General features: G+C 63.8%; 64 protein-coding genes, 1 tRNA gene and 1 pseudogene (1 of these 66 only partly in view). 24 read left to right on the top strand and 42 right to left on the bottom strand.

Translation table 11 applies throughout. The annotated features are described in order from the left end of the window. Positions 1-997 carry the 3' portion of an Asp-tRNA(Asn)/Glu-tRNA(Gln) amidotransferase subunit GatB gene (gene gatB / locus Har1131_RS06855; RefSeq protein WP_151145599.1) on the top strand. It extends 521 nt beyond the left edge of the window, so 997 of the gene's 1518 nt are visible here — the last part of the coding sequence; its start codon lies beyond the left edge, outside the window; the stop codon is at positions 995-997. Between the two features lie 47 nt (positions 998-1044). Here the strand turns inward: gatB and Har1131_RS06850 are convergent, their stop codons facing one another. Both Har1131_RS06850 and Har1131_RS06845 read right to left on the bottom strand, forming a co-directional pair. Next, on the bottom strand, positions 1045-1341 hold the full coding sequence (locus tag Har1131_RS06850; protein ID WP_008312747.1) for a hypothetical protein: 297 nt from the start codon (positions 1339-1341) through the stop codon (positions 1045-1047). 170 nt (positions 1342-1511) lie between these two features. Then, the gene (locus Har1131_RS06845) at positions 1512-2057 is read right to left on the bottom strand and encodes a hypothetical protein (protein WP_014040903.1); all 546 of its coding nucleotides are present in this window, start codon (positions 2055-2057) and stop codon (positions 1512-1514) included. A 223-nt stretch (positions 2058-2280) separates the two neighbouring features. Here Har1131_RS06845 and Har1131_RS06840 point away from each other — a divergent pair, with 223 nt between their 5' ends. Beyond that, positions 2281-4806 (top strand): DNA topoisomerase I, encoded by a 2526-nt coding sequence (locus Har1131_RS06840; protein WP_151145595.1) that lies wholly within the window; start codon positions 2281-2283, stop codon positions 4804-4806. 24 nt (positions 4807-4830) lie between these two features. On the opposite strand, the gene Har1131_RS06835 is transcribed toward Har1131_RS06840, so the two are convergent. The 3 genes from Har1131_RS06835 to Har1131_RS06825 all read right to left on the bottom strand — a co-directional run bounded on the left by Har1131_RS06835 (position 4831) and on the right by Har1131_RS06825 (position 5959). Then, positions 4831-5022 carry a hypothetical protein gene (locus Har1131_RS06835; protein WP_129755426.1) on the bottom strand — a complete coding sequence of 64 codons (192 nt, stop codon included), beginning with the start codon at positions 5020-5022 and terminating at the stop codon, positions 4831-4833. After that, the gene (locus Har1131_RS06830; protein ID WP_129755427.1) at positions 5019-5420 is read right to left on the bottom strand and encodes a Rieske 2Fe-2S domain-containing protein; all 402 of its coding nucleotides are present in this window, start codon (positions 5418-5420) and stop codon (positions 5019-5021) included. The genes Har1131_RS06835 and Har1131_RS06830 overlap by 4 nt, the downstream gene beginning before the upstream one ends. A gap of 62 nt (positions 5421-5482) precedes the next feature. Further along, positions 5483-5959 carry a hypothetical protein gene (locus Har1131_RS06825; RefSeq protein WP_050007016.1) on the bottom strand — a complete coding sequence of 159 codons (477 nt, stop codon included), beginning with the start codon at positions 5957-5959 and terminating at the stop codon, positions 5483-5485. 161 nt (positions 5960-6120) lie between these two features. On the opposite strand from Har1131_RS06825, the gene Har1131_RS06820 reads away from it, so the two are divergent. After that, positions 6121-6834, top strand: coding sequence for a phosphoglycerol geranylgeranyltransferase (locus tag Har1131_RS06820; RefSeq protein WP_151145591.1), 714 nt, complete (start codon positions 6121-6123; stop codon positions 6832-6834). Here Har1131_RS06820 and Har1131_RS06815 read toward each other — a convergent pair whose 3' ends face one another. The 6 genes from Har1131_RS06815 to Har1131_RS06790 form a co-directional block, all read right to left on the bottom strand. Further along, positions 6835-9039 (bottom strand): APC family permease, encoded by a 2205-nt coding sequence (locus tag Har1131_RS06815; protein ID WP_151145588.1) that lies wholly within the window; start codon positions 9037-9039, stop codon positions 6835-6837. A 2-nt stretch (positions 9040-9041) separates the two neighbouring features. Next, positions 9042-9506, bottom strand: a complete 465-nt coding sequence (locus Har1131_RS06810) for an NAD-binding protein (protein WP_044952261.1) — start codon at positions 9504-9506, stop codon at positions 9042-9044. A gap of 126 nt (positions 9507-9632) precedes the next feature. Then, positions 9633-10124, bottom strand: a complete 492-nt coding sequence (locus Har1131_RS06805) for an Lrp/AsnC family transcriptional regulator (protein WP_014040911.1) — start codon at positions 10122-10124, stop codon at positions 9633-9635. Between the two features lie 148 nt (positions 10125-10272). Beyond that, positions 10273-10845 carry a hypothetical protein gene (locus Har1131_RS06800; protein ID WP_014040912.1) on the bottom strand — a complete coding sequence of 191 codons (573 nt, stop codon included), beginning with the start codon at positions 10843-10845 and terminating at the stop codon, positions 10273-10275. Continuing rightward, positions 10842-11591 (bottom strand): ABC transporter ATP-binding protein, encoded by a 750-nt coding sequence (locus tag Har1131_RS06795; RefSeq protein WP_146417068.1) that lies wholly within the window; start codon positions 11589-11591, stop codon positions 10842-10844. The genes Har1131_RS06800 and Har1131_RS06795 overlap by 4 nt, the downstream gene beginning before the upstream one ends. Continuing rightward, on the bottom strand, positions 11588-12487 hold the full coding sequence (locus tag Har1131_RS06790) for an ABC transporter permease subunit (RefSeq protein ID WP_064287733.1): 900 nt from the start codon (positions 12485-12487) through the stop codon (positions 11588-11590). Before Har1131_RS06790 ends, Har1131_RS06795 begins: the two co-directional genes overlap by 4 nt. Positions 12488-12680: 193 nt before the next feature. Here Har1131_RS06790 and aspS point away from each other — a divergent pair, with 193 nt between their 5' ends. After that, complete coding sequence (gene aspS, locus Har1131_RS06785; protein WP_151145585.1) at positions 12681-13985, top strand: aspartate--tRNA(Asn) ligase; 1305 nt, start codon at positions 12681-12683, stop codon at positions 13983-13985. 269 nt (positions 13986-14254) lie between these two features. Here the strand turns inward: aspS and Har1131_RS06780 are convergent, their stop codons facing one another. From Har1131_RS06780 to Har1131_RS06750, 7 genes are all read right to left on the bottom strand, one after another. Further along, the gene (locus tag Har1131_RS06780; RefSeq protein ID WP_014040916.1) at positions 14255-14437 is read right to left on the bottom strand and encodes a hypothetical protein; all 183 of its coding nucleotides are present in this window, start codon (positions 14435-14437) and stop codon (positions 14255-14257) included. A gap of 133 nt (positions 14438-14570) precedes the next feature. After that, entirely contained in the window at positions 14571-15401 is an 831-nt protein-coding gene (gene hop / locus Har1131_RS06775) for a halorhodopsin (RefSeq protein ID WP_044951950.1), read from the bottom strand. A gap of 143 nt (positions 15402-15544) precedes the next feature. Continuing rightward, positions 15545-16306 carry an aldo/keto reductase gene (locus Har1131_RS06770; RefSeq protein ID WP_050036865.1) on the bottom strand — a complete coding sequence of 254 codons (762 nt, stop codon included), beginning with the start codon at positions 16304-16306 and terminating at the stop codon, positions 15545-15547. A gap of 80 nt (positions 16307-16386) precedes the next feature. After that, positions 16387-16746, bottom strand: coding sequence for a hypothetical protein (locus tag Har1131_RS06765; RefSeq protein WP_008312718.1), 360 nt, complete (start codon positions 16744-16746; stop codon positions 16387-16389). Between the two features lie 156 nt (positions 16747-16902). Then, positions 16903-19671, bottom strand: coding sequence for a PAS domain S-box protein (locus tag Har1131_RS06760; RefSeq protein WP_050036866.1), 2769 nt, complete (start codon positions 19669-19671; stop codon positions 16903-16905). Between the two features lie 237 nt (positions 19672-19908). Then, positions 19909-20514: a hypothetical protein gene (locus Har1131_RS06755; protein WP_014040921.1), complete on the bottom strand. Its 606-nt coding sequence runs from the start codon at positions 20512-20514 to the stop codon at positions 19909-19911. A 17-nt stretch (positions 20515-20531) separates the two neighbouring features. After that, positions 20532-21173 (bottom strand): hypothetical protein, encoded by a 642-nt coding sequence (locus tag Har1131_RS06750; RefSeq protein WP_014040922.1) that lies wholly within the window; start codon positions 21171-21173, stop codon positions 20532-20534. A gap of 75 nt (positions 21174-21248) precedes the next feature. On the opposite strand from Har1131_RS06750, the gene Har1131_RS06745 reads away from it, so the two are divergent. Then, positions 21249-21851, top strand: a complete 603-nt coding sequence (locus Har1131_RS06745; RefSeq protein ID WP_023843365.1) for a metal-dependent hydrolase — start codon at positions 21249-21251, stop codon at positions 21849-21851. A 64-nt stretch (positions 21852-21915) separates the two neighbouring features. On the opposite strand, the gene Har1131_RS06740 is transcribed toward Har1131_RS06745, so the two are convergent. The 3 genes from Har1131_RS06740 to Har1131_RS06730 all read right to left on the bottom strand — a co-directional run bounded on the left by Har1131_RS06740 (position 21916) and on the right by Har1131_RS06730 (position 22744). After that, positions 21916-22167 (bottom strand): KEOPS complex subunit Pcc1, encoded by a 252-nt coding sequence (locus tag Har1131_RS06740; protein WP_014040924.1) that lies wholly within the window; start codon positions 22165-22167, stop codon positions 21916-21918. A gap of 107 nt (positions 22168-22274) precedes the next feature. Further along, positions 22275-22409: a DNA-directed RNA polymerase subunit P gene (locus Har1131_RS06735; RefSeq protein WP_004517024.1), complete on the bottom strand. Its 135-nt coding sequence runs from the start codon at positions 22407-22409 to the stop codon at positions 22275-22277. Positions 22410-22435: 26 nt separating this feature from the next. Continuing rightward, a complete protein-coding gene (locus tag Har1131_RS06730; protein WP_004591489.1) occupies positions 22436-22744 on the bottom strand; it encodes a 50S ribosomal protein L37ae in 309 nt (102 codons plus the stop codon). A 75-nt stretch (positions 22745-22819) separates the two neighbouring features. Here Har1131_RS06730 and Har1131_RS06725 point away from each other — a divergent pair, with 75 nt between their 5' ends. Together Har1131_RS06725 and Har1131_RS06720 are read left to right on the top strand one after the other, a co-directional pair. Then, on the top strand, positions 22820-23044 hold the full coding sequence (locus tag Har1131_RS06725) for a hypothetical protein (RefSeq protein ID WP_008312705.1): 225 nt from the start codon (positions 22820-22822) through the stop codon (positions 23042-23044). A gap of 35 nt (positions 23045-23079) precedes the next feature. Beyond that, complete coding sequence (locus tag Har1131_RS06720) at positions 23080-23724, top strand: hypothetical protein (RefSeq protein ID WP_151103632.1); 645 nt, start codon at positions 23080-23082, stop codon at positions 23722-23724. A gap of 15 nt (positions 23725-23739) precedes the next feature. Here the strand turns inward: Har1131_RS06720 and Har1131_RS06715 are convergent, their stop codons facing one another. Both Har1131_RS06715 and Har1131_RS06710 read right to left on the bottom strand, forming a co-directional pair. Continuing rightward, positions 23740-24468 carry a DUF2103 domain-containing protein gene (locus Har1131_RS06715; RefSeq protein WP_007187688.1) on the bottom strand — a complete coding sequence of 243 codons (729 nt, stop codon included), beginning with the start codon at positions 24466-24468 and terminating at the stop codon, positions 23740-23742. Between the two features lie 60 nt (positions 24469-24528). Further along, the gene (locus Har1131_RS06710) at positions 24529-25365 is read right to left on the bottom strand and encodes a pantoate kinase (RefSeq protein WP_014040928.1); all 837 of its coding nucleotides are present in this window, start codon (positions 25363-25365) and stop codon (positions 24529-24531) included. Between the two features lie 144 nt (positions 25366-25509). On the opposite strand from Har1131_RS06710, the gene Har1131_RS06705 reads away from it, so the two are divergent. From Har1131_RS06705 to Har1131_RS06690, 4 genes are all read left to right on the top strand, one after another. Then, positions 25510-25812: a UPF0175 family protein gene (locus Har1131_RS06705; protein ID WP_004517029.1), complete on the top strand. Its 303-nt coding sequence runs from the start codon at positions 25510-25512 to the stop codon at positions 25810-25812. Then, positions 25809-26318 (top strand): hypothetical protein, encoded by a 510-nt coding sequence (locus Har1131_RS06700; RefSeq protein ID WP_014040930.1) that lies wholly within the window; start codon positions 25809-25811, stop codon positions 26316-26318. The genes Har1131_RS06705 and Har1131_RS06700 overlap by 4 nt, the downstream gene beginning before the upstream one ends. Positions 26319-26455: 137 nt before the next feature. Next, a complete protein-coding gene (locus Har1131_RS06695; RefSeq protein ID WP_004591484.1) occupies positions 26456-26845 on the top strand; it encodes a prefoldin subunit beta in 390 nt (129 codons plus the stop codon). Between the two features lie 4 nt (positions 26846-26849). Continuing rightward, positions 26850-27086, top strand: coding sequence for a hypothetical protein (locus tag Har1131_RS06690; RefSeq protein ID WP_005537965.1), 237 nt, complete (start codon positions 26850-26852; stop codon positions 27084-27086). A 34-nt stretch (positions 27087-27120) separates the two neighbouring features. Here Har1131_RS06690 and Har1131_RS06685 read toward each other — a convergent pair whose 3' ends face one another. Together Har1131_RS06685 and Har1131_RS06680 are read right to left on the bottom strand one after the other, a co-directional pair. After that, positions 27121-27456 carry a hypothetical protein gene (locus Har1131_RS06685; protein WP_050036868.1) on the bottom strand — a complete coding sequence of 112 codons (336 nt, stop codon included), beginning with the start codon at positions 27454-27456 and terminating at the stop codon, positions 27121-27123. 80 nt (positions 27457-27536) lie between these two features. After that, a complete protein-coding gene (locus Har1131_RS06680) occupies positions 27537-28082 on the bottom strand; it encodes a hypothetical protein (RefSeq protein WP_151145581.1) in 546 nt (181 codons plus the stop codon). A gap of 317 nt (positions 28083-28399) precedes the next feature. Between Har1131_RS06680 and Har1131_RS06675 the strand changes: the two genes are divergently transcribed. The 5 genes and pseudogenes from Har1131_RS06675 (at position 28400) to Har1131_RS22675 (ending at position 33914) form a co-directional block, all read left to right on the top strand. Further along, the gene (locus Har1131_RS06675) at positions 28400-28861 is read left to right on the top strand and encodes a bifunctional nuclease family protein (RefSeq protein WP_151103636.1); all 462 of its coding nucleotides are present in this window, start codon (positions 28400-28402) and stop codon (positions 28859-28861) included. 43 nt (positions 28862-28904) lie between these two features. Beyond that, positions 28905-29579: an HAD family hydrolase gene (locus Har1131_RS06670; RefSeq protein ID WP_151145578.1), complete on the top strand. Its 675-nt coding sequence runs from the start codon at positions 28905-28907 to the stop codon at positions 29577-29579. 90 nt (positions 29580-29669) lie between these two features. Continuing rightward, positions 29670-32123 carry a bacterio-opsin activator domain-containing protein gene (locus tag Har1131_RS06665; protein ID WP_151145575.1) on the top strand — a complete coding sequence of 818 codons (2454 nt, stop codon included), beginning with the start codon at positions 29670-29672 and terminating at the stop codon, positions 32121-32123. Between the two features lie 99 nt (positions 32124-32222). Beyond that, entirely contained in the window at positions 32223-32522 is a 300-nt protein-coding gene (locus tag Har1131_RS06660; protein WP_014040936.1) for a HalOD1 output domain-containing protein, read from the top strand. A 424-nt stretch (positions 32523-32946) separates the two neighbouring features. Next, a pseudogene (locus Har1131_RS22675) lies at positions 32947-33914 on the top strand (hypothetical protein). Positions 33915-33998: 84 nt separating this feature from the next. On the opposite strand, the gene Har1131_RS06650 reads toward Har1131_RS22675, so the two are convergent. Together Har1131_RS06650 and Har1131_RS06645 are read right to left on the bottom strand one after the other, a co-directional pair. Beyond that, positions 33999-35507, bottom strand: a complete 1509-nt coding sequence (locus tag Har1131_RS06650) for a (R)-citramalate synthase (RefSeq protein WP_014040938.1) — start codon at positions 35505-35507, stop codon at positions 33999-34001. Positions 35508-35703: 196 nt separating this feature from the next. Beyond that, positions 35704-36048 (bottom strand): DUF192 domain-containing protein, encoded by a 345-nt coding sequence (locus tag Har1131_RS06645; RefSeq protein WP_014040939.1) that lies wholly within the window; start codon positions 36046-36048, stop codon positions 35704-35706. Between the two features lie 82 nt (positions 36049-36130). Here Har1131_RS06645 and Har1131_RS06640 point away from each other — a divergent pair, with 82 nt between their 5' ends. The 4 genes from Har1131_RS06640 to Har1131_RS06625 all read left to right on the top strand — a co-directional run bounded on the left by Har1131_RS06640 (position 36131) and on the right by Har1131_RS06625 (position 40398). Beyond that, positions 36131-36679, top strand: a complete 549-nt coding sequence (locus tag Har1131_RS06640) for a hypothetical protein (RefSeq protein WP_050036874.1) — start codon at positions 36131-36133, stop codon at positions 36677-36679. A gap of 71 nt (positions 36680-36750) precedes the next feature. Next, the gene (locus tag Har1131_RS06635; protein ID WP_050036875.1) at positions 36751-37848 is read left to right on the top strand and encodes an ATP-binding protein; all 1098 of its coding nucleotides are present in this window, start codon (positions 36751-36753) and stop codon (positions 37846-37848) included. 68 nt (positions 37849-37916) lie between these two features. Beyond that, entirely contained in the window at positions 37917-38486 is a 570-nt protein-coding gene (locus Har1131_RS06630) for a GMP synthase subunit A (RefSeq protein ID WP_004957654.1), read from the top strand. Between the two features lie 55 nt (positions 38487-38541). Beyond that, on the top strand, positions 38542-40398 hold the full coding sequence (locus tag Har1131_RS06625) for a DUF2070 family protein (RefSeq protein ID WP_050036876.1): 1857 nt from the start codon (positions 38542-38544) through the stop codon (positions 40396-40398). A 227-nt stretch (positions 40399-40625) separates the two neighbouring features. Here the strand turns inward: Har1131_RS06625 and Har1131_RS06620 are convergent. After that, positions 40626-40710, bottom strand: a tRNA-Ser gene (locus Har1131_RS06620). Positions 40711-40795: 85 nt separating this feature from the next. Here Har1131_RS06620 and Har1131_RS06615 point away from each other — a divergent pair. Beyond that, on the top strand, positions 40796-41743 hold the full coding sequence (locus Har1131_RS06615) for a MoxR family ATPase (RefSeq protein WP_008312676.1): 948 nt from the start codon (positions 40796-40798) through the stop codon (positions 41741-41743). Here Har1131_RS06615 and Har1131_RS06610 read toward each other — a convergent pair. Both Har1131_RS06610 and Har1131_RS06605 read right to left on the bottom strand, forming a co-directional pair. After that, a complete protein-coding gene (locus Har1131_RS06610; RefSeq protein WP_014040942.1) occupies positions 41740-42150 on the bottom strand; it encodes a GtrA family protein in 411 nt (136 codons plus the stop codon). The two genes, Har1131_RS06615 and Har1131_RS06610, sit on opposite strands and share 4 nt — an antisense overlap. Before the next feature lie 6 nt (positions 42151-42156). Then, positions 42157-43575, bottom strand: a complete 1419-nt coding sequence (locus tag Har1131_RS06605; RefSeq protein WP_050036877.1) for a sulfatase-like hydrolase/transferase — start codon at positions 43573-43575, stop codon at positions 42157-42159. Positions 43576-43795: 220 nt separating this feature from the next. Between Har1131_RS06605 and Har1131_RS06600 the strand changes: the two genes are divergently transcribed. Then, positions 43796-44323: a GNAT family N-acetyltransferase gene (locus Har1131_RS06600; RefSeq protein WP_151103641.1), complete on the top strand. Its 528-nt coding sequence runs from the start codon at positions 43796-43798 to the stop codon at positions 44321-44323. A 21-nt stretch (positions 44324-44344) separates the two neighbouring features. On the opposite strand, the gene Har1131_RS06595 is transcribed toward Har1131_RS06600, so the two are convergent. The 3 genes from Har1131_RS06595 to Har1131_RS06585 are packed head-to-tail and all read right to left on the bottom strand — an operon-like array spanning position 44345 to position 47264. Beyond that, on the bottom strand, positions 44345-46063 hold the full coding sequence (locus tag Har1131_RS06595; RefSeq protein WP_129755438.1) for an AarF/ABC1/UbiB kinase family protein: 1719 nt from the start codon (positions 46061-46063) through the stop codon (positions 44345-44347). A gap of 18 nt (positions 46064-46081) precedes the next feature. Continuing rightward, entirely contained in the window at positions 46082-46438 is a 357-nt protein-coding gene (locus Har1131_RS06590) for an Hsp20/alpha crystallin family protein (protein WP_014040946.1), read from the bottom strand. Positions 46439-46487: 49 nt separating this feature from the next. Then, on the bottom strand, positions 46488-47264 hold the full coding sequence (locus Har1131_RS06585) for a GIDE domain-containing protein (protein ID WP_014040947.1): 777 nt from the start codon (positions 47262-47264) through the stop codon (positions 46488-46490). A gap of 111 nt (positions 47265-47375) precedes the next feature. On the opposite strand from Har1131_RS06585, the gene Har1131_RS06580 reads away from it, so the two are divergent. Next, a complete protein-coding gene (locus Har1131_RS06580) occupies positions 47376-48302 on the top strand; it encodes a molybdopterin-binding protein (protein WP_050036880.1) in 927 nt (308 codons plus the stop codon). On the opposite strand, the gene Har1131_RS06575 is transcribed toward Har1131_RS06580, so the two are convergent. The 6 genes from Har1131_RS06575 to Har1131_RS06550 form a co-directional block, all read right to left on the bottom strand. After that, positions 48290-48937, bottom strand: a complete 648-nt coding sequence (locus Har1131_RS06575) for an HAD family hydrolase (protein WP_050036881.1) — start codon at positions 48935-48937, stop codon at positions 48290-48292. The two genes, Har1131_RS06580 and Har1131_RS06575, sit on opposite strands and share 13 nt — an antisense overlap. A 108-nt stretch (positions 48938-49045) precedes the next feature. Further along, positions 49046-49465, bottom strand: a complete 420-nt coding sequence (lwrS, locus tag Har1131_RS06570) for an LWR-salt protein (protein WP_014040950.1) — start codon at positions 49463-49465, stop codon at positions 49046-49048. A 10-nt stretch (positions 49466-49475) separates the two neighbouring features. Beyond that, positions 49476-49754, bottom strand: coding sequence for a 4a-hydroxytetrahydrobiopterin dehydratase (locus Har1131_RS06565; protein ID WP_008312658.1), 279 nt, complete (start codon positions 49752-49754; stop codon positions 49476-49478). Between the two features lie 41 nt (positions 49755-49795). After that, positions 49796-51142, bottom strand: a complete 1347-nt coding sequence (gene hemA / locus Har1131_RS06560; protein WP_050036882.1) for a glutamyl-tRNA reductase — start codon at positions 51140-51142, stop codon at positions 49796-49798. Next, positions 51139-51786 carry a bifunctional precorrin-2 dehydrogenase/sirohydrochlorin ferrochelatase gene (locus Har1131_RS06555; RefSeq protein ID WP_050036883.1) on the bottom strand — a complete coding sequence of 216 codons (648 nt, stop codon included), beginning with the start codon at positions 51784-51786 and terminating at the stop codon, positions 51139-51141. Before Har1131_RS06555 ends, hemA begins: the two co-directional genes overlap by 4 nt. Before the next feature lie 46 nt (positions 51787-51832). Further along, positions 51833-52888, bottom strand: coding sequence for an Lrp/AsnC family transcriptional regulator (locus Har1131_RS06550; protein ID WP_014040953.1), 1056 nt, complete (start codon positions 52886-52888; stop codon positions 51833-51835). Positions 52889-52988: 100 nt separating this feature from the next. Between Har1131_RS06550 and Har1131_RS06545 the strand changes: the two genes are divergently transcribed. Then, positions 52989-53279 carry a hypothetical protein gene (locus Har1131_RS06545; protein WP_014040954.1) on the top strand — a complete coding sequence of 97 codons (291 nt, stop codon included), beginning with the start codon at positions 52989-52991 and terminating at the stop codon, positions 53277-53279. Positions 53280-53366: 87 nt separating this feature from the next. Here Har1131_RS06545 and Har1131_RS06540 read toward each other — a convergent pair whose 3' ends face one another. The 3 genes from Har1131_RS06540 to Har1131_RS06530 form a co-directional block, all read right to left on the bottom strand. Beyond that, entirely contained in the window at positions 53367-53777 is a 411-nt protein-coding gene (locus Har1131_RS06540; RefSeq protein WP_151145572.1) for a DUF5778 family protein, read from the bottom strand. Between the two features lie 167 nt (positions 53778-53944). Next, positions 53945-54139, bottom strand: coding sequence for a cold-shock protein (locus Har1131_RS06535; protein WP_004591449.1), 195 nt, complete (start codon positions 54137-54139; stop codon positions 53945-53947). A gap of 2 nt (positions 54140-54141) precedes the next feature. Further along, a complete protein-coding gene (locus tag Har1131_RS06530; RefSeq protein ID WP_004517065.1) occupies positions 54142-54336 on the bottom strand; it encodes a cold-shock protein in 195 nt (64 codons plus the stop codon). Positions 54337-54344 lie beyond the last annotated feature (8 nt).

The following is a 54344-nucleotide window of genomic DNA, read 5'->3' as shown; positions in this document are numbered from 1 at the left end:
GGAGATCGTCACGGAGCCGGACTTCCGCGCGCCGGGCGAAGTCCGGTCGTTCCTCGAAAAGCTGGAGGAGGTACTGGAGTATCTGGGCGTGTTCGACGCGACGCGGGACGGCAGCCTCCGCATCGACGCGAACCTCTCCATGGTCGACGCCAGCGAGGTGGACGACGACGGTGACATCGACGAATCCGTCCTCGAAGACGCCAACCGCACCGAGGTCAAGAACATCTCCAGTCACAAGGGCGCGGAACAGGCGCTCTCCTTCGAGGCTTCCCGCCAGCGGAAGCTCATCCAGTCGGGCCGCGCCGTCGAGCAGGAGACCCGCCACTTCAACGAGACCCACGGCAACACGGTGTCGATGCGCTCCAAAGAAGAGGAGAAAGACTACCGCTACTTCCGGGAGGCCGACCTGCCGCCGCTTCGCGTGAGCCACTGGAAGGACGAGGTCCCGATTCCGGAACTCCCCGACGCCCGCCGCGAGCGGTTCGTCGCGGAGTACGGCCTCAGCGAGGAAGCCGCCTCGAAGCTCACGAGCACGAAGCAGGTGGCGGACTTCTTCGAGGACGTGGCCGAGCGCTTCGACGCCGACCTCGCTGCGACCTGGGTCGCCGACAATCTACTCGGCGAACTGAACTACCGCGACATGGCCATCACCGATATCGACGACCGCTTCGACGAAGTGACCCGGCTCGTCGAACTCGTCGCCGAGGACGATATCACGGCGAAAAACGCGCACGAGACCGTGCTCCGGGAGATGCTCGACACGGGTGACGGCCCCGACGCTGTCGTCGACCGCGAAGGGCTTGGCAAGACCTCCGGCGACGAGGTCCAGCAGGCTGTCGTGGACGCCATCGACGAAAACCCCGACGCCGTCGAGGACTACCACAGCGGCGAGGACGGCGCAATCAACTTCCTCGTCGGGCAGGTCATGCAAAAGACCGGCGGGAGCGCCGACCCCGGCGACGTGAACGGGCTGCTTCGCGAGGAGTTGGAGAGCTAAGACAGCGTCCTACGCGGCCTGCGCGGCACAGTGGTGAGTTGTCACAGTCACCGCTGTGGCCAGTCGGCTGGCAGTTCATCAGCGTGGTTCTCGAGCAGGTCGAGCATCGGTTCGATTTCGTCGAATCGCTGGCCCCGAGATACTTCATCGGCCGCTCGGTCCCAGTCGATGTATGCCAGACTGGCCAGCCGCGGCAGGTCGTCGTGGCGGAGTTCGGTTTCGGTGTTTCTGGCCCCGGCACTTCTGGGCAGAAAGTCGACAATCGGCCGTGGACTACTCTGTTTTACCATAAACAGAATCATTCGTCGACGGCGGGTAAACAACGCCTCGAACACCCGGTCCATCCCTGGGTCCCATATCACATCCGGGATAGAGGTTTCCATCCTGTAACAAGAGACATACTATTGATGATAAATGTCACGATACCGCCGTTTCCTTGCCGAATCGATCCTGAATCGTACAGGTGGATTTGATTTGAGAGGCCGGCCCGATAGCCGCTACGCTGAGCTGCGTGCTACGATTCGCTCGACGCGTTCGACTCGACGCTCTCGCGCCGCTCGCCCGGGATGATCGCGGGGTCCTTCCACAGCAGCGTGACGAATATCGCAGCGGCGAGGGCTTCGAGGGTCTTGATAGCTGATTCGGTCGGTTCAGTGTTGAAATGGTCTAGTATCAGCAACGCGGTACTCCCGCCGTGGTGTCCGCCGCCACCGGACGACGGTGCAGAGAACCCCTCGACGAGGAAGGCACCGTGTCCAGTAGCGTGCCAGAACACCCAGCCGGCGATGGACGCGATCATGAGGAGCGTCCCGGCGATGTAGGCGTTCCGCAGGCCGATGACGCCCCGGGTGATGAGATACGGGCCGGCGAACAACACCGCGGCGAAGGCCACAAACAAGAAGGGCCGAGGGTCCGGCGGGAGGCCTCGTCCGAAGAGTCCCTCGATCGCCTGCGCGTAGATGATGCTTCGCGGGAGTCCCCACCAGAGGTGAAACGCCGCCGTCGCGAAGACGAGTGCGGCGGCGGTTCCGCGGAGGAGTTTGGTCGTCCGGCGATCCATACCGGCAGTCGGGGTGGCAGTGGCAAGAGTGCATCGAAGTGATAAGTGCCGCCGGTCACGGCGGCAGTGCGGGACCGCTACCGAGTGGTAAGAGGCTACCTCCGCGCGAGCGCGAGCGGCCCCGCAAGCGCCCGCACACCCGCGCTGTCGCCTGATTTTCCCGAAAGCCTTTAGAACAACTGACTCCGTAGCGACGAGTAATGACAGAGACAGGTGGTGTCCCATGCGGCTGATTATCACCGAGAAAGACAACGCCGCCCGCCGCATCGCGGAGATCCTCTCCGAGGGGAGCGCGTCCGCGAGCAGGCAAAACGGCGTCAACGTCTATCGGTGGGGGAACACCCGCGTCGTCGGCCTCTCCGGGCACGTCGTCGGCGTCGACTTCCCCGAGGAGTACAACGACTGGCGCGACGTGGAGCCGGTCGAACTCATCGACGCCGACGTGACGAAGGAGCCGACCCAGGAGAACATCGTCACGACGCTGAAGCAACTGGCCCGGGAGGCCGACGAGGCCACCATCGCGACTGACTACGACCGCGAAGGGGAACTCATCGGCAAGGAGGCCTACGAACTCATCCGCGAGGAGACCGACGCGCCCGTCGACCGCGTCCGTTTCTCCTCGATCACCGAGCGGGAGGTCCGGGACGCCTTCGCCAACCCCGACGACATCGACTTCGACCTGGCGGCCGCGGGCGAGGCCCGCCAGATTATCGACCTCGTGTGGGGCGCGGCGCTGACGCGGTTCCTCTCGCTGTCGGCCCGACAACTGGGCGACGACTTCATTTCCGTTGGTCGGGTCCAGTCGCCGACGCTGAAGCTCATCGTCGACCGCGAGCGCGAGATCCAGGCCTTCGACCCCGAGGATTACTGGGAGATCTTCGCCGACCTCCAGAAGAACGGCTCGGGCTTCGAGGCCCAGTACTTCTACGACGACGACGGGAAGGAGGCCGAGCGGGTCTGGGTCGAGGACGACGCCGACGACGCCTACGCCGACCTGACGGGCGTCAACGCGGCGACGGTCACGAGCGTCCGCCGCCGAACCCGCACCGACAGCCCGCCGACGCCGTTCAACACCACCGCCTTCATCTCCGCCGCCAGTTCGCTGGGCTACTCCGCCCAGCAGGCGATGTCTATCGCCGAGGAACTGTACACCACCGGCTACATCACCTACCCGCGAACGGACAACACGGTCTACCCGGACGACCTCGAAGAGGACGCCCTGCTCGATGAGTTCGTCGGAGCCGGACACTTCGGCGAGGACGCCGAGAAGCTGCTGGAGCAAGACGACATCACCGCGACCGAGGGCGACGAGGAGACCACCGACCACCCGCCCATTCACCCGACGGGAGAGATTCCGCCGAAGGTCGACCTCTCGGACGACGAGTGGGAGATCTACGAACTGGTCGTCCGGCGCTTCTTCGCGACGGTCGCCGAGGCCGCGACGTGGGAGCACCTCCGCGTCGTCGCCGACGCCGGCGGCCGCTCGCTGAAGGCCAACGGCAAGCGCCTGGTCGAACCGGGCTACCACGAGGTGTACCCCTACTCCAGCGCCAGCGAGAACCACGTCCCCGACGTGGAGGAGGGCGAGGAACTGGCCATCTCCGAGGTCCGGATGGAGGCCAAGCAGACCCAGCCGCCGCGCCGCTACGGCCAGTCACGGCTCATCCAGACCATGGAGGACAAGGGGTTGGGGACGAAGTCGACCCGCCACAACTCAATCGAAAAACTATACGACAGAGGCTATATCGAGGGCGACCCGCCCCGACCGACGACGCTGGCGATGGCCGTCGTCGAGGCCGCCGAGGAGTTCGCCGACCACGTCGTCAGCGACGAGATGACCGCCCAGCTAGAGGCGGACATGACCGCCATCGCCAACGGCGAGGCGACGCTCGACGACGTGGCCGACGAGTCCCGCGAGATGCTCAAACGGGTGTTCGATGAACTGCGTGATTCCCGCGAGGAGATCGGCGAGCACCTCCAGGAGTCGCTGAAGGCCGACAAGACGCTCGGTCCCTGTCCGAAGTGCGGCGAGGACATGCTCGTCCGGCGCTCGCGTCAGGGGTCGTACTTCGTCGGCTGTGACGGCTTCCCCGAGTGTCGCAACACGCTCCCGCTGCCGTCGACGGGCGAGCCGCAGGTGCTCGAAGAGCACTGCGAGGAACACGACATGTACCACGTCAAGATGCTCGCCGGCCGGGACACGTTCGTCCACGGCTGTCCCCGCTGTGAGGCCGAGAAGGCCGACGAGAGCGAGGACGAGGTCATCGGGCCGTGTCCCGAGTGTGGCGTTGCTCCGGCGGAGCAACGAGGCGACGGCGGCGAAGCCGCCGAAGCGGAGGGTGGCGAACTCGCCATCAAACACCTCCGTTCGGGCTCCCGGCTCGTCGGCTGTACGCGCTACCCCGACTGTGACTACTCGCTGCCGCTGCCCCGCAACGGCGATATCTCGGTGACGGAGGCCTACTGCGAGGAGCACGACCTGCCGGAGCTGGTCATCGACGCCGACAGTGACGACCCCTGGGAGCTTGGCTGTCCCATCTGCAACTACGAGGAGTACCAGGCCCGCACCGCTGTCGAGGACCTCGAAGACCTGAGCGGCATCGGCTCGGCGACCGCGGAGAAGCTCGGCGACGCCGGTGTCGATTCGCTGGCGGCGCTCCGGGAGGCCGACCCCGACATCGTCGCTACCGAGGTGCAGGGCGTCAGCGCCACGCAGGTCCGGGAGTGGCAGGACGAACTGGAAGCCTGAGATTTGAAGTCGCCGGTTTTCCGGTCAGTCGGAGACGAACGTCACGCCGTCACAGACCGGACACTCGACGGCGTCCGCGTTGTCGGCTGTGACTGTGTCGACGGTACCGTAGGCGACCGCGTGTGTGACCGGCTCGGGGATCTGGCGCTCACAGAGCGGGCATTCGACGACGCCGGCCCGGAGTCGGTCCCGGTCGATGCTGTGGCCAGTGGTCACAGCTGGAGGTGAGACGTGGAACTCGGGCCGTCGTCGTCATCGATACCGCCCTCGTGGGCGAACGTGTAGTCGTCGTCCGTGAGGAACACGTCGCCGTGAGTCTCCGAGACCTCGACGCCGGGGAGCGTCGTCCCCGCGGCGTCGCCGTTGTCACAGCCACCGTCGCAGGCATCGAACAGTGAGCCGTGTCGGGGGCAGATGAGCTGGTCGTCCCGCATCGGAACGCCTCGCCCGGTGTCGAACCGCTGTGCCTCGTGCGTACATCGGTTTACCCACGCCTCGACGCCGTCCTCGCAGGGGACGAGAACGACCTCCTCCAGGTCGCCGTATGGGTCTTCGGCGGTGAACAGCCACGACCCGTCCTCGTGGACCGTCTCGACTGTCGTAAGTCGCTGCACGGCTGGCGTGTTTGGCTGCCGCCGGTATCAGCGTTACCGTAGTACGGCGAGAACTGTGCGCATCATTCTCCGGTCTCCGCGGCGATGAGGCGCACCAGTGCAGTAACGAACACCTCGAACAGTCGCCAGACCAAGACGCAACTGATGACGAGCACAGCAAGGACGATGGCGACGAGCCAGAGAAGGAGGCCGAACTGCAACTCGGTGAGCAGCCCCGTCGACAGGCCGACGACGAACCCGCCGACGAAGAGACCGCCAGCGCCCTGGAGACAGCGGCGTTGCCAGCGGTCGAACGCCAGCGCGTCGTCGGCTCCCAGCAGCGATGGCAAGGCGATGCCGAGTCCGGCACCGCCCAGCGCAAGAATAAAGAAAACGCTACCGAACAGATACGAGAGCCCGCGGACGAAGCCCGCACTGGACGACGACGCTGTCGGCATCGTCGAGAAGGAGTACAGCACTCCCACCGTGACGACGACCCCCGTAAACACGAGGACGGCCCGGATGGTAGCGACGACGTACCGGTGCCTGTCCGCTGTCATTGTCTGACGATTGTAACATAGCCATCATAAATCTTCGGAGATATACGTATAGCGCCGACGCCACTCGGTCGCTATCTGCCTGTCCGGGCGGGCTGTCAGTGTGACCCACTGTGGTCGGTGTATCCGAAGCGGTTATACGGCCACGCGCAAGTCTGGCAGGTATGAGCGACTGGGCGGACTGGGACCACATCGTGAAGATAGACCCCGACAAGACGCTAGTCGACGGAGAGACGTTCGAAGACGTCGCGGCGACGGGGACCGACGCCATCGAAGTCGGCGGGACCACCGGAATGACAGAAGAGAAGATGAAGCGGGTCGTCGACGCCTGCGGGAAACACGACATTCCAGTGTATATCGAGCCGTCCAACCCCGCATCGGTCGTCCACAGCGACCGCCACGACGGCTATCTCATCCCGGTCGTGATGAACGCCGGCGACGTGGCATGGATCACCGGCGCGCACAAGGAGTGGATACGCATGGACGACGATATCGACTGGTCGCGGACCTTCACCGAGGCCTACATCGTGATGAATCCGGAAGCGTCGGTGGCGTCCTACACGCAGGCCAACTGCGACCTCGACGCGGACGACGTGGCCGCCTACGCCGAAGCCGCAGAACACTTGCTGGGACAGGAAATCGTCTACGTGGAGTACTCGGGGATGCTCGGAGACCCCGATATCGTCGCCGCCGCCGCGGACATCCTTGACGACGCGACGCTGTTCTATGGCGGTGGCATCCACGACTACGAATCCGCCCGCACGATGGCACAGCACGCCGACACCATCGTTGTCGGCGACCTCGTCCACGACGAAGGTGTCGACGCGGTGCGAGAGACGGTGAAAGGCGCGAAAGACGCGACGGCGACGGTCCGGTAGCTAGAACGCCAGCCGTTCGAGCAGTCGGCCGACGACGCCGTCGGGGTGACGTTTCGTGTCCACTTCCATCGACGCGTGGTCGCTGTCCTGAATTGCTGACTGCGTAGACCCGTCGTCGTTTGACGTACGAGCCGCGAGCCCACCGTTGTTCGCGTGTATCAGGAGCGTTCTGTCGCTGTCAGCCGCGTCTATCGCCGCTGAAAACTCCTGTCGGTCGACGAAGGTCCGCTCCGTCGGCACGTCACAGAGGTCCAGCAGATCGTCGTGGTACGCTTCGAGTTGCTGGCGTTCCTCCGCGGACTGGCGCTCGTCGAGCGGGTAGAGGAACTGGAGGTCGGCTCCGGTCTCCGTCGCGACGGCGTTGCCGACGCGGACTTTCAGCGGGTCGTACGGGCCGCGGGTGGTGACAAGCGTGATCGTCTCCAGCGCGTCAAGCGGCTGTGCGTCGACGGCGATAGTGTCACAGTCGGCCTGTTTCCGGATGCGGTCGATACTGTCACCCAGTAGCGAGTCTTCGAACGACGCACCGCGTTCCACCAGCAGCACATCGACGCCACGCTCGTCGACGGCGTTGGCGACGGCCCGCTCGGGATGGTGGCTCACGAGTTCGCCGTATTCGACGGGAACATCGAACTCAGCCGCCAGCGTGTCGGTCCGGCACTCGAACTCGAGGTCGTCGTGAGACTGGACGCCGGAGGCGTAATCGAGGGGCTGCTGGTCGGGTACTTCGTCGAACTGGACGATAGAGAGACTGCTACCGTTGGGTGTGAGCGCGGCCCCGACTTCCAGCAGTGTCGCTTCGCTCCGTCGCGAGGACCCTTCGGGAAGCGCGACGAGCACGGCAGTCTCCGCCGTCTCGTCGAGTGTCTCTTCGGTCCGGTCGAGCGCGCGGTCGCCGATGCTCCGGCGGACGGACTCCTTGATCGCGCCCTCTCTGGTGACCCGCGGCCGGACGTAGCCCAGATACCAGACGACGCTGCCGACGACGATACCGACGGCCCCGACGATCGCGATGAGGCCCATCTGCGTCAGCAGGGCGAAGCCGGTTATGGTGCCGAATATCGGCGTCCACGGGTACAGCGGCACCTCGAAGGAAGGGTCGTAGTCGGGGGCGTCGCTCTCGCGGAAGCCGATGAGCGCGACGTTAATGAGCGCGAAGACGAGAATCTTGAACGCGCTCGCGAGCTTCGCGATTTCCAGGATCGGGACGAAGAGGATGAGCAGCAACATCACGCCGCCGGTCAGCGAAATCGCGGTCACCGGCGTCCCGAACCGGTCGCTGACCGTGCTGAACAGGTCGGGTGCGAGGCCGTCACGGCTCATGGCGAACGGGTACCGCGACGAGGAGAGGATGCCGGCGTTGGCCGTGCTGACCAGCGCCAGAATCGCCGCGAGAACGACGGCCGCGACGCCAGCAGTTCCCAGCGTCGCCTCGGCCGCGTCCGCGATGGGCGTCGTGCTCCCGGCGAGTTGGTCGAGCGGGATGACGCCGACGACGACGGCGACGACGAGGACGTACAGCAGTGTGGTGAAGCCAAGCGAGCCGAGCATCCCGAGCGGGATGACGCGGTCCGGGTCTTCGACTTCTTCGGCGACAGAGGCTATCTTCGTCACGCCCGCGAAAGAGACGAACACGAGGCCGGTCGCGGCGAAGATGCCGCTCGCGCCGTACTCCCACATCCCGCCGTACGTCGCGGTGTTGACTGCCGGCCCGCCGCCGGCGACGAACCAGCCGATCGCCACGAGCATGACTGCGACGATGCCGATCTGGAGTCGCCCGGTCTGTTCCGCGCCGAGGATGTTGACGAGGACGAGAACGACGGCGAGCGTGATTGCAACCGGACGGATCGGCAGGTCGAACAGAAGGACGAGGTACGGCACGCCGCCGACGAGCGCGAGCGCGCCCTTGAACGAGAGTGAGAACCACGTTCCGAGTCCCGAAACTGTGCCAAGCAGCGGCCCCATCGACCGCTCGATGTAGACGTACGTGCCGCCGGCCTCCGGCATTGCTGTCGCCATCTCGGCCTTGCTGAGTGCGGCAGGAAGGACAAGTACGCCCGCGAGAAGGTAGGCAGCGATGATGCCGGCCCCGGCGTCTTTCACCGCCAGCGCCGGCAAGATGAAGATGCCACTGCCGACCATCGCGCCGATGGATATCGCTACCACTGACAGCAGTCCGAGGTCGCGTTCCAGATCCTTGGCCATGGTTACGCGGTTTCCGGCGTCCGGAGCGATGTTTCGACGGAGCGTTCCAGTTCCGTCGCCAGAACGCGTGAGCCACAGATCACCGTCGAGCCAGCCGACTCGAACGCCGGCCGGTTCTGTGGGTCGTTGAGCACGACGACCACGGTTTCGACATCGAACTGTGTCCGAAGCAGTTGTGTCACGAGGAACGCCCCGTGGTCCGTCTGCATCGATACCAGAGCGACATCGGTCGTTTGGGCCCCGGCGTCCTGAAGAACAGTACGCTCCCGCCCGTCACCGACTACCACGCGGGTGTCGTCGGGCGTTTGCCCGGCAACGCCGTCGTGGTCGGTGACGAGACAGGCATCGATGCCTCGGTCTAACGCCGTTACTACCTCAGACCCGACGTGACGGTCGCTGATGACCAGCACCGACGGGGGGTCGATGTCGTCGTCCACTCGTTCGCGGAGTCCGGTAAGAGATACCATGAGTTCGTAGGGGCCGGAGTTACCCGACCGGTATCCACCCATTGGTTCCGGAAGCCGATAAATATCTAGGAGTTGATTCCGATTCCGGACTATTATAGATATATAATCACCTTTCGGAAGATTATACTATTTAGACTCACCCTCGGTATCGTCGTGCCCGAACTGGTGGAACGGCCGGGTGTACTCGTTCCGAATAAGGTCCTCGTCGACGACCTCCAGTCCGATATCGTTGAGGTCCCTGCCGATTCGGCTCAGGTCGTTCCCGTCGGTTCCGACCACCTCGACGTGGACGTTGTCGGCCCCGGTCATGACCTCCCGGATGGCAACGACGCCGGACACGTCGAGCGCCCGCTGTGCGACCTCCTCGCGCTCGTGGATCGGTGCCGTACAGACGATAAGCGTATGGAGCTGGTACCCCGCGGCCTCGTAATCGACATCGACATCGTAGCCGGCGATAACGCCGGCCTCTTCGAGCTTTGTGATGCGATTCCGAACAGTTCGTGCGGAGACGTCAAGCGATTCAGCGATCTCACTCGCCGACGTGTGTCTCGCATCCTGCTGGAGCGCGTAGATGATGTTCCGGTCCAGATCGTCGATAGGGTACTCCGCGTCGGCCATGTCGATTGTTTCGGCGGCTACCAGTACAAAGGTTCAGGATATTGTCCCGACGCCTTGGTATCGCCCGACTGTCCTCGACACTCCGCTGTGGTTCGCCAGCAACACAGGGACTCGCTATGTGGATTCGAGGCACAGACGCCGCTGTGTCTCAGGGAAGCACCGACTGTTCGGTGAGTGTCACGGATACTGACGGGTGGTACGCGACCCAGTCCGCATCCTCGTCCGTGCGGTAGGAGAGGGGGACTTCGTCAAAGTAGCCCTGCAACGTGTACGTGCCGGCAGTTGAAACCCGCCGCCCGATGAGTTCGTACTGCCGCTCGATGGATTCACCAGCCTCCAGCGTTCCGGTGAGTGGGGCGTTGTCTTTGTTCGCTCCGTTTGGCCGTATCTCGACGGTATCTACCTCCGCATACTCGTCAGTCAGTAGTAAGATGTCGAGTGACCCCGAATCGCCTGCTGAAACCAGTCCTAACACCCCGAGTGGCCAGACGCCGGTGTTCTTGATGCTGAGGTCCTGTGTCCCAGTGTTTCGGAGGGTTATGTCCAGCCGACCGGGGCTTTCGATCTCGATATCCCGGTCAACGACTGTCACGTCGAGTGCGAGCGGGTGCGAATCATCTTCGGTTTCAACGCTGGAGATAGTGTACTCGGTATCGCCGAGACAGCCGGCGAGACCGGACAGCGCTGCCGTCGACACAGCCAGATACTGGCGGCGGTTCATGCGTCCACCGCCTCGGCGTGATCGGAGCCGTCAGTCAGTGTCATGAAGATGTCTTCGACTGTCGCGTCAGACGAAAGGTCACAGGTGTCCCGGAGCGCCGGCAGGGTCCCTTCGACAATGAGGTCCCCTTCATAGAGGATCCCGACACGGTCACAGACCAGATCGACCTGCCCGAGGACGTGACTGGAGAAGAACACCGTCGCACCGCGTTCGGACTCGGCTTCGACAACATCTCGCACCAGCGCGACGCCGTGGGGGTCGAGCCCGGTGAACGGTTCGTCGAGAACCAGGAGGTCCGGCTCCCCGACGAGACTCATCGCGAGTGCCAACCGCTGTTCCATCCCCTGTGAGAACTCGCCAGCGGGTCTTTCGATAGCGTCGGCCAGTCCAACGCGCTCGAGCAGTGCTCGCGGGTCGTCGTCCGTACGCTTCGTATCGATCACCAGTTCGAGGTGCCGCCGCGCAGACAGCGACGCATACGTCTCGAAGCGGTCGGGACAGATACCGACACGCTGGTGGCAGGCGACGACATCGTTCCACGGGTCGTGGCCGAGAACGCGGGCCGTTCCCGACGTTGGTTTGATGTAGTCCATCAGTAGATTGATCGTGGTCGACTTGCCGGCACCGTTCGGGCCGAGGAAGCCGTACACCTCGCCCTGTGCAACGGTCATGTTCAGCGCATCGAGCGCAACAGTCTCGCCGTACTGCTTCGAAAGCCCGTCGGTCTCGATTGCCGGCGGTGTCATGCGAGGTCACCTCGCTTGAACCGATAGCCGGCCAGTGCCAGCGGGACGACACCCCAGAAAAGCAGTACGACGAGGGCGAGCGATTCGTGAAGGTAGACCGGAACTGGCTGTCCACTAAAGGCTGCATCAACGACGTACTCGTTGGTTGAGATACCGGGATACAGCACGTCGATGACTGACGTGTACTGGCCACCGGAGTTCGCCAGTCCGAGTATCCAGTTCGTTACAGTTCGGTACGCTCGACCTGGCGAAAGCCGAAGTATAGCGAACAACAGACCGTCAGCCGGCGGTTCGAGCGGATTGACTGCGTTGCCGGTCACAGCCAGGTAGAGACGGACACCAACGATTTTCCACCCCAGTGTCAGCAGCAGAAAGAAACCGCCGAAGAGTACGCTGGTGACACGGACTGTGCTGGTCGTGGCTGCCGATGCCGCTGTTGCGACTGACACGAGCACAACGATGTACAGCACTGTCACCAGAAACACGCCGATGAAACGTAACGGGGAGAACAGCCCGAACTTGACACCGCCAATCACGCCGAGAATAACTGTTGCGAGGGTAAACGGGAGCACAGCCCCGACGCTCCGACCGAAGACCTTGCCGATGAGAATATCAGTTCGCGTGAGGGGCAGTCCAAGCAGGAATTTCAAACTGCCCGACGTGCGCTCCTGAATAATCGACCGATACGTGAGTAACAGGACACCCAGCGGGAGGAGAAACGACCCGGCCACCTGAACGAAGCCAACCGTGACGTTCGGGCCAAGCACGTCCCAACTCTGGTAGGTGGGACCATACCCCCAGACGACGAGCAGGGGCGCAAGTATCCAGGTTCCTTTCGATTTGAGTAACGCGACTGCCTCTTTCCGTGCGACGGGAAACCATCGGGGGAGGGCCATGTTGGCGGGTTTGAAAGTGTATCATATAAAACACACTGTCAACGGCTACTCTGTTTACACGGCACCGAGCTATCGCTTCGGCCGGACCTGATCATCAATGGCGTCTTGTCCCGAGACCAACCGCGTCCGAGAGGGACCTGCGCCCTCGCCTCGAAAGACTGTTCTTAAGTTAGGCCCACAAGAACCAACGTCCATGGAAAACCGAACCTACACGGCGGACGCAACGCCGGGTGACACGGTCACCGTCGCCGGCTGGGTCCACGAGATCCGAGACCTCGGTGGTATTGCCTTCCTTATCCTTCGGGACACCACCGGAAAGATTCAGGTCAAGTTCGAGAAAGACGAGATGGACGACGACCTCGTGGAGACGGGGCTGAACGTCCAGCGCGAGTCGGTCATCTCGGTCACCGGCGACGTCGAGGAGGAGCCGCGCGCACCGACCGGCGTCGAAGTCACGCCAGAGTCGGTCGACGTGATTTCGGAAGCCGACCCCGAACTGCCGCTCGACCCGTCAGGGAAGGTCGACGCCGAACTGCCGACCCGCCTCGACAACCGGACGCTCGACCTCCGCAAAGAGGAAGTGAAGGCCATCTTCGAGATCCGCGCGGAAGTCCTCCGCTCGGTCCGCGAGGCGTTCCGCGAACTCAACTGCACGGAGATCAACACGCCGAAGATCGTCGCCACGGGGACCGAGGGCGGCACCGAGCTGTTCCCGATCACCTACTTCGGGCAGGAAGCGTTCATGAACCAGAGCCCGCAGCTGTTCAAGCAGCTGATGGTCGGCTCCGGCCTCGAACGCGTCTTCGAGATCGGCCCGATCTTCCGTGCCGAGGAGCACAACACGCCGCGACACCTCAACGAGGCGACCTCCATCGACTTCGAGTCAGCGTTCTACGACCACACCGAAGCGATGGACGCCTGCGAACACGTCGTCCGGTCCGCCTACGAGGGCGTCGCCGAGAACTGTCAGGACGAACTGGAAGCGCTCGGCCTCGAAGATGAGTTCGCGGCCCCCGAGGGCGACTTCCCGCGACTCACCTACGAGGACGCCCTGGACCGCATCAACGCCACCGGCGAACTCGACGAGCCGCTGGTGTGGGGCGACGACCTCTCGACGGAGGCCGAGCACGTCCTCGGGCAGGAAGTCGGCGAGCACTACTTCATCACCGACTGGCCCAGCGAGATCAAGCCGTTCTACATCAAGGACCACGACGACGACGAGGAGATCTCGACGGGCTTCGACATGATGCACCCGTCGATGGAACTGGTCTCTGGCGGCCAGCGTGAGCACCGCTTCGACCACCTTGTCGAAGGGTTCGAGCAGCAGGGCCTGGACCCGGAAGCCTTCGAGTACTACACCAAGATGTTCAAGTACGGCATGCCGCCACACGCCGGCTGGGGCCTCGGCGGCGAGCGCCTCATCATGACGATGCTCGGGCTGGAGAACATCCGGGAAGCGGTGCTGTTCCCGCGAGACCGGCAGCGTCTGTCGCCGTAGGCGACGACGCGACTGCCGAGCGGGAGCTTGTCACGAGCGAAGCGAAGTGACAGTGTTCCCGCGAGATCGCCAGCGTCTGTCTCCCTGAGACAGACAGCGACTCCCTCCGTAGGCGAGGGCCTGAAGGGAGTGAAGGGTCTCGAACCGCCGTAACGACACGCGAGCGCGCGTTTTACACCACTTTCATCCAACAACTGCTACAGTGGAGAGCTGTGGATCTACGCACTATTCCGGGCCGACACAAGAAAGAGAACGTATTGTTTCTCCCGCTATGCGTTCGCCGCCGCCTGTTTCAGAATCTGTGGCGCAACCACAACTTCGAGCGCGGCGATCCCGAGTGCGACATACCGTATCGTCCCTTCCAAGAAGAGGAACGCGACAGCCGCGACGACCGTGGCGCTGACCAGTGGGATACCGTAGCGAAGGGCTGGGTTTTCGAAAGGGGAGGGCATACAGACTAGTCGCTTGGCCGACATAACTTATCTTTTCTGCATTTGCTACTGTGCGGGCAGGGATGGAGAACGGTCAAAATATAGCTGCGGGGACGCAGGCAGGACGAATACTGCTCACGTCTCGATACGCTACTCAGTCGTCAGCAGGAGCCGCGCCGCCGGAGCCGATGCTCGCCCCGGACCCCGAGACGGTGCCTTCGTTAGCGGCGACCCAGCGCAGGAGCAGGAACGCGAAGACGTACTTCGCGAGGATGTCCAGCCCGGAGTAGCCCCACGAGGTGACGCCGACGCTCAGGAGGGCCACCCCTTCGGAGCCCAGCGCCCACAGAATCGGGTAGCCGAGCCACAGCACGACGGTCAAGAGCTTGAGCGTCCCGAATATCTCGCTTGTCCCGGCGGCCTCCGCATCGGCCGGCCACTGGACGAGCAGGACGTACAGCACCGCGACGAAGAACGCGCAGCTGATGCCGTAGAACACCCAGCGCAACAGGTGCGAGGAGGTGATCAGCGCGGCGGCGAGGCCGGTCACGCACATGCCGATGTCCATCGTAATTGCGGTGAACAGCGACGCGATATCGGTGTCGGCCAACAGGCCCAGCGCCAGGAGAATCATCGGCGTCGAGAGCGTCCACGTCAGGTAGCGGCCCCACGGTGACAGGACTTCCTGCCCGGCGAGAGCGTGGCCCGGCGGCATCTGCAGGAAGCCGACCGTCAGGCCCGAGGCCAAACCGGCGTAACTGGAGATCGAGACCAGCGGAACCAGCATCGTCGCAACCCAGATGAGTTTGGCGCGAGGCGACTCGATATCTCGACCCATCGCGACGAACAGGAGGATGACCACGCCCGCCAGCGCGATGTTCACCCAGAGCGATGAGTTCAGGAGGAAATTCGACTGTATCTCCTGGAGCACATCTGACTGTGTCGCCTGGAGTACTGTCGTTGCAGTGGTACTGGCAGCTGTCATACATTCAATATACGAAAGGACCACTTAAGACCGTATGGCCAAACGGTATCGGTATTCGGTTTATATTCAGACTTCGGAAAGGAACGCTCACTCCGTGAGAATGATATGAAAAACGGCCAACAGCTAACCGCTCCGGGGAATCATCACTCAGGAAACAATTCTTTTTCGCGTTCGATGGCTTCGATGCGCGCAATTTCGGCGTCGGTCAGTTCCAGGTCGGCAGCGGCGAGGTTGGCTTCGAGATGGGGTCGGGAGGACGCCTTCGGGATTGTGACGACGTTCTCGTAGCTGGTCACCCAGGCGATGCTGACGGCGGCCGGCGACGTGTCGTGCTGGTCCGCGATGTCGACGACAGTCGGCTCCTCGAACACGCGACCGCCCGCCAGCGGTGCGTACGCGACCAGCGGGTAGCCGTGTTTCTGGGCGTCAGCGAGCAGTGGTTCGCGCCAGAATAGCGGATGGAACTCGACTTGGTGTGCAGCAATTCCATCGAGGTGCTCGCGCGCGACAGTCAACTGGTCCGGCTCGAAGTTCGAGAGCCCGACGTGCTCGGTCAGTCCCGCCTCGCGCACGGACTCGACAGCGGGCAGCGTCGTTTCTGGGTCGTAGTCGCCACGCGGGCGGTGGACGTACAGGAGGTCGACGGTGTCGAGACCGAGTCGGTCGAGGCTGGCTTCCGTGCTCGGACGGACAGCGGTCGGCTCAAGGGCGTCGATCCAGAGTTTCGTCGCGACAGTCAGGTCAGCCCGATCGGTGTCGGCGGTGGCGATGCCTGCACCCACAGTACTCTCGTTATCGTAGATCTGAGCGGTGTCGAGGTGGCGGTAGCCACAGTCGATGGCTGTCCGAACGACAGCCTCGTCCTCGATACCCATCGTGCCGAGTCCGACTGGCGGGAGGTCCATGCTCCGGCGTTCGGACCCCCGTTAAAAAGGAGTAGCGGCTCCGACGGGCCACAGCCCCCCAGATGCGGCCCGCCGGTCGGTTAGAAGTCGGTCCGCTGCGTGACAGCTTCCGCGTGGTCAGCCCACTTTTCTACGGTCGGGGACCCCCAGTACTTCACTGCGCCGCTTCGCTCGTCGTAGTCGATGAGCCCGATCCGATGGAGGACTGGCAGGTGCTCCTCTTCGAGCTGCGTTCGGATCGTCGAGGGTGACGTATCTGTTGCGTCGACCGTGCTCGTCTCCCCATGCTCCGATATTGCCGAGGCTAGCGCCGTGACGTCAGCGGCCGTCTGGTCACCGCTCGCGAAGTAGTGACAGACGGCACGGCGTCGCCAATCAGCCAAAACCTCGAACACGTCGTCTACATCCGCCGTAGACAGCGTTCTGTCCGACGGCGTCATCCCACACCACTGGTCACTCTGAGACCCTCCATTCCTTTGGTTACTCATTTACGCGCATTAAATTAATAGCCCCCAATATTATTAACTCTGTACCTAGACGGCTAGGTACCCGTCGAACGCGCTGGCTGTAATTGCCAACAGCGTCACCGGCGCGTATCACTGCATATCGAACACAGCGTCGATGAGATTCCGCTGCGCTCGCCGGAGATGCTGATGGAGCGTCGGTGATGCGATACTGAGCCTCTCTGCCAGTTGCTCGGCGTTCGTATCTCGGGGCCAGGCGTAGTAGCCCGTCAGGAAGGCCGTGCGGAGGACTTCCTTCTGGCGGTCAGTCAGGTGGTTGCGTGGGTCCGTTTCGGTGTCAAGTATGTCGTCTGTCCGGTCGCACTCCTGCTTTGCCGTCAGCGTGCTGTCAGGCACCCGGTCGGAGACTGCGTCCCGTATCGCCCGGGAGTCGGCATCCGGCGGGGCCTCGACAGTAATAGAGAGCGCCCCGTCGTCGGCAACCACAGTCCGGCAGCGGGCACCGACATCGAGAAGCAGCGATTGGACGGTTTCTGTAACCTGCAACTCGATAATGCCGCTGGAATCGTCTGCACGGACGACCCGCGAACCGAGAATCTCCGTCTGAGAACAGAGATGCGCAGAGACTGCATCGGGCGGCCCTTCGTCGACGGAGACATAGAGGAGATGCGTCGGCTCGGTATCGACAGATTCGACGACCTCGATTCGGCATCCGTACGCATTCGCTGCCGAGACAAGGGGTATGTCGGAACATTCCGATTCGAATGTCAGTTCGAGCGTGGTATCGTCAGACAGGAGTTGCCTGTTCTGGACCGCGGCGAGCGTGTACCCGACCATCTTGCCGAGGACAGCGAAACTGTCAGCTATTCGGCCGCCGAACGCCGCTGGCTGGTCGGCGTACACGCAGAGAACGCCGTGGACGGTGTTTCCCTGAACCAGTGGAATCGCTGCGGCGGACTTGAACCCCTGCTCGCGAGCAGCGGCCCCACACTGCTTGAATTCGGACGGGTCGCCGCAGTCCTGTATCGTCTGGACCGCACCTGTCACGAGGGCTGTTTCACACAGCACTTGGTCGTTCCCGTCACTAACGATGAGTTCGTCGAGAACGTCACTATTGTCGCCGGCTACCGTTTTCGGCACGAGTCTATCGTCTGCGCCGGCTCGCTCACCGATCCACGCTAGCTCACAGAGGTCCGATTCGACAATGCGCTCACACACTGTCTCTGCAGTCTCGTGGCGAGTCGCGGCACCACCCAAAGCGTGAATGAGGTCCTGTATGAGCATGTTGACCCCGTTGAGTGTCGCCAGTTCGTCGCGCTGTCGTTCGATCGCATCCTGACGTTTCCGCTCTTCGGTGATGTCCTGATGGATCCCGACGGCCCTGATCGCCTCGCCGTCGTCGTTCCACTCGAACACCTTCCCGATGTCCCGGATCCATCGCCAGTCCCCGTCTTTTGTCCGCATCCGGAACTCGCTCTGATACAGATCGGTCTCCCCGGACTTCAGTTCCGCGAGCGCCTGTTCCACTCGGTTGAGGTCGTCTGGATGGACGAGGTCGGCCCACGTCTCGTAGTGTGGCTCCAGTTCGTTCGTGGTGTAGCCGAGCATCCCGGTCCAGCGCTCGTCGAAGGTGACATCGTTGGTTTTGGGGTTCCAGTCCCAGACGCCGAGTTCCGCGCCTTCGAGCGCGAGATTCAATCGCTCAGTCATCTCCTGATACTCCCGCTCGCGGTTACAGCGCTCCGTGATGTCCCGAGCGACGCCGATCAACCCGCTGTAGTTGCCGGCTTCGTCGTGAATCAGCGTATAGTTGATCGACACCTCCCGTTCGGTACCGTCTTTCCGATAGAACGTCAGATCGGCAGTCGTGCTCTCCTTCTCAGGCGTTTCGAGCAGCGTTTCCACAGTCGCCTGCCCCTTCGACAGTTCACCGGGGGCCAGCACTGTCGAGGCGTGTTCGCCACACAGTTCGTCCGGCTCGTACCCGAGGTTCGCCGCGAACGACTCGTTACAGAAGTCGATGACACCCCGTTCGTCGAGCGTGTAGAGGCCGTCCTGTGCCTGCTCGACGAGGAGATCCAGCAGCGCCGTGCGGGCATCACGCCGGGCGGTTTCGGTGATGTCTCGCAGTAGGACGAGCGTGAGTCCCCCTGCGGCGTCCGGTAGCTCGTGCCCGTGTCGAAGGAGGTACTGGTCGCGGTCGCTACCCGGAACCCGGACCGCAACCGGTTCAGTCGGGGCGTCCCGGAGTCGCTGTAGCTGTCGACGGCCGCCGGGCGTGTCGGGGAGTGCCGTCCGCATGGCGTCGTAAAAGCCCTCGACCCGGCGGGTATCGTCGAGGCGGTCAACGAACGTCGACACCGAGTCGCTCGACCAGTGTACCGTTCCGTCATCCGCCAGTAGGACAGCGATTTCGTTCGCTTCAGCGCGCGATTCGATTCCGGACAGCGCATCTCGGAGCGCGGACTCGGTCCGATCGGCCGACGCCGACACGACGCTGACAATCTTCTCCGCCAGAAACGTCGGCTGTCCGTCCCCCTGTTTCCTGACGACCGTCTCTGCATCGTCGAAGACAGTCGCAGCGCTGTCCGGGGCAGTGGCGTCGGTGTAGAGGACGACCGGGTAGCGGTCGTTCGACACCAGTGGGGCCGGGATATCGCCCAGTCCAGTCGGGTCGAGGACGAGACAGGAGACCGCTGTCGACGCGGCAGCTTCCAACGCGGCATCCGTCGTTGCCACGCTCGTCACCGTCATCTCGGCGCTGTGATCCGCCAGAACCTCGTGTATCTGCTCTCGTGCCGTCGCGTCGGAGTCGAGATACACGACTTCGATGTCTCGACTGGCAGCGCCGGTCTGTCTCGCTCCCGCAAACGCGACATCGTCGAGGCCATTCCCAATCATCGCCCTGGTATGCTGTTCAACCACTTTACTGAGGCATAATAACTGTTCGGCGGCCACAGCGGCTCCAGACAACGAGCCGACACGTTCGCCGACACAGTGGCTACCCCATCGGGGATAACACACGGTTCCTGTCGTAGCCCATCGGACAGAGAACGCTCGGACCGATGACGCACCGTATTTAGCCACCACGTCCCCGTTAGCTGTCACCCGGGTAACGGGGCCGGTGACGCTTCGGCGTCAGTCGAGCACGAACAGCCGCTCCCGGAGGGTCTCGGCGACGTCAGTGAGATGAGCCTGTCCGAACGCCGCGACCAGCAACGCCCCGAGCGAATTGAACATCGTGTCCCGGACCGTGTCATCGAGGCCGTGTTGCGCCAGCGGCATCGTGACACCCGTTTCGGTGGCGACGATGTCGAGCGCGAACTCGAACAGTTCCCAGATCACGCCGAAGGACAGCACGACGACGAAGATGTACACGAAGAAGACGCGCTTGGGGATGTGAATCGAATCGTTGTGGAGGTCGATGGTCCGGGCCGTCGTGTACCCGAACGCGGCGATGAGCGAGGCTGACATCGCGTGGGTGAGGTGGTCCCACCAGCCGATCTGTCCGTAGAGCCCGGCCGACCCGAGGGTGTGCAGGAACACCGCGGTCGTGATCCAGAGGGCGAGCCACGGGTCCAGGGCCAGATTGTAGTTTCGCCGCATCACTGCGGGGAGAAACGTGACGAGCAGGCCGATACCGCCGTTCGTGATCGGCTTCGGTTGGCCGGCGACGATGCCGTAGCCGACCAGCCCGAGCAAGACGAGTTGCATCGCGCGGGTGATCCGCCGCTGGTTCCGCATCGACGGTCGGGGCAGCCTCATCGCCGCACCATCCGTCGGAGACCACGCCAGAGGCGGCGGTCCCGCCGTCTGAAGTAGCCATCGAACAACACACCCGCGGCGAGTCCGGCGAGGGTGACGTACAGCCACTCGGTCATCAGCGCCTCGTTGGTCGTGAGATACGACGTCCCGAGAAACCGGTCGGCGTTCCACCGGAACACCGTCCAGGCCGCCACGGCGGCGAGTGTCGTCAAGACGACGAGACAGACGGCGAACCAGTGTGTGACTTCCAGCTCGGTGAACATATGCAGTTCCACGATGACGAGTAGCGACAGCGCTGCCAGCGAGAGATACGTGGCAAAGGTTCCGACCGTCCCCCCGACGAGGCCGCGGACCAGGATCGGCAGGCAGGCGAGAAAGAGCAGTTCCCAGGGCAGCATGACGCGCCACTCGCGGAACGCCACCGGCGGCACGAGGACGACGAAGCCGACGACACCGACGAGCAGTATCCACTGGTAGTCGATATCGAGGACGCTTTCGACGAACACAGCCGTGAGAATCGCGACGAGCACCCACGCGATGATCGCGTTGGTTCGCCCGTCACGAAAGAGCTTCTCGAACGTGTCATCGAGGTCGATAGCCCCGAGACTGCTGTCGGGACGGCCGGCACCATCGCTCATTGCAGTGGACTGGGGTACGACGGAGAATAAACCCAGCGACGTGTTTATACCGGCTACGGCCCCTTGTACAGGTATATGATGCTGCCGACGCACGCGATAGCGGGGCTCGCAATCGCGACACCGCTGCTCGTCCTTGCGCCAGACCACGCCGCAGTAGCGCTCGCTGGCGGCCTCGTCGGTGGCGTTTTGCCCGACCTCGACCTGTACTCGGGCCATCGGCGTACGCTGCATTACCCAAGCGGGTACACGCTCGCGGCGCTCCCGACCGCCGGGTTCGCCGCTATCCTCCAGACACCGCTGCTCGTCGCGCTCACGTTCGTACTGCTGGGCGCTGCCCTCCACTGCCGGATGGACCGGTACGGCGGCGGCCTTGAACTCCGCCCGTGGGAAGGCACGTCCGAACGCGCCGTGTACGACCACGTCCGCGGGCAATGGCGGTCGCCCAAGCGATGGATACAGTACGACGGTGCACCGTCGGATGTGGGGCTGATGGTACTCGTGGGTTCGCCGCTGTTCGTCGTTCTAGACGGGCCGTTCCGGTGGGTCGTCGCCGCGGCCCTCGTCACCGGTGCGACGTACAGCCTCCTCCGGCGTCGACTGGCAACCCTGGCCCCGGTCGTGTTCGGCAACGTTCCCGAGTCGATCTCGGCCCACGTCCCGGACCGTTACCGGCAGTAGCGCTCGGCTACTGACCCGTTTCCGATATTTCTGTGACGCCGCCGTTATTTCCGCGCCGCTTTCCTCACTGCGGTCCCGCGACAGCGTCTTCAGCGACGCCGCGTAGCGTCAGCCATGTGTTGATTCCGGCCCGCAGTGCGACGAGATCACTCGCCTCGACCGTGAGTTCGACCCGCTGTCCGTCCCGGCTGAGGCGCGCCGTCGTTCGGTCCCCCTCGATGTCGTCGATTTCGGGACGGATGCTCCGCTCGATGGCGCGAGCCCGGTCGGCGTTGTCGTACTCCGCAGTCAGGTGGGTCCGATGTGGTGCAGTCATACTGTTCGAAATGGGAGCGTCGTCGTATCAGTCGCGGGACTGCCCCAGAAAAGCCGTTTGCAACGTGGCGCAGTCGGCCGTCGACCGTCAACGGCGTACCGACAGCCTCAGTTGACGTTGATCTCTTTGACGTCGGGTGACCGCTCCTTCAGCAGGACGCGGTGTCCGCAGTACGGGCAGCGAACGCCGCCGTACTCGTCCAGCGTCACGTCGCGCTTACAGCGTGAACACTTGTAGCTCATAGTTGAGAGATAGGAACGGGGGTCCTTTACTCCTCGTCTTCGGACAGTGCGGCCCGAATGGAGCGTCGGACGGTCTTGCCGCCAGGCGTCTCCGGCTTGTAGCTGCCGCCGGTGAACTTGTAGTCACAGTAGCTGCACTGCCAGATGCCCGTCCCCTGGCGGTCGACTCGGTCTTCGCCGCAGTTCGGACAGGCGTGGTCCTCGTTCATCTCCGATTCGATCTCCGCGACGCGGCGTCGGGACACGCGACCGTAGCGAGCGCCGAAACGGCCCGAGCTGCCGGTCTTTCCGCTCTTGCTAGCCATAGTGGTCTGTTGTCCGCCGAGCGGCCACATAAGGCCTTCGAGATGCGGCCCGGTCGACCGACGGCCACAGGGATTAACAGGCCCGGCCGGCAACGACCGACTGACATGGACGAGCTACTCGACGTCGTCGACCTCGTCGCGGACTCCGGGTTCGAGGGTATCGTCACATGGCTCGTGCGAATCGTCGGTCTCGTCGCGCTGCTGGGCGGGCTCGGGCTGTGGCTGTTCACCGAGATGGGACTGCTCGTCGTGCCGGCAGTGCTGATACTCGCCGGTATGGTCCTGCTCGTCGCGCCCAGCATTCTCCTGCTGACCGCGGAGCTAGCCTAGAGAACTCAAGAGGGAGGCGGGCAAACCGTCGGTCGATGGCAGCGTTCGACGGGCTTCGAAGTCGCCTCCAGCGGGTCGCACCGGCCACGAGCGGGCGGCTTACCGCCTCGGAGTTCTTGCTATCGGGCGCGGCGGCGGGTCTGTTTGGCTGGGGTGGCACGCAGGCGATTACGTGGTCGAGCCGCGCTAACGGCGCGCTGTTCGCCACGGCGCTGTGGGCTGTCTTAATCAGTGGCTTCGTCGGCCTGACAGTCCTCCACGCACCGGATTCGGTCCGCTTCTCGGACGCGATGTTCGCCTGGGGAACGGTCAATACTACTGCGACAGCGGTGACTATCGGTGGCCTCCTCGGTGTCATACCCGCACAAGCGGCGTTCTGGCACGCGTGGGTCGGCGCAACGGCGATTGGCTACTGCTGGACCGGTGGGGTCCTCGAAGGGGCTGGACAGCCTGTGCGCGGACGTGGTTATCTGGGTTCGGGCGTCGTCGGACTCGGTCTGTTGACCGTCGGGGCGGTAGCGTTCCCGCTGGTCGCCCCAGTTGGCTTTCTGGCACTCGCCGCGCTCCATGCGCTCCCGATGGCCCTCGACGTTCGAACGTCGTTACCGGCCGTTCACCGGACCGGTGTCGTCGGAGTCGCGGTGGCCGCCGTGCTTGTTGCCGGCCTTCTCATAGCGTGACTGCAGTACGCAAAATCACTCCTGCAGTTCGGCTTCCTTGAGTGCCTCGTTCAGATCTGCCCGGACGTGTTCGCCGAGTTCGCGGTCGCCGGCCGTCGTGACGACGCGGTTCTCCTGCACGCTGGAGCCGTCGCGGATGAGCACCCGGACGTTACCGTTGGCGTCGGCGCGGGTCGCCTTCGCCCGGACGCCCGTCGGCGAACTCGCGCCGCCAGCGTCGATGGGGCCGGGGATGACCTTCTTGACGTGAGGGTGGCCGGCGACGGTCTGGATGACTCGCTGGCCCGACCGGCCGCCGATGAGCGTCGAGTGGCTCCCGCCCAGTTTCTCCGCCGGCGCGGCGTCGACGACTTCGAGTGCGGGCTCGCCCTGACGGTCGATGACCCGCTGGACGGGGTCGTCGCCCTCGACGCGGAAGAACTCGTAGTGCAGTTGGGGGCGAACGGCGGCGATAACGTCGCGGTCGCCCGTGACGTACACCTCCTCCGGTCGTTTCCGTCGCACCTCGTCCGCGACGAGGCCGGCGAAGTTGCGGAGCTCGACGACGACCGTTTCGTCGCTCCCCTCGCCCTCCGGCGTCGTCGTCACCGTCCGCTGGCCGACGACCGACCCGTCCAGCAGCGAGGTCACTGTCGCCCGCTCGCGGTCGAGTTCGAGGACGACGGCGTCCGTATTGGCAGTGTGACAGACCAGGCAGTAGTCGCCCGGTCGGTCGAGCGGCGTGGCACACTGCCGACAGTCCATAGCTGTGGCTACGGCTGCGCGCTGATAAGGAAGCCGGTTCGGTGGTTTTGCGACGTGTGGTCAGCCCTCGTCTTCGATGGTCGCACCGGGCGGATAGATAGCGGCGACGGTCGCATCGTAGCCCGCGTCGGTGAGGCCGGTCCCCAGCGCAAACACTGTCTCGCCGAGCATCGCCATCGCGGCGTCCCCGCCCGCTTCGGCCACGTCGTCGATGACGCTTTTCACCTCCGGCGTCAGCAGCTCCGCTTCACGGGAGAACTGCCGGGAGGCCTGGATAAACGTCGACAGTTTCGGCTCCTTGACGACGGTAGAGAGCGCGCGCTCGCCGGCAGCTGTCAGGATGTCCGTGTCGCCGCCGACGACATCCGCCGTCGATAGCTCCCCGAGTGTGACGTACTCGATGCGGCTGCGGGCCGGAATGGCGTCGAGATAGTTGAACTGCGGCCCGCCGGGTTCGAGCCGGAGCGGCACGCCGCCGCGGGCCTGCGCGACAACGTCGCCGAGCCCGGAACCGGCCTGGACCTCCGCGCCGTGGGCGATGGTCACCAGTTCGTTGTACGAGAGCCCGTGGCCGAAGACGGCATTGGCCGCCAGTGCGGTGCCAAGCGCCAGCGCGCCGGAGACGCCGAAGCCCGACCCGAGCGGGAGCGGCGTTTCAGCAGTGACAGTCGCCGTGGTTCGCAGCGCGTCCAGCACTCGCTCGACGGCTTCCACCTCGATTTCCTCGCCGTTCAGCGTTATCTTGGTTTCAGCCCCGCGGCTGACGGTAACAGAAACGCCGTCAGACAGGGCCAGCCCGCCGCCGCGGGAGCCGGTCTCGATCGGGTCATCGCCACGGTCAACGGTAAAAAAGCCCGTGATGTGGCCGGGGACGAACGCGTGTGCTTCGTCGGTCATTGCCTCCTCGTGGGACCCAGTGGCGTTAAGGATTGGTGGTCGCCCGCTCCGTCCGCACACGCTCCGCCCAGAGTTTCAGGAGACCGACAGGCGATTCTCCGACCCGTAGTTTGATGTATGTTTACACGAGATGACTGTGAAAACATGCCGACAATCAGCGCGCGGCTCCCGAGTGAAGAGAAAGACGAACTGGACGACGTCGCCGAGTTGCTCTCCGAGGACCGGTCGACCACGATTCGGAAAGCCCTGCGGGAGGGACTGGAAACGCTCCGGCTCCGCGTCGCCGTCGAGCAGTACCAGTCCGGCGACGTGTCGGCGGCCGAAGCCGCACAGCTTGCGGACCTCTCCATCGCCGAGTGGCTCGACGTGGCCCGCGAGCGAAACCTGACGACGCAGCTTGAGCTGTCCGACTTGGAGCTCGACGCCGACACGGCCGCGGAGCTATGACCCGCATCTACGTCGGGCCGACGTCGCTGTACTCGCTGGGACAGGTGGGGGAACTGTCGCTGCTGGACGCGTTCGACGGCGACATCGTCATTCCCGAGCCCGTCATCGACGAGGTCCAGGTCGAACCGACCGCAACGAACCTGACCGAGTACCGCGAGAACGGCATCGACACCGGCGTCGACGAGGACTACGTCGACCAGGCCGAGTCCCTGCTCGGCGATTCCGACCTCGGAGCCGCTGTGACGGTGCTCGCCGGCGTGTTAGCCCACCGCGACAGCGACGACCGCTCCGCCGTGGCCGTCGTCTCCGAGGACCGCACTGTCCGCCGGATGGCGCAGGGCCTGGGGGCAGAGGTGACGAGCAGTTTCGGCGTCGTGGTCCGGGCCGCTATCGAGGACAAGTACCTCAAACCGACCCAGGCGAAGCGGATCGTCAGGCGGATTGATCAACACGGGATGCACCTGACCGGGGAGCTACGGGAGCGGGCGGTTGGAGAGGTCGCCTGAGTTCACTGCCGCGAATAGTGGGTTCATGTCTTTTAGCGCCGGGTTTTCGACAGAACGACTGTGCTCTCAGCCCCTTGCCACCCCGCTGCTGGACTTGAAAGCGTGGGTTTAACAGTGCGGCCCCCAACTCTGGAGGTATGCAGGGTAATCTTCCGCCTGAAGCACAGGAGAAGCTCGAGGAACTGCAGGACCTTCAGCAGACAGCACAGCAGGTCGCCGCACAGAAACAGCAGGCCGAGACGGAGCTCCAGGAGTCCCAGACGGCTCTGGACGAGCTCGACGACATCGACGAGGACTCGACCATGTACCGCGAGGTCGGCGAACTCCTCGTGAAGACCGAGTTCGACGAGGCGCAGGATGACCTCGAAGAGAAGGTCAACAGCCTCGAAGTCCGCGTCGAGACGCTCGAAAAGCAGGAAGAGCGCGTCCAAGAGCAGTTCGAAGAGCTCCAGAGCGAGCTTCAGCAGATGCTCGGCGGCGCAGGCGGCGCGGGTCCGGCCGGCGGCCCCGGCGCTGGCGGCGCATAAGGCGATGCCGACAGACGATGAGGTCGTCGAGACAGCCTCGACCGCAGCCGAAGACGTTGTCTTCTCGCGGTACGATGTCAGCGCGGTCGAGGACCTCGACGTGACTGTCACCTTCGAAGACGGCGTCCTAGACGTCGACGTGTACGTCAACGCGCCCGACAGTCGGCAGGACGAGGCACAGGTCGCGGACGACGCTGCCCTTGCCGCACGGGCCGCCGTCGACGACCTGTTCGAGGAATAGGCCCCCGCAACGGAGCGGGCAGTCACCCGGTGTTTTACCGACGCCGCGAACCGTCAGTCGTGGCTGGGTCCCCGGTCCGGTCGCTCGCGAACCCGGTTCGGAACGCAATCCAGCCCAGCACTGAGACGAACAGTATCGGCGGGAGAATCATGAATCCCCATAGCGGGTCCAGTCCCCAGCCAAGTAGCAGGGCCAGGTCGAACAGCCCGATAGCGAGAAACGGCGAGACGAACAGGAGGGCGCGCTTCCGGTTCACCCCGTCCGACGATTCCGACGCCGACGAGTCCTCGTCACCCGCAAGGAGGTCTGCAGTCGTACGGTCACGGGGTCCGTCGTCGGCGTGGACGCTGGACTCGGCGGTGTCATCCATACCCGTCACTCGGAGTTCAGCAAGCAAAAAAACCGCGCTTGGTCGATCGTCGAAGGAAGAGCCGTCAGGTCAGGGGGGGATTACGCGTCGCTGTCGTCGCTTTCGTCGTCAGTGGACTGTTCGTCGTCCGCGTCCGTCTCGTCGGTGTCCTCGTCCGCATCCGCGTCGTCAGTGGACTCCTCGTCGGTGTCGTCCGCGTCAGCGTCCTCGGACGCGGATTCGGTTTCGTTCTCGGCCCCGTCGCTCTCGTCACCGGGGGTCAGGTCGCTGATCTGTGCGCCCAGGTCGCCCGCGAGTTCGCCGGCCTGCTTCTGCCCGATGAGCGTGTGAATCTCGCTGACGAAGTCAGGGACCTGTCCGGGGAGGTCCGACGGCGGGCCGCGCTGGTCGCCTGCCTGGCCGGCGTCAGCGGGCGGGCCGCGGCGGTCAGCTGCCTCGGCAGCGCCGCCCGATTCGTTCTCGTCTGCGGTCGTTGTTTCGTTCGCTGCCTGCTCGGCGGCGTTGTCCGCCTGTGCGTTGTCCGCGTGGTCATCGGCCTGTGCGCCTGCTGCGCCGGGGAGTGCCGCCGCCGAGCCCGTGATGACGAGCACGGCAAGCAGGCCGCCGGCAATCGTAGTGAGTTTCATTGTAATCGTTGCCTCCGCTCGTCTCTCTGGCCCAGTGGCATATGAAGGGAGCAAGCCGAAAAGGCGAATTAAGTCGAATTTATCCGAATTGGACGCTCTATCTCCCGTTTTAATTCGGTTTAATCCCGATTCAGGGTGGACTCGACGCCCCACCGCGACGAGTCTGGACTGCTGGGCGGGATGGCTGGCGTGCGCGTCGCGCAGTCGGTTAGATCGACGAGGACAGAGCCGGAGTCGGCCAGATGATAGCGGACAGGATAGACCCCTGAAACCGCCGCCGGGGTAGCTTTTCATACCCGCAAACCCAACACTGGCCCATGGAACACGATGCCACGGTCGAAGGGGTCGGCGTCGGCGTCAACGAGGAGGGGGGCGGCACGCCGGTCGTCCTGCTCCGTGCGCGCGAAGAGATTGTCCCCATCTTCGTCAGCAAGGACCAGGCCCAGTCGATGCAACTGGCGATGGCCGGCGAGCCCTTCGAGCGCCCGCTCACCCACGACCTGCTGGTCGAGATGGTGACGGAGTTCGGGGGCGCCATCGACCGGGTCCGTATCGACGATCTGGCCGACGGGACTTTTTACGGGAAAATTGACGCCGAGCAGTACACCGATGACCGGCGCAAAGACATGGTGTTCGACGCCCGCCCTTCAGATGCCATCGCCATTGCCCTCCGGGTGGATTGTCCGGTCGTCGTAACGGACGATGTTATCGACGAGGCCGGGCGACCGCCGGAACAGTTCGACCAGAGTGGGAGCGGCAGCGAAGACCTCGGACTGTGAGAACACGAAACATTTCTGCGTCTGTCCGCCCTTGATACCCTTGATGGGGTACGAATCGGTCATTTTCGACAACGACGGCGTGTTGCTGACGCTGACTGACATGGACGCACACTACGTCGGCGCGCGCCGGGCCTTCGAGGAACTCGGCGTGCCGTCGCCGTCGACAGCCCACGTCGAGGCCATGAGTATCGGCGTGACTGTGCCCGAACTCACCGACATCTGTACCCAGTACGATATCGACCCCGAGCGGTTCTTCCGGGCCCGTGACGAGGCACTGACCGCGGTCCAGCGGGCGCTTATCCGGGCCGGCGAGAAACAGCCCTACAGCGACGTGTCCATGCTCGACCGACTGGACTGTCCGCTGGGCGTGGTCTCATCGAATCAACGGGACACCGTGGCGTTCGCGTTCGAGCATTTCGATATCGGTCACTACTTCGACACCGTCTGGGCGCGCGAGCCGACAGTCGAGAGCCTCCGCCGGAAGAAACCCCGGCCGTACTACATCGAGCGGGCGATGGCGGACCTCGATGTCAGTGACGCCCTGTTCGTCGGCGACAACGAATCTGACATCGAGGCGGCACACCGGGCCGGAATCGACTCGGCGATCATCCGTCGTCCGCATCGGACCGACACCCGACTCGACGTGACGCCGGACCACGACGTGTCCGGCCTCGAAGACGTGGTTCGGATCGCTGGCCGACGCAGCGGGAGCGACTGAGCCGTATCCGGACCTAACAGATACATAGTCAGCACATTCTGGTACGTATACTGAAAGCAACCTTTCCCATGGCAAGTGCCGTGAAACGGTATGGAGAAGCCGGTCGGTGGAACGGACGAGAACGAACAAGCGGCATGCGACACACCGGCACAGCAGTCTCCCCCTGTGCTGTTGGAGACTCTCGCCGCGCGAATGCCCGAGCCAGTGGTCGTCACCGCCGCGGACGGGGAGATACGGACCGGGAACGATCACCTCTGTGACCTCCTCGACTCCGACCCGTCGGACGTGTTCGGGCGTCCGATAGCCGAGTTCTGCCCGGATCTGCGTGACGTTGACCTCGGAACCCACTGCAATCAGTCGCCAGGAACACCGCTGACGTCGTCGTGTTCCGCCGGCGACACGGAACGGTGGGTCGAAATCGCCTTCGAACCCCAGCAGTGGGACGGCGAGGAACTGTACCTGGGTATCGTCCACGACATCACCGAGCGCCACGAGCGGACGGAGATGCTCGAACAGTACGAGCGCATCGTCGAGACCATCGAGGACGGCATCTACACGCTCGACGAGGGGTTCACGATGCAGACGGTCAACAGCGCCGTCGAGTCGATGACCGGCTACGACAAGGACACGTTGGTTGGGTCGAACGCGACGCTACTGGCGGACGAATCCGTTATCGAGGAGGCCGCGGAGATGTCCCGGCAGTTCATCGAGGGCGAGCGCGACGTCGGGACGCTGACGACGGACCTCAGAACTGCTGACGGGGACACGCTCCCGATAGAGACCAAGTTCACGACGTACGACCGCGAAGACGGAAGCTATCGGCAGGTCGGCGTCGTTCGGGACATCTCGGACCGGAAGCGGTTCGAGGAGACGCTCGCGGCGCTGCACGAGTCGACCAGAAAGCTGCTGCACACGGAAACCAAGACAGCCGTGGCCGAACAGATACTCGACACGGCCGTCGACGTGCTGGAACTCCCCGACGTGGAGATCTACCTGTTCGACCGAAGCGACAACACCCTTCGCAGCGTCGGCGACGCCGAAGCGGACCGAAGCGCGTCGGTCGGGCCGGGTCAGAGCACAGTGTGGGATGTGTTCGTGCAGGACAGCGCCGTCGAGGTCGCCCCCGGCGAACGCATCGACCTCGGAGCGGGACCGGTCACGGCGAACGCGAAGCGGCTCTGCCTCCCGCTCGAAGACCACGGCGTGTTCTACGTCGAACTGGGCGAGCAACACAGCGACGCCAGGACCCGAGAGATGGTGGATCTGCTCGCCGCCAGCGCGGAAGCCGCGCTCGCGCGCGTCGACCGCGAAACGACGCTCCGCGAACGCGAGGCCGAGCGCCGCGAACAGAACCGCGAACTGCGGCGGCTCAAGCAGGTCAACGCGATCATTCGACGGATCGATCAGGTGCTGGTCGAAGCGGAGACCACCGAGGAGATCGAACAAGCCGTGTGTGACCAGTTGGCCGAATCCCAGTGGTTCTCCTTCGCCTGGATCGGCCGACAGGACGCGACGGAACTCGTCCCCAGAGCGTGGGCGGGCGACACCGCCAGCTATCTGGACGCCATCTCGCTGTCGCTGGAGCGCGAGGGCGGGCCGCCGGCCGTCCAGACTGCACAGTCCGAAGCGATGACTATCGTCCCGTCGGTGGCTGACAACCTCCGAGGCGACCATTGGCGGACGGAGGCGCTCTCCCGCGAGTTCCAGTCGGCGCTCAGCATCCCGCTCGAATACGACGACTTCGTCTACGGTGTCCTGACGGTGTACGCCGAGCAAGAAGACGGGTTCGACGAGATGCTTCAGGAGGTGTTTGCCGAACTCGGTGAGACCATCGCGAACGCGATACGGGAGGTCGAGTCCCGGCAACGCCGGGCGGGTGACGGCACTGTCGAGCTCGAACTATCACTGTCAGCCCCGCAGTCGTTCTTGACGCACTTCTCGGATCGCGTCGGCGTCCCGGTCGTCTGTGAAGGGGCCGTCCAGCGGAGCGACGGTGCGATCCGTCTCTTCCTCGCTATCTCGGACTGCGACCCGGCTGTCGTCGAGGAGCAGATGCTGTCGATGGCTCGCGTCGACACCGCGCGAGCGATTTCGACCGACCAACTGGACGGGCTCTATGAGGTTGTCGTGACCGGCCAGACTGTCGCGGAGACGCTACTGGAGCAGGGCGGGCGGTTGAAATCGATCCGAACGTCGACGGGCGGACTCACGGTGACAGTTGTTGTCTCGGGCGAAACTGATGTCCGCCAGTTCGTCGAACAACTCGGCGAGCGCTACGCGGACGTCAAACTGATCGCGCGCCGTGACGGCGCACAGTCCAATGGCCAGCGGGACAGTACAGTCCGGTCGGCGCTGGAGGAGCAACTCACCGACAGACAGCTCGAAGTACTCCAGACGGCGTATCTGAGTGGCTTCTTCGACTGGCCTCGGGAGACGACCGGCCAGGAAATCGCGGCCAGCCTGGACGTGTCACAGCCGACGGTCAACCGGCATCTCCGCGTCAGCGAGCGAAAACTGCTCGAACTCGTGTTCGGCGATAGCTGAGACCGTCGCTATAGTATTAGTGACCAGTCCGGCGGGCTGTATCTGTATAGCCACAATCACCTTTTCAATCACTCATCAAGGGACAAACAGCGACAAACTATGTCCCAGGCAAAACTGGTCTACAGACCGACACCCAACGAACCGTTGAGCGAAACCATCGTCCACGCTGTGGCCGACACGCTGGGTATCGACCCCGTCGACCTCGATGACCGAATCAGTGACTGTATCGACCCTGATGCGCTGGACCGGCTGTTCCGTCCGGATACGGACGGCACCCCGAGCCCTGACGGGCTGGTCGTGTTCAGTATGGCTGGCTGTCGTATCGAAGTCGAAGGGAACCGTTCGGTGCTGGTGACACCGTCCCGCGACGTCTCGGCGGCAACTGGACTCGAAGCGTAACTCGACTCCGTGTGCGGGTGTTCTGCTGGCGCTGTGTACCCTTACCCGTGGCCCTCGTCAAGAGGTGCATTATTATCGCCTTATTTTCCTCACTCATTTGAATATCATTGAGAAAGTTCAGTAAGCAGATATTTCCTTTGCAGTAGCAATTGAAAAACTGGTACGTAACTTGGAGTAAAATTGTGTAAGTATACCGTTAATAGAACATTACCAGCACCCTACAGGTCAGTACCACTATAAGCGCAACTTCGCCTCTCGAATGTATGGACCTCGGACACCAACTGATCGAAACCGGCTCGCAGTCGGGCAAGAGCGTCGAGGCAGTGACCGGCCAATCTGAAGAAGTAGAATCACCCAAAAGTCGGTTAATCAAACATTATTCCACTGCCGAGATGCAGGGTGCAAGCGTTGGGGGACAGTCACAATGAGTGTTGAGTCACCCTCGGTCGATACACAGGACCTTCTCGAAGAGGTTCGGACGACCAGTCTCCCCGACCGGGTTGCAGAACTGGCAGACGAGTACGAGCGGGTCTGTGGCGAGCGTGACCGATTCCTCTGGCAGTGGATCTACTCGCTGTTCCCCGAGTTCACGCTCTCCTCCGTCCACCCGGACCACGCAGACCACGTCCGGACGCAGAAGACGGTACTCACGATGTACGTCACGATTCTGGACGACATCGTCGAGAACGACGGGGACCGAGACACCTTCGAAGAGGCCCGACGACTCGTGCAGGATCCGTCGTCCGTTGACCCGAGCCGTGCGGCGGTAAGCGAGGAATATTTCTCCTTTATCGAGCGTGTGTGGCGAGAGTTCGAGGGGGACTAGCTGACGCGCCCCGGGTCGACGAGTTCTACGACGTGTTCACCTACGATATGCGACAGACGCTGAACGCGATGGATTACAGCGCCGTCGTCAACGAGAACCCACGGATTGCGAACCTCAGCGGGGCCGAAACATACGGGGCACATAACATGGTAATGTTCCCCTACGCGGCCGTTGACCTCATGTATTCGCCGGAATTCGAACTCGCCGATTACGGCACGGTCCGGGACCTGATCTGGGACCTGCAAGAAATGGCCCGCATCGGCAACTGGCTCACGACCTGGGAACGAGAAGTCAGGGAGGGAGACTACACCGCGGGAATCGTCGTGCTGGCCCTTCAAGAAGGGTTCGTCACTCCCGAAGAACTGGAAAACCCTGACGGAAAGGCCGAACTCATCGACAAAATCAAAGCCGAACAGTTCGAGGCCCGGTTCCGGGACCGGTGGGCCGACATCTACCAGTCCGTGCGCGACCGCGAGTTCGATACGGACAGCGTCGACCTCAACGCGCTGGTGGAGGGCATGGAAACCGTGTTCCAGTACCACGAAGCCAGCCGCGGACACAAGTAACGTACCGGGATCGGCCCCGTGGTCCACGGGCACACTGGCGTCTAATTCTACGGAATATCAGTCGAAACGGGAGGTGCTGTGCCGTCAGTCGTCGGCGACGAGCGGGTCCTCGTCGTCGGTGACGAGGCGGTCCATCGCGTCGACCATCGCGCGCACGGACGCCCGTGTGATGTCAGAGTCGCTGGCGGAGACGACGACGTGGTCGTCGCCGCGCGACATCTCGATTTCGACCGTGACGAGCGCGTCCGTTCCGCCGGTGATGGCGTCGACGTGGTAGTCTTCGAGCGTCGCGTCGGCGGTGTGGGACAGTGCCACCTCGGCGGCGTTCATCGCGGCGTCGACCGGCCCGGAGCCGACCGCTGCCTCCTTGCGTTCCTCGCCGTCGACCGCGAGTCGGACGCTCGCCGTCGGCGTGTCGGAACCGGAAACGGCGGTCAGGCCGAGCAGTTCGACCCGGCGGTCGCGCGCGTCGCCGGTCACCTCGTCGGCGATGGTCAGCAGGTCGGCGTCGGTGACGCGCTTGCCGCGGTCGCCGATCTCCTTGACGCGGCTGACGATTTCCGAGAGCTGGTCATCGGTGACCTCGACATCGTGCTCGTCGAGGGCGGCCTCGACACCGGCTCTGCCCGCGTGTTTGCCGAGTGCGAGGCGGCGCTCGCGGCCCACTTTCTCCGGCGGGTACGGTTCGTACATCGAGTCGTCCTTGAGCGTGCCGTCGGTGTGGATACCGGACTCGTGGGTGAAGGCGTTCTCGCCGACGACCGCCTTGTTGGGAGCCAGCGGGATGCCGGTCCGGTTGGCGATGAGCTGGGCGAGGTCGTACACCTCGGTCAGGGCCATCGACTCGACGCCGTACCCGTGGTCAAGCGCGATAGCGACCTCTTCGAGGGCGACGTTGCCGGCGCGCTCGCCGATGCCGTTTATCGTCCCGTGGACGAGGTCTGCACCTGCCGCGATGGAGACCAGGGCGTTCGTCACTGCGAGCCCCAGGTCGTCGTGGGTGTGGGTACTGACTGGGCCCAGGTCGGAGAGCCGGGAGACGCATTCGAGTGCGCGGTCCGGCGTCGCGTGACCGACGGTGTCGGCCCAGCAGATGCGGTCCGCGCCGGCCTCGACGGCGGCTCCGAGCAGTTCTTCGAGGTAGTCCAGGTCGGCTCGCGAGCCGTCCTCGCCGATGACCTCGACCCAGAGCCCGTGGTCGGCGGCGTACTCCACCAGTTCGACAGTGTTGTCGACGTTCTCGGACTTGGACGTGCCGACCTTCTGCTCGACGTGCTTGTCGCTGGCCGGAACGACGAGATTGATGCCATCGACACCACAGTCGAGTGCGAGATCGATATCGTTCCGGATACCGCGACAGAAGCTAGTGACGGTACCGTCGAGGTCGAGCCCCGCGACGCGAGAGATCGTCTCGCGCTCGCCGGGGCCGGTACAGGCGCTCCCGGCTTCGATGACATCGATACGGGCCGCGTCGAGCGAGCGGGCGATATCGGCCTTGTCGTCCGGCGTCAGTGACACGCCGGGGGCTTGCTCACCGTCGCGAAGTGTCGTGTCGAGAAACTGTACCTCACCGACATCTGAGAGCGCACGCATCGCTGGGTGCCCCTCGAACAATGTGTTCTGACTCACAGAAGATGCTCCATCACGCGCCACGAATTTCGCGGCCAGCCGCCTCGCGGCGACTTCCTCTATCCTCCGTCGGGTATTCCGACATAGTGGTGTCTACTCTACTCTTCACGGTCTAAAAGGTGACGGAACTGATTACCACGACCCATGCTATTGAGACTCGTTATTCAAGACGGACCGTATCGCCCTCGGAAACGTCCGACGCCGCGCCACCGGGCAGTTCGATGACAGTATCCGCGTTCGCGTAGCCGACCGAGCGCCAGGGCTGTAGGGTTTCGACGGCCTGGACCTCCTCGTCGACGAGCCAGAGCACGTCGAGTGGGAACCGGACGAACAGCATATGGATGAACTGTCGGCTCGCGCGGTCGAAGGGGAAGACCAGCGCGTAGTCGTCGGGAATCGACGACCGGAACATCAGCCCCCGGCCCTGTTCGAGCATCGACTCGGCGTACTCCACCTCCGTCGCGAGGGAGCGAGCCGCGCCGTCGGGGTCGTGGACGAGACGCATACCACCGCGGAAGTCGTAGGCAGGCAAAAAGTCTTCTGTCGGAACGGAGGGTTTGAGGGGGCACGGCCACTCACTATGTCGCATGGAGAAGGCTCCCGGGGGAACGTCCGTCGGCGTCGACGACCCATACGACCACGTTCAGCGGTGTGACTTCGTCACCGGCGAGGGGAAGTGTCGCTGGGCGCGCGAACACGGCCACCACGACCCCGAGTTCGCCAACACCCGTAGTGCCGACGACTTTCGCTGTCCGGCAGCGATTGCACCAGATGACGCGGACGCAGACGCGGAGCCGGAATGGGACTGGGTCGACTGCCCGCATTTCCGCTCCCGGAACCACGACCGGGAGTGTGTTCGTTGCGGACTCGAAGAGCGGCGGATGGCCCACTCCGAGGACCGACCGCTGCTAGAGGAACACCACCTCTCGTACCGCGAAGGCGGCAACGAGCTATCACACGAAATAACGGTCTTTCTCTGCCGGTGGTGTCACGCGAAGATTCATCAGTCGTGGGCGCGGCTCGACGATGACGCGAATCCGGACCCTGAAGCCATTGCACAGCGGGAACAGCGCCGCTCTAAGGAGGAATCCGAACTGGGCTTTGAATCGGCTGCCGACCGCTACGACGACTCGTAGCGCCACTTAATTATCAAACCCGATAATTGGTGGCAGACGGATAAGTAGGCACACAGTAACTGATTAGTATAGTGACCTCTCCGGCGCTCACGAAGCAGTCGCTGGGGACGGGATATGTCGTCGCAACGGGTTTCGTGATTTCCGGCGCGTTACTCGCCCACGGCATGGCTATCGTCCGGCCGTCCCCGATAGACGTGGTCATCCTCAGCGTGGGGTTGACACCGGCGCTAGCCCTGGTAGCCGCGAACTACTGGCTCCCGGTGAGTGGACTGTCCGGAGATCAGATATGGACTGCCGCGGAGTGGTGCGGACTGGGCATCGCGCTGTTTACGCTCATCAAAATCGTCGTGCTGCTCGCCCCAGTACCGCAGTCCTCGATGATCCCGTCGATACTCGCGAGCGGGGTCGCAGTCGGCGGGTTTGGCGGGGTTCTGTTCGGGTGGCTACTGGAACTCCGGCGGTCCCGGCGCAGACTCACCCAGAGCAACGAGGTGTTGTTTCGAGTGCTCAGGCACGACCTCCGGAACGACCTCAACGTCGCACTCGGGCATCTCGGCGAACTGCAGCGGGAGACAGCAGAGCGTGGCGACTCCAAGTCGCGTGCGCACGTCGAGCAGTTGAACGGTACTATCGACGATATCATCGCCACTACGGAGAAGGCGAGGCAGATAGAGTTCGCGTTCGACGCGGACCGTCGCGCACAGCAACCGATCGACCTCGTGCCGTGTGTCAGAGAACAGGCGAAAAAGATCACGCAATCGCACCCGGAGACAACTGTTGAACTCGACCTCCCGGATCAGTCGAAGGTGTACGCCGACTGGATGCTCGACACTGTGCTTCGGAACGTCATCGAAAATGCGGTCGTTCACTGCGAAGATACCCCGACGCTGTATATCTCAGTCGAAGAACACGGCCGAACCGTGTTCGTTCACGTCGGGGATAACTGCCCGTCGATTCCACAGCACGAACGGGATGTCCTCAATAGCGGCGTAGAGACACAACTGTGCCATTCAAAAGGGATCGGGCTATGGCTGACGACGTGGATCGTCGAGAGTTACGGCGGGGCAGTACACCTCACGACCTCGGACGGCGGCAACACCGTGACGCTGGAACTGCGTGGCCCGACAGTTCTCGACGGGGTTCGCCAAACCCTTCGAGAGTGGCCCTGAAACCGGACGCGGGGGAACCGTCGACCGCATCAGGAGATATATACGCCTTCGTAGCCTTCGCGTCAGTAATGACCCGAATCGACGTTATCGACAATCACGGACAGTTCACACATCTGGAGCAGCGCGCGCTCCGGGACATGGGCGTCGACGTCTCACTCAGGGACAACACGACCCCGCCAGAGGAGATCGACGCCGACGGCATTGTTCTCTCCGGCGGCCCCGACATGGACGATATCGGGAACTGTCCCGAGTATCTCGATCTCGACGTGCCCGTGCTCGGCATCTGTCTGGGGATGCAACTCATCGCCGACGAACTCGGCGGTCGGGTCGGCGGCGGCGAGTACGGCGGCTACGCGGACGTGACGGTGGACATCCTCGATGATGACGACCCGCTGCTCGGCTCGCTGTATCCCGAAACGCGTGTGTGGGCCAGCCACGCTGACGAAGTGAAGGAAGTCCCGCCCGGATTCGAGCGGACCGCGACCTCCGATGTCTGTGGCGTCGAGGCGATGAGCAACACAGACGAAGCGATATACGGCGTCCAGTGGCATCCAGAGGTCGCTCACACCGAAGAGGGCGAGGAAGTGTTCGAGAACTTCCTGTCGGTCTGTGACCAGCAGTCTGTCGCTCGCCAGTAATCGCTGAAGCGTGATGTAACTGGTTTTATATTCACGCGTAGGATGTGATACATAAATGACGGCGACACAGGGAAATCTCGCTAGTCTTTCGCGGTTTATTTTCAGGGCTCCGACCTGGTATACGAGCCTGGCCTTTGCACTGGTCATCGCGGCGATGACTGGTATCGTTGCGTTCGATTCGCGGTTCATCCTCGACGACGCCTGGCAGGGCGTGTTTCTCATCGGCCTGCCGACCTCAATCGCCAGTGCCGTGACGCCGTGGGTCGACCGGCAGCTGGGCGGACAATTAACCCCGAACCGGGCCACGCTGCTTGCGGTCATCTGTGAGTTGATCACTATCGCGATGCTGACTGTCGCCGGCGTTATCGCCATCTTTACCGTCCGCCTCGGGCAGAACTTCGTCTTCGACGTGCTGTTAGTCGCGCTGGCGTCGATATTCGCCTTCCGGCTGCTGATACTGATGGCCGTCTCGCGGCACTCACTGCTGAAGGCGGCGATTCCGGCGAGCGTCCAGACGGTCACTGCCGCCGTGTTGCTGGCGATATACAGCGGGGCGACCGCGTTTATTCTCGAAGACCCGATGCTTCGGGAGTACCTCTCCCGCCCGGAGGAGGTCCCGCCGCAGGTACAGGGGTTTATTCCGCAGGACTTCATTATCCTCGCGGTTATCTGTGTCATCTACGCGCTAGCAGTCTGGCTGTTCCTGGTCGTCATCGACCAACCATGGCGCTCCTCGCTCGGCGTTTCCGCGCTGGATTTCCTCCGGGGGTTCATCGGGCACATCGCCGAAGGCACGCGCGAACTGGAGGAGTTTTTCGAGGACATCGGCGAAGAAGCCGTCGTCCCGGTCACCTTGCTGTCGGTCCGTCGGCCGGGCGGCGAGGAGAAAGCCCGGTTCGTCCTGCCGATGATTCACCCCGGCCCGATGGGTGAAATCGGCGGCGGTAACCTCCCCAGACGCGTCGCCGAATCGGCCGACGGCCTGGCCTTCCCGCCACACGCGACCGCCGGCCACGACTTCAACCTCGTCACGGAGCGGGAGGTCGACACGATCCTGTCGACCGCAGAGACGGCGTACCAGAACCTCGAATACGACGACCAGGCGACGGCGGGCCTCCGTGTCACAGAGGGCGAGGCCACGCTGACGGGGCAGGCCTTCGGCTCCGATGCGCTCGTCGTGAACACGTACGCGCCGGGCTGTGCCGACGACGTGGAGTACGCCGTGGGTCTCTCAGCGATGTCGGAAGCGCGGGCCGACGGGCTCGACGACGTACTCCTGGTCGACGCACACAACTGCAACGACGGGCTCGAGGGCGACGACCTCGGCCACGTCGTTCCCGGCAGTCAGCGGTCATTCGACATGCTCCACGGGGCCGGTCAGCTTGGAAACTTGCTCACAGATGCCGAAACCGGCCAACTCCGCTGTGGAGTCGCCTGGGACAGGACCCCCTGGGAGCCCGAGGAGGGCATCGGCCCGCTCGGAATCCGGGTCTGTGTCTTCGAAGTCAACGGCCAGCGGACGGCGTACGTGCTCATCGACGGCAACAACATGGAGCCGGGCCTCCGTCAGCGCATCATCGACGCCGCCGACGGCGTGGATATGATGGAGGTGATGACCAGCGACACCCACATCGTCAACACCGTCGAGGCCGAGAATCAGGTCGGACAGGTCATCCCCGAGAAGGAAATCGTTGCGCTCATCGGGGACCTCGTCGACAGAGCCGTCGCCGACCTCGAACCCGTCGAGGCCGGGATGGCGAGCGAACAGGCGACCGTGACGGTGTTCGGCAACGACCGGACCGAGACGCTGGCCTCGACTGCCAACGCGATGGTCTCGATGGGTGGCGCACTGGCCGGGGCGTTCATTCTCGTCGTAATGACGATCAGCGTGTTGATTTTCCTGCTGACCTGACGGCGGTCGGCCGGATACGATCCGATTCCTGCAGCACTACCGACTCGCTACGCTCGCCGACTCTGGTACAGAGAACGCCGAGGAGGAGATTTGAACCACGCCCAGACGGTCCGGGCGTGCGGCGCGGTGCGCCGTTCCGGGCTGCGACTGGTCTACTCCAACTCTCCACGCATCACGGTCCTGCAGCACTGCCGACTCGCTGCGCTCGTCGGAATGGCTGCAGAGAACGCCGAGGAGGAGATTTGAACTCCTGAGTCCGTGAGGACAGTTGCTCTCGAAGCAACCGCCTTGGCCAGGCTAGGCTACCTCGGCTCACCCATCAGTACCGCCGTTTGCTCTTTAGGGGTTTCGATTTCAGACTCGACACCCCTTTACCGGACCCGTAACATGACAGGCTATGGACGCTACCGAGGCAAGCGAGGTGTCGAGTCAGATCCTCGACGAGATCGGGAGTGCCGTCATCGCCGACCGCGGTTTCTTCGAGACAGTGCTGCTGGGGGTCGTCGCGAAGGGCCACGTCCTGCTCGAGGACGTTCCCGGCACGGGAAAGACACTGACCGCCCGCAGCGTCGCGACCGCGCTGGGGCTGTCGTTCTCCCGCATCCAGTTCACGCCGGACCTCCTGCCGGCCGACATCACGGGAACGCACATCTTCAACGAGGAGTCCCGGAGTTTCGAATTCACCGAAGGACCGGTGTTCGCCAACGTTCTGTTGGCCGACGAGATCAACCGCGCGCCGCCCAAGACCCAGTCCGCCCTGCTCGAAGCGATGGAAGAGGGACAGGTCACCGTCGACGGGGACACCTACGACCTTCCCGAACCGTTCTTCGTCATCGCCACGCAGAACCCAGTCGACATGGAGGGGACTTTCGAACTCCCCGAAGCGCAGGTCGACCGGTTCCTGGCAAAGACATCACTCGGCTATCCTGACGACGAAGGCGAGGTCGAACTCCTCCGGCGGCGTGCCGGCCGGACGACACAGAGTCCGACCGTGGAGCCGATACTTGACGCGGAGTCGGTCACGGAACTCCGGAGCGTTCCGGAGACGGTTACCGTCGACGACGACCTGCTGCAGTACATGGCTGCCCTCGCCCGGGCGACCAGAGACGATTACCGCGTGGACGTCGGGGTCTCACCGCGCGGGACCCAGCGGCTGTTCGAGGCAGCGCGGGCGATGGCGACCATCGCGGGCCGGGAGTACGTGGCACCGGACGACATCAAACGGGTCGCACAGCCAGTGCTGGCACACAGACTGGTGTTGACGCCTGACGCCCGCGTCGAGCAAGTCGACAAGGGGACCGTTATCCAGAGCGTGCTCGACGAGGTCCCCGTCCCGACCGTCTAACCCCACGTCCAGCGGGCGTCAAGCGCGTACCGGTACACACCCGTGATGACGATAGCCCCGCCATTGCCGACCAGCGGCACGACGCCGCCCCAAGTGACAAACGCGTAGAGGAGGCCCAACTGGAGCGGGATCGCCGTCCCACGAACGAGGTTCGTCTTCCCTAACCCGACTACGTACTCTCGCAGATCCGAGTGCTGTGACCGGTGGAACGTCCAGGCGTTGTTGAGGACGTACTGAAGCAGAATCGTACACTCGATTGCGATAGCGGCCGCGAGAATGTAATTCAGGCCACCGACATCGTTGAACAACCATAGCAGCGCTTGCTGAATTGACGCAGCAAACACACCGACGAGGAAGAACCGGACGAGTTGCTGTCGTCGGGCCGGTGTGACGACAGCGGACGCCATACAGCCTTACTGATAACCGAGCGCCTTTAACCGTGCTGTTATCTCGTCAGATGCCTCGGTGTTTTCCGCCCCCGTCCCGTCGCTATCGAGTTCTGCGAGGTGTTCGGCAACTGCATCCGAGAGCCGGTCGAGGACGGTCACAGGCGGATCGGCGTCCGCCGAGTCCGAACACAGATCGACCTGCTCTTCGGGATCGCTCGTCCGGTCGTACAGTTCCTGACGCCCCGATTCCGTGAATTCGATGTACGTGTAGCGCTCGTCGCGTGCGCTGAGGAGGAGCTCCCCGTCCGCGCGGCTCCGCGGGATCGGCTGGCTGGTCACGCTCTCGCCCCGGACCGCTGCAGAGACGATGGGGCCGCGGTCCTCGATGTCCGCGCCGTGGATCGCCGGGGCGACGGACGCTCCGTCCCACTCCGTCGCCGGCGTGAGCGACAGCAGATCGCACACCGTCGGCGCGATCGTGTCGAGGCCGACCGGCGTCTCGACCGACTGGCCCTCGCTGTCCGGTGTCGAGACGATGTAGGGAACGTCGATGAGCTCCCGATAGAGCTTGGGGTAGTGAGCGAGATGGCCGTGTTCGAGGAACTCCTCACCGTGGTCGCCGGCGACGACGACGGCCGTATCGTCGCGATGGCCCTCTGTTTCGAGGGTGTCGAGTAACCGACCGACGCTGGCGTCGACCTGCCGAACCGTCGCCTCGTACAGCGTCCGGAGCGTCTCCAGCGTCCGGTCGTCGACTTCCCAGCCCAGCCCGGTTCGGAGGTGGGAGGTGAGCATTCGGAGGACACCGAAGTGGTTGTCCGACACCTCGCGGATGTGCCGCGGGGCTGGCACGTACGGCGTGTGCGTGTCCATGTAGTGGACCCACAGGAAGAACGGTCCGTCGGTCGTCGCCAGAAACTCGGTGGCGCGGTCTTCGAGGTCGCCCATCCGGGACACGTCGGCGAAGGGCCGTTCGTCAGACCCGCCGCTGAGGACGGTCGCAGCACGACGGAACGGTGAAGTGCCGAGTTGGACCCACGCCTGGATGGTCGGGTGGGCCGCCAAGTACTTGCTGTAGCCGCCGCTGTCGACGAACGGCTCGAACTCGTCGAACCCGCGGTCGTATCCCCAGTGATCGGTGAGAAAACCGTTTGCGGCGTTAAATCCTGCCGTCTCGATACCGGCATCGGACACCTGCTCGGCCAGCGTCGGCGTCGACGCCAGACCGATGTCGTCGCTCTCAGCGAACACCGGCCGCGAGCCGTGGATGGACGGGAACGAGAACGGCGTCCAGTTCCCCTGTGCGACGGCGTTTTCGAAGACAACGCCCGACTCAGCGAGCGAGTCCAGGACTGGGGAGACGCTGTCAGCGCCACCCAGTGCGTCCGCTCGCAGCGAATCAACCGTGACCAGCACCACGTTGTTCGTTGCCGGGGCCGTCATTGTCGGCCCACACTCCTCCGTGATCGTAATGGTATCGACGTATCGCGTCCGCGATCCGGGGTTTGCACCCGGTACGTGCCACCGTATTTTCTCATACCCCCTATACCAGACACTGAATACTGAACGTTCCGGATAAATTCAGGGGGCTATAATAGAACCATACTCTGATAAGGTAGAATTAAACCCGTTCTCCGATAATGTGCTGTCCAGAACATATTCGATGACCAACTCCATTCAGCTTCGGTCCTACGACGACCGGGACGCCGACGCTGTCTGGTGTCTCCACGAGTGGGCAATGCGAGCGACCGGCAATGACCCCAGTGACATCCCCGGAACGTCGGACCTGCAAAACATCGAGACGCGGTATTTCGACACCGGCGGCGCGTTTCTCGTCGGCGTCGTTCCCGATGCCGACGATGACCTCCCACAGACGTTCGACGGCGGCCTAACCGCGATGGGCGGGTTCCTCCCGAATGAAGTCGGGCACGCGGACGAGCGAACCGTCCCCGGCGCGGCCGAACTCCACCGGATGCGGGTGGCTCCGTCCCGGCAACGACGTGGCTACGGTCGGAGCCTCCTCGACAAACTCGAACAGCAAGTGGTCGAGCAGGGATACGAGGTCCTGCTTGCGACGACATCACAGAGCCAGCCCGCCGCGGTCGCGTTCTACCGCGACGAAGGATATCAGGAGGTAGACCAGTCAACACAGGGCGAGTACGAACTCGTCCACTTCGAGAAACGGCTCTGACCCAACAATCGGACGCGGCGTTCAGTCACCGCTGTAGGCGTCGTCGGTGTCCTCGCCGAAGGAGGTGTTGAGCCCGCCCGGGCTCTCCCTGTCTTGCTCACGCATACTCTGTCGCGTGAACTGCGGCTTGGCGCGGACGGCCTTTTTCGAGCGGAACGACCACCACAGCGCCAGTGACAGGCCGACAGTTCCAGCGATACCGACACCAGTGGCCGGCAGCGACGCCTGCGTGTACAGGAACGCTGTCGAAAACAGCGTGCTTGCGAGCAACATCCCAAGGATGAGCCGCTTTGTCATCGTCGCGAGCAGGCCATCGGAGTCCTCAATGTCGGCCTGTACGCGGAAGTCCTCCCGCTCGACTCTGTCGAGGGCGGACTCCAGTTTCGGCGGGATACGGACGGCCGACCGAGCGGCGTCGGACACTTCGGTCGCTCGGTCCTCGACGAAGTTCCGAACGCCCTCGGCGAGATACCCCTCCTCGCGGAGATAGTCGGTCGCAACGCCGATAAAGTCGAAGTCCTCGTCGAGGGTGACACAGACGCCTTCAACGACCGTGGCGACACGCAACACGAGCGCCAGATTCGCCGGCAGTCGAAGCGGGAACTCGTAGATGGTGTCTTCGACTTGCTGGATGATCTGCTGGACGCGGTACTGCTCGATGTCCTCGCCACGGGCGTCGGCGATAGCCAGTTCCATCACGTCGCCCATCACCTGCCGGTCGGCCTCCGGCGAGAGCGTCCCCATCTCGATGAGGGCATCGAGAATGGCATCGATGTCCTGATCGGCGACGGCGGCGTAGAAGTCGATGATCTTGTCCTGCACGAACGGGTCGACTCGACCGGACATCCCGAAGTCGTAGAAGACGAGCGTCCCGTCGTCTTGCACGGCGAGGTTCCCGGGATGTGGGTCGGCGTGGAACACGCCATCGTCGATAATCATCTGCAGGTACGCCCGCTGGAGCGTCTCGGCCAGCTCCGTCCGGTTGATACCGCCCGCGTCGAGGCTGTCGATGTCGTTGATCTTCGTGCCGGGGACGTACTCCATCGTCAGGACGCGCCGGGTGGAGTGAGACTCCTTGACTTCGGGGATGCAGATGCGGTCGTTGTCCCTGAAGTTCTCCCGAATTTCGGTGAGCATCCGCCCCTCTCGCTGGTAGTCCATCTCCTCGCGGATGGTCTTCGAGAACTCGTCGGCTAGCGTCTCAAGCGAGAACGACCGGGAGTCGTCGATGAAATACATCAACAGCGGGAGCGACCAGCGGACGACCCGCAGGTCGGCCTCGACGAGCGTCTCGATACCGGGCCGGCGGATCTTGACGGCGACCTTCTCGCCGTCGACCTCCGCCAGATACACCTGGCCGAGCGACGCGCCGCTTATCGCCTCTGTCTCGAACTCGTCGAAGCGGTCGTCGACGGAGCCCAGTTCGTCCTCGATGACGACCCGTGCCTCGTCCCAGTCCGCCGGTGGCACGCGGTCCTGCAACTTCGAGAACTCCTCGATGTACTCCGGCGGCAGGACGTCCGGCCGGGTCGAGAGTATCTGTCCGAGTTTGATGAACGTCGGGCCGAGCGTCAGCAGCGAGTCGAGCAGTTGCTGTGCACGTTTGCGACGCTGTTCAGGCGTGACACGGCGCGACGAGCCGACCACGAAGAACCGCTTTCGGTCTCGTGCGTACGCGACCAACAGGGGCAGGAAGTGGCGAGCGACGACGAGGAACCGCCAGTACGCGCGAAGGTTCACCGGCTTGCCACCTCTGGGTCAGTCCCCGTCGATCGGGATTGTAGTGCTCGGTGCGGCTGTCGCCTTCGGCAGGCGGAGCTCGAGGACGCCGTTTTCCACGGTCCCCTCCCCGCCCTGCCCGGTCGTGTCCGGCGGGAGCGGGAGCTCGGCGTCGAGGAACACGGAGCGGTCCTCGCGGACGAACGTGAACTCCCCGGGCACGTCTTTGGTCCGTTGCCCGTCGATACGAAGGCGGCCCCCTTCAACGGTCACGTCGATTGTGTCCGCGGTCACACCCGGCAGGTCGAGCACGAGCAGGTATTCGTCCTCGGATTCGAGCACGTCCGCGAACACGGCGTCGGGAAGATCCCGAAGCGCTTCACGCAGGGCTGGCATACGCCTGTCTAAGTGGTACGCAGTGGTAAACCCGACGGTCTCTGCTACTCTACAGGGGTACGGAGAGGAGGACGGCAGCACCGATGAGGACAGCCGCTAGTCCGAACACAGTTTCAGCGATAGCGCCGCGAACAATCCGTCGGGCCGTGCCACGCTCGCTGGTGTCGGAGATGACGAACACCGGCGTCCCATCGCCATCCCCGACGACGGCGTCGACCAGATTACTTCCCCACTCCGATGCGGGGCCGCGCATCGCCTGGCCGTAGACGTACACGTCCTCGCCGACATCCAGCCGACGCTCGGTGAAGCGCTGTTTGTTCCCCAGACTGATCTCAGTGACGAGCAGATTCACGGATCCGTCCTGTGCCTCGACGGCATCCGTTCGCTCGACGTAGCCGGCCAGGCGCTCGGGGAGTTCAGTCCCGGGGGATACCGTCACGGACTGGGACTCGAACCGTACGTCCGCGCCGTCGGGATTCACGCGGACGCGAGCGTTCCCGTCGTCGACGATGAAGTCGACGCCGGCCTGCCCCTCGTCTAGCGTCTCCCAGCTGGAGTGTTTCCCCGACGACCGATACTCCTCGACCTCGTAGGTGTAGGCCAGACACTCGCTGCCGGTGAAGGGAGCCGTGACGGTTCCGGCGTCCTCGTCGGCAACGGCTGTGCCGGTGATTTCGACGGGACCGGAGTGCCCGTCGAGCGAGCGCACCGGGACTGGATCGTTCCGGAGGATGTGAAACACCGTTCGGAGTTCCCGGCCACCGCGGAGGAGGACGAAGCCGCCGATGACCAGGAACACGATGGCGACCAGTTGCGGGAGGACCATACGGCCACTCCGCGTCGGACCGAACAAAAGCGTTCCCAGTCCATGTAGGCGAGCGACTGATGGGACGTGGCCACTCGGGGCGTTTTTGCCACAGTACCCACTAGCAAGGGTATGGCTGGCTCCCCGCCGTCGGAGGCCGAGTCGCTCGCGCTGGAGACTGCCCGCAGACAGCTCGGTAGCTTCGCTGTCCCCGTCGACCGGACAGACAGGATTCCGCTCTCCGTCGCTGTCGGACGAGTGCTGGCGACAGATGCGACGGCGAACGAACCCGTGGAAGCGGCGGATATCTCGGTCGACGACACCGTCTTCCAGCAGGGGCATCAGGTACGGCCCGGCGATGTGGGACTGTTGCGGGCAAGCGGCGTCTCCGAACTGCTCGTCCGCCAGCGACCACAGGTCGGAATCGTACCGACGGGCGACGAACTCCGAGCGGCTGCCAGCGCGGCCCGCGAGGTCGAGACAGCGGGGTTCACGCTGGCGCAGTACGCCGACCGGTGGGGCGGGAAAGTGACCTACCGGGACCCCGTCGCCGACGACGCACCGGCGCTCCGGATGGCCGTCCAGCGCGACCTCACCCGTGATGCGCTCGTCATCACCGGGACCGAGCCGGGGGACACGCTTCGAGAGGTCGTTGCGGACCTCGGCGAAGTGTTCACCGACTACGTCGATATCGACCCCGGCCAGCGGACGGGAGTCGCCGTCGTCGAGGACCGCCCGGTCCTGCTGTTGCCGGAGTCGCCGAGTGCAGCCCGCGTCGGCGCGGTACAACTCCTTCGTCCGCTACTGAAGGCGTTTGCCGATGCACCGCTGTCGGATCACCCCCACCAATCAGCCTCACTGAGCGACGGGGTAGACAGCCCTGCATCCGTCCGTTCGTTCGTGCCGGTCACCGTGACCGACGGGACAGCGGCGCCACTGCCGGGCGCTGACCTTGCCACGGCGACCCGAGCCGACGGCTGGGTATCCGTGCCTGCAGACGAAACTGGTATCGATGCCGGAACGACTGTCACCGTGGAAAACTGGGACTACCTCCCCTGAGACGACGCCAGATCGAGCAGCGAGGCGACGCGCCTGTCGCCGCGCACGCACCGACCCATCTCCGCCGGGGACCGCCGACCGACGTGGACCCCGTCGAGGCCCGCGTTCCACGCTGCACCGATGTCTGACGGATTGTCCCCGGCCAGCACGCCGCTGTGACCGTTGTACCAGACATCCATCTCCCGCATCGCCAACTCCACCGGCTTGGGGTCGGGCTTCCAGCCGATGTCGTCGTCACAGCAGACGACCGTCTCGAACCAGTCGGCGATGTCGAGATGGGCAAGCACCGGTTCGGTGAGGTACTGCTGGCAGTGTGTGACCAGTCCGACCGGTGTGTCGAGGGTGGCGAGGAACGCCTCGGCGTCGTCGTAGAGATACGTCGCCTCGGCCCGGGCGACAGGGTCTTCCTCCTCGTGGAACAGCCGCCAGAACTCCTGTTGGTCGACATCGCGCTCTGCGAGTGTCTGTGACCGAGTCCCACCGAATCCGTACCAGAGCGCGTCCCGTTCCCGGTCGGTGAACTCGACGCCGAGGCGGTCGCCGACAGCACCCATCACCTTCCGGGGGTAGGCTGGCTCGATGTCGACGAGCGTCCCATCGAGGTCGAACAGCCAGAAATCATAGTCGGTGGTCATGAGGGGTGATTTTATTGGGGATTTTCTAATAAAGTCTTTCGGGCCCTACTACCAGTTTTGATGCGTATAACACCGCTGTAAACACTGACTACGCAGCGACGTTTCTTTTCACGCCACACGGATCGAACTGCCGAGGTACTTGTTGAGCACTTCGCTGACCGAATCAGCGTTGAACAGGGCCAGGTCGTCGGCGATTTCGGCTTGTAGCGCGTCGAGGTACGCCTCCTCGGTCCGGAGTTCACGGAACGACGCCGAGACGACCGGGCAGCCGAGTTCGTCCTCGACAAGCCGACGGAAGTGCGGTTCGTCGGCCAGTTCGCCCCGCCAGAGCGTGTCCCGGAAGAACAGCCAGCCGCCGGTCCCCGGGGTGTCGGCCGCTCGATACAGCGTCGTCTCGAACCGGTCGGGGTCAGTCCACAGCCCATCCGCGTCCGGCTCCAGCCGGATTTCGACCCGAAAGACGTACCGTGCGGTCGCCCCCTCGGGGTCGGTCGGCCGGAGCGACGCGAGTCCATCGGCGGTGTCCACGGTCACACCGTCAGTCGTGGATGCCGTTCAGCCGCTCGGCGAGATCGATGTCGTTCTCGGTGATGCCACCGGCGTCGTGGGTCGTGAGTCGGACTTCGACCTCGCCCCAGCGGATGGTCATCTCCGGGTGATGCCACGCGTCCTCGGCGAGGCCAGCGGCGGCGCTCAGAAAGCCCGACGCGTCCAGATAGCCGTCGAACTCGAAGACGCGAACGATTTCGTCGCCGTCGCGGGTCCACTCCTCGGGTAGCCGGTCGCTAATCTCTGCATCAGAGAGCAGGTCTGCCATATCGGATACGTCGGACGGCGTGGGCAAAAAGGTGGGCGTGGTCAGTCGTCAGAGAGTCGGTCGAGCATCGCGTTCGGGATCTCGTCGCGCATGCCGTCGGGGATGTCGTCGACCGACATGCCCTGGGTGAACTCGGGCGGGGTGACCTGGTCCGGGCCGCCGAAGTCCGGGTCGAACAACTGGAGCGCCGTATGAATCGTCGACCAGTCGTCCTCCTCCGCGGCGTCGCGCAGGCTCTTGGTCGGCGCGGCGAGGATCTGCGAGACGATGGCGTCGGCCATCGCTTCGACGACTTCCGCCTGGTCATCGTCGAAGTCAGCCGCCGAGAGCGCGCTGTTTATCTCGGCCGCCTTGACCTGTTCGGCGCTCTCGTACATCGTCGAGATGACCCTGTCGGCGCGTTTGCGCTTGTACTGCGTGAGCAGGCGGTCGAACTCCTCGTCGACGATGCGTTCGACTGCCTCGGCGGCTCGCTGCCGCTTGTTCCGCGTTTCGGCGGTCACCGACTCCAGCGCGTCGAGGTCGTACACCGTCACTGACGGGAGTCGGTCCGCGCCGGCCGGAACGTCACGCGGCTGGGCAATATCGACGATAGATACGTCACCGGCATCGCTGAAGGTCCCGATATCGAACACCTGGTCGCCGCTCCCCGTCGCCGAGATGACGGCACTGGCCTCGGAAACGGCCGCTTCGATGCCGTCGAGCGCAACCGCACTGGCGTCGATGTCGACCGATTCGGCGACGTGCTCCGCGTGTGGCACTGTCCGATTAGCCACGAGCAGCCGTTCTACCTCCTCGCTGAGCGCATCCGCAGCGAGTTGGCCCATCTCGCCGGCACCGACGACGAGCGCTGTCCCGTCAGTCAGCGAACTCTCCTGTTTGAGCAAGCGAACCGCGGCGGAGGCAATCGAGACGACACCCTCGTTGATCTTCGTCTCCGTGCGGGCGCGCTCGCCGACGTGAATCGCTTTCGTGACACCGTCTTCCAGCATCGGCCCGATGCCGCCAACGCCGCGGGCTGTCTCGTAGGCGGTCCGGAGCTGGCCGAGGATCTGGTCCTCGCCCAGCACAATCGATTCGAGCCCGGCGGCTACCCGGAGCAAGTGACGGAGGCTCTCCTCGTGACCCATCTCGACGACGACATCTTCGGGCACGGCGCGGGTGAACAGTTCGAGCGCGTCGAGCCCGTCCGCGTGATCAGAGACGACGACGTACCCCTCGGTACGGTTACACGTCTGTAGCGCAATCGCCTCTTCGACCTCTGGGTTGGCGAGCAGGGATTCGACGGCGTGGCGCTCGCTGTCCGCCGCAGCGGTCTCTAATTGGTCGACGCTTGCGCGTTCATGGGAGATACAGACCCCAACGATTGCACCAGTGTCCCCTCTCACGTTTGATCACCAGGTAACTCTCCGATCACGTCTCTAGCTACTTGCTCTCCCTTGTACCTGCCACTATCTAAAGCCTTCCAAACTTCCCGTGACCTGACAACGAACCTGACGGCGTCACGCCGTTCGGCCGGCGGGACGCCCCGGTCGCGAAGGTCCTCACGGAGGTCACCAACGAGTTCCGCCATCAGACCGGCGTTTCCGAACTCGTCTTCGAAACGCTCGCGGAGGTGTTTCGACAGCGCCGGCGCGCGCCCGCCGGTCGCAATCGCCAGCGTCACCGGGTCGTCCCGCACTGTCGCCGGGACGACGACATTGCCGAACGACTGGTCACCGTGGTCGTCGGCACGGTTGACGAGCGCGCCGTGCTCCTCGGCAACCGCGGTGAAGGCGTCGTTCAGGGCCGAGTCGTCCGTCGCGGCGACGACCAGTGCCGGGTCGGTCCGCTCGACCCATTCTTCGGCATCCTCGGGGTCCGGGGCGGCCCGGACCTTTTCGGCGTCCGCGAACGCCCGGTCGGCGAACTCGGGACTGAGGACGACGACGCTCGCCTCCGTGGCGAACGTTCGGGCCTTGCGCGCACCGACCGGACCGCCGCCGACGACGAGCACTGTCTCGCCCTCGAAGTCGTGCATGAGCGGAATCATCGGTGCTCCCCTCCTGATCTGGCGCTGCTACACCAAGCGGACACGGTCACGCCGTCTCTGTGTTCTGCCGCGCTCGTTCGTCCAGCCTGATTCCCGTCTTCTTCAGGATGCGCGTCGAGAACAGCGTGTCCCAGTCGTCCTCGGACACGTCCCAGTGGTCGGCCATCCGGTCGCGGACCTGCTGGATGCGCTCCTGGCTCTCCGCTTCGCTTCGCCCGTGGGTCATCGCGAAGAAGTTGTACGGCCAGACGCCGTCGTGGCGCGGCCGCTCGTAGCAGTGGGTCACGAAGTCGAACTCGGCGATAGCCGGGCCGACCTCGTCGATGACCTCGTCGGGGACGTCCCAGACGGTCATCCCGTTCTCGCTGTAGCCGAGCGCGTAGTGGTTCGGGATGACCCCGACGCGGCGGACCTTCCCTTCCATGTTGAACCGCTGTATCGTCTCCAGCACCCAGTCGACGTCGGCGTCGATTTCGTCGGCCACGTCGGCGTAGGGCGTGGCGGTAATCGGCAGGCCGTCCTGGATTTCCAGCACGAGGTCCAGTTCGTCGGCGGTCAGGGACTGGCTGTCGGTCGGCGTCACGTCCGGCCCCAGGTCCGAACAGTCGATATCTTGCGTCTGTGGCCCCTCGACGGGGAACTTCGCGCCGACGTGGAACTCCTGCTGTTTCGGGAGGTTGTACGTCTCCTCGCCGGTTTCGGCCTCGATTTCTGCCAGGACCTCCTCAACCCGGCCTTCCTCTGCCACCGAGAGGACGAACCACATGTTCAGATGCGGATGTTCGCGTTCGTAGTTGTGCGCGACCTCCGGGTACGCGTTTATCATCTCGGCGTGTTCGTCGTAGCTGTCCTCGGGGGCGTGAGTTGCGACAAGGGTGGCGGTACCGCCGATAGCTTCGGCGTTGATGAGTGCCCCGAACCGCGTGAGAACGCCCGCGTCGTCGAGGTCCTGTACACGCGCTAACAGCTCGTCCGCGTCGATGTCGACGCCGTGGTCGGCGAGGGCCGCCGCGGCCGGTTCGAACGGCCGTTCGACGACCGGGAAGCCGCCCTGGAAGGCGTTCAACACCGCCCGGTCTACCGTCCCGAGGTCTTCGCTCATGCCGAAAGCTGGGGGGCCTGCGAATAAAAACAGTCCGGGACAGCCGGTACCATGTCCGGGTCGCCGGAGCGTTTTACCCCCTTGCGCCCCTAACCCGCGCGTGGCAATCTCGACAGCCGAGCTGGCGGTCCGGCTGCTGGTCTACCTGTTTGTCCTGATAGGGGTACCGCTGTGGTTCGTGCTGATGTTCCGGCTCATGGACTACGCCGCACACGATACGCTGGTCGAGCAGTTCAGTGGTCGACGTAACGGTCGCGACACCGGCCAGCTCAACGCCTACTTCGAACAGGCCGCCGTCGAGGCCACGACCTGTCGTATCTGTGGCGCAGCGAACGGCCCGGACTACACCTACTGTCACAACTGCCAGGAACGGCTGGCGGCCGGCGACTGATACTGTTGGACGTAACTTCGTACAGCTATTCGCAACCCTGGGAGTGGCGACATTCTTGAAAGGCTTCCGTCCGACAGTACGACGCGGTTACTCGCCTTCGACACCGGTTACCGCGTAGCCGGCGTCCTCGATAGCTTCGAGAATGCCGTCGTGGTCGGCGCTGGCCTCGTAGTAGAACACCAGGTCAAAGGAACTGTTACGCAGGAGTTGCTGGCACTCCCAGACGAACTCCTCGCCGTCCAGCGTGAGGCCCTGGTGCTGGTTCGACGCGAACTCGGGGTCGTCGCTGCCGGAGTAAACGTACGTATCCTTCGGGTCCAGGCCCGCGCCTTCGGCGATGAGTTCGCCGACCTCGATGGTGGCCTGCATCATCTCGATCTCGTCGCTGCCGTCGTACTCCGTGTGGACGACAGCGCCGTTGAGCTGAATCTCGCCGGGCTCAAGCAGTTGTTTAGTCCGGCGGTAAAGGTCGTCGTCAAGTGCGTCGGCCTCGCTCATACCATGCGGTCGGTGTTGCTGTCCCTAAGACACTTCGGATTCCAAACGCTGGTCGGCTCTATCCGAAGATATTCGGTTCGAGAGGCGGCGTGGCGACAGCGCCGCTGCGCTGCCGAGTAGCGCCGCTCGGTCAGTCGCGAACCCGTTGAAAAGCGAGCCGGTCTCGCTTACAGTCGCGTGAGGTTCTTCGCCCGCGGGCCTTTGTCTGCCTGTTCGATGTCGAATTCGACTTCTTGCCCTTCTTCTAAGTCCGGGCCGCCGACGTCTTCCATGTGGAAGAACACGTCTTCGTCGGCATCGTCGGTTTCGATGAAACCGTAGCCACCCGTATCGTTGAAGAAGTCGACAGTGCCTGTCGCCATGGTTACAGCCGCGTGAGGTTTTTCGCGCGCGGGCCTTTGTCGGCCTGCTCAATCTCGAATTCCACTTCTTGCCCCTCCTCGAGGTCAGGACCGTCGATGTCCTCCATGTGGAAGAAGACGTCCTCGTCGGAGTCTTCGGTATCGATGAACCCGTAACCGCCTGTGTCGTTGAAGAAGTCTACCGTACCGGTCGCCATTGCAATTT

Origin of the sequence: Haloarcula sp. CBA1131, from assembly GCF_008728975.1 — an archaeon.
GTDB lineage: Archaea > Halobacteriota > Halobacteria > Halobacteriales > Haloarculaceae > Haloarcula > Haloarcula hispanica.
This window is presented reverse-complemented; position numbering and strand designations above follow the sequence as displayed.

Bases quoted from the DNA above. Each gene is read 5' to 3' on its own strand.
- Har1131_RS06850 (WP_008312747.1), bottom strand. From the start codon at position 1,341: ATGGACCGGGTGTTCGAGGCGTTGTTTACCCGCCGTCGACGAATGATT.
- Har1131_RS06770 (WP_050036865.1), bottom strand. From the start codon at position 16,306: ATGGACCTCCCGCCAGTCGGACTCGGCACGATGGGTATCGAGGACGAG.
- Har1131_RS06710 (WP_014040928.1), bottom strand. From the start codon at position 25,365: ATGACCGACGAAGCACACGCGTTCGTCCCCGGCCACATCACGGGCTTT.
- Har1131_RS06760 (WP_050036866.1), bottom strand. From the start codon at position 19,671: ATGATTGGGAATGGCCTCGACGATGTCGCGTTTGCGGGAGCGAGACAG.
- Har1131_RS06530 (WP_004517065.1), bottom strand. From the start codon at position 54,336: ATGGCGACCGGTACGGTAGACTTCTTCAACGACACAGGCGGTTACGGG.
- hop (WP_044951950.1), bottom strand. From the start codon at position 15,401: ATGACAGCTGCCAGTACCACTGCAACGACAGTACTCCAGGCGACACAG.
- Har1131_RS06805 (WP_014040911.1), bottom strand. From the start codon at position 10,124: ATGGCCGACGCGGAGTACCCTATCGACGATCTGGACCGGAACATCATC.
- Har1131_RS06585 (WP_014040947.1), bottom strand. From the start codon at position 47,264: ATGGTCCTCCCGCAACTGGTCGCCATCGTGTTCCTGGTCATCGGCGGC.
- Har1131_RS06780 (WP_014040916.1), bottom strand. From the start codon at position 14,437: ATGCCCTCCCCTTTCGAAAACCCAGCCCTTCGCTACGGTATCCCACTG.
- Har1131_RS06625 (WP_050036876.1), top strand. From the start codon at position 38,542: ATGACGGCGACACAGGGAAATCTCGCTAGTCTTTCGCGGTTTATTTTC.
- Har1131_RS06575 (WP_050036881.1), bottom strand. From the start codon at position 48,937: ATGACCACCGACTATGATTTCTGGCTGTTCGACCTCGATGGGACGCTC.
- Har1131_RS06650 (WP_014040938.1), bottom strand. From the start codon at position 35,507: ATGCGTGCGCTCTCAGATGTCGGTGAGGTACAGTTTCTCGACACGACA.
- Har1131_RS06645 (WP_014040939.1), bottom strand. From the start codon at position 36,048: ATGCGTCTCGTCCACGACCCCGACGGCGCGGCTCGCTCCCTCGCGACG.
- Har1131_RS06695 (WP_004591484.1), top strand. From the start codon at position 26,456: ATGCAGGGTAATCTTCCGCCTGAAGCACAGGAGAAGCTCGAGGAACTG.
- Har1131_RS06610 (WP_014040942.1), bottom strand. From the start codon at position 42,150: ATGGCGTCCGCTGTCGTCACACCGGCCCGACGACAGCAACTCGTCCGG.
- Har1131_RS06765 (WP_008312718.1), bottom strand. From the start codon at position 16,746: ATGACGCCGTCGGACAGAACGCTGTCTACGGCGGATGTAGACGACGTG.
- Har1131_RS06795 (WP_146417068.1), bottom strand. From the start codon at position 11,591: ATGACACCGCCGGCAATCGAGACCGACGGGCTTTCGAAGCAGTACGGC.
- Har1131_RS06630 (WP_004957654.1), top strand. From the start codon at position 37,917: ATGACCCGAATCGACGTTATCGACAATCACGGACAGTTCACACATCTG.
- Har1131_RS06840 (WP_151145595.1), top strand. From the start codon at position 2,281: ATGCGGCTGATTATCACCGAGAAAGACAACGCCGCCCGCCGCATCGCG.
- Har1131_RS06600 (WP_151103641.1), top strand. From the start codon at position 43,796: ATGACCAACTCCATTCAGCTTCGGTCCTACGACGACCGGGACGCCGAC.
- Har1131_RS06725 (WP_008312705.1), top strand. From the start codon at position 22,820: ATGGACGAGCTACTCGACGTCGTCGACCTCGTCGCGGACTCCGGGTTC.
- aspS (WP_151145585.1), top strand. From the start codon at position 12,681: ATGGAAAACCGAACCTACACGGCGGACGCAACGCCGGGTGACACGGTC.
- Har1131_RS06615 (WP_008312676.1), top strand. From the start codon at position 40,796: ATGGACGCTACCGAGGCAAGCGAGGTGTCGAGTCAGATCCTCGACGAG.
- Har1131_RS06680 (WP_151145581.1), bottom strand. From the start codon at position 28,082: ATGAAACTCACTACGATTGCCGGCGGCCTGCTTGCCGTGCTCGTCATC.
- Har1131_RS06825 (WP_050007016.1), bottom strand. From the start codon at position 5,959: ATGACAGCGGACAGGCACCGGTACGTCGTCGCTACCATCCGGGCCGTC.
- Har1131_RS06810 (WP_044952261.1), bottom strand. From the start codon at position 9,506: ATGGTATCTCTTACCGGACTCCGCGAACGAGTGGACGACGACATCGAC.
- Har1131_RS06745 (WP_023843365.1), top strand. From the start codon at position 21,249: ATGATGCTGCCGACGCACGCGATAGCGGGGCTCGCAATCGCGACACCG.
- Har1131_RS06800 (WP_014040912.1), bottom strand. From the start codon at position 10,845: ATGAACCGCCGCCAGTATCTGGCTGTGTCGACGGCAGCGCTGTCCGGT.
- Har1131_RS06820 (WP_151145591.1), top strand. From the start codon at position 6,121: ATGAGCGACTGGGCGGACTGGGACCACATCGTGAAGATAGACCCCGAC.
- Har1131_RS06715 (WP_007187688.1), bottom strand. From the start codon at position 24,468: ATGGACTGTCGGCAGTGTGCCACGCCGCTCGACCGACCGGGCGACTAC.
- Har1131_RS06555 (WP_050036883.1), bottom strand. From the start codon at position 51,786: ATGATTCCGCTCATGCACGACTTCGAGGGCGAGACAGTGCTCGTCGTC.
- Har1131_RS06735 (WP_004517024.1), bottom strand. From the start codon at position 22,409: ATGAGCTACAAGTGTTCACGCTGTAAGCGCGACGTGACGCTGGACGAG.
- Har1131_RS06705 (WP_004517029.1), top strand. From the start codon at position 25,510: ATGCCGACAATCAGCGCGCGGCTCCCGAGTGAAGAGAAAGACGAACTG.
- Har1131_RS06605 (WP_050036877.1), bottom strand. From the start codon at position 43,575: ATGACGGCCCCGGCAACGAACAACGTGGTGCTGGTCACGGTTGATTCG.
- Har1131_RS06580 (WP_050036880.1), top strand. From the start codon at position 47,376: ATGGCTGGCTCCCCGCCGTCGGAGGCCGAGTCGCTCGCGCTGGAGACT.
- Har1131_RS06690 (WP_005537965.1), top strand. From the start codon at position 26,850: ATGCCGACAGACGATGAGGTCGTCGAGACAGCCTCGACCGCAGCCGAA.
- Har1131_RS06565 (WP_008312658.1), bottom strand. From the start codon at position 49,754: ATGGCAGACCTGCTCTCTGATGCAGAGATTAGCGACCGGCTACCCGAG.
- Har1131_RS06815 (WP_151145588.1), bottom strand. From the start codon at position 9,039: ATGGCCAAGGATCTGGAACGCGACCTCGGACTGCTGTCAGTGGTAGCG.
- Har1131_RS06540 (WP_151145572.1), bottom strand. From the start codon at position 53,777: ATGAGCGAGGCCGACGCACTTGACGACGACCTTTACCGCCGGACTAAA.
- Har1131_RS06670 (WP_151145578.1), top strand. From the start codon at position 28,905: ATGGGGTACGAATCGGTCATTTTCGACAACGACGGCGTGTTGCTGACG.
- Har1131_RS06755 (WP_014040921.1), bottom strand. From the start codon at position 20,514: ATGCGGAACCAGCGGCGGATCACCCGCGCGATGCAACTCGTCTTGCTC.
- Har1131_RS06700 (WP_014040930.1), top strand. From the start codon at position 25,809: ATGACCCGCATCTACGTCGGGCCGACGTCGCTGTACTCGCTGGGACAG.
- Har1131_RS06550 (WP_014040953.1), bottom strand. From the start codon at position 52,888: ATGAGCGAAGACCTCGGGACGGTAGACCGGGCGGTGTTGAACGCCTTC.
- Har1131_RS06640 (WP_050036874.1), top strand. From the start codon at position 36,131: ATGGAGAAGGCTCCCGGGGGAACGTCCGTCGGCGTCGACGACCCATAC.
- Har1131_RS06730 (WP_004591489.1), bottom strand. From the start codon at position 22,744: ATGTGGCCGCTCGGCGGACAACAGACCACTATGGCTAGCAAGAGCGGA.
- Har1131_RS06750 (WP_014040922.1), bottom strand. From the start codon at position 21,173: ATGAGCGATGGTGCCGGCCGTCCCGACAGCAGTCTCGGGGCTATCGAC.
- Har1131_RS06790 (WP_064287733.1), bottom strand. From the start codon at position 12,487: ATGGCCCTCCCCCGATGGTTTCCCGTCGCACGGAAAGAGGCAGTCGCG.
- Har1131_RS06685 (WP_050036868.1), bottom strand. From the start codon at position 27,456: ATGGATGACACCGCCGAGTCCAGCGTCCACGCCGACGACGGACCCCGT.
- Har1131_RS06845 (WP_014040903.1), bottom strand. From the start codon at position 2,057: ATGGATCGCCGGACGACCAAACTCCTCCGCGGAACCGCCGCCGCACTC.
- Har1131_RS06535 (WP_004591449.1), bottom strand. From the start codon at position 54,139: ATGGCGACAGGCACTGTCGACTTCTTCAACGATACGGGTGGCTACGGT.
- Har1131_RS06590 (WP_014040946.1), bottom strand. From the start codon at position 46,438: ATGCCAGCCCTGCGTGAAGCGCTTCGGGATCTTCCCGACGCCGTGTTC.
- Har1131_RS06740 (WP_014040924.1), bottom strand. From the start codon at position 22,167: ATGACTGCACCACATCGGACCCACCTGACTGCGGAGTACGACAACGCC.
- Har1131_RS06660 (WP_014040936.1), top strand. From the start codon at position 32,223: ATGTCCCAGGCAAAACTGGTCTACAGACCGACACCCAACGAACCGTTG.
- Har1131_RS06720 (WP_151103632.1), top strand. From the start codon at position 23,080: ATGGCAGCGTTCGACGGGCTTCGAAGTCGCCTCCAGCGGGTCGCACCG.
- Har1131_RS06675 (WP_151103636.1), top strand. From the start codon at position 28,400: ATGGAACACGATGCCACGGTCGAAGGGGTCGGCGTCGGCGTCAACGAG.
- Har1131_RS06665 (WP_151145575.1), top strand. From the start codon at position 29,670: ATGGAGAAGCCGGTCGGTGGAACGGACGAGAACGAACAAGCGGCATGC.